Below are 51,069 nucleotides of genomic sequence, written 5' to 3' on the forward strand. Positions count from 1 at the left end.
TTTTAAAGTTATCCATAACCACAAATGAAGAGAATACGATGAATGCAATTAGATCATATTTTTACTTAGATTGGTATAATTCTTTAAAAAGAGATAGTCCGCCCCAGTTTAGCTAAAACTAGGCGCTCGTGAGCATGTGGCTATCACTGTACTTACCCTCAAGCATAAAGATAAAAGCTTCATATTTCGATGAGGCTTTTTCCGTTTAGGCGCTACGATAAGCTACAGCAGTTGTTTATTTTATTAACCTTAACACTTAGACGTTATTGCTCAGTTTATTATTGATTTTCGATGCGCTTTTTAAACGCTTTACGTGTTGCTTCATCGGCCTGTCTATACCAAAAATCAAGCATTTGACCGACATTTATCTGATTATTAGGCTGAGCGGCTGTAGCTGTAGCTGTAGCGGTTGTAGGACTAGATGCCTGCGCTGCAATTATCGCTGGGGTTACGGCTTGCACTGTTGCCTCTGGGGGGGCTTGTAGCTTAAGAGAGGCGCTTTGCTGAGTCAGATTGTACGCTGCCATCTCTGTTTTATAGTCACGACCTAGTTGTAAGCCGTCTTTAATTAACTTTCCTTGCTCGAAATTAATCACTTGTTTATTAGCATCTTCCAATGAGATTTGTGGTGATTGGTTGAACTTATCAGCAGCACTATTAGAGCGAATTCTTGGTAAGGTTAACGAAAGCTCAGCATTCGTTTCATCGAACTTAATGATGATTACGTCAGATTGAAACTGAGTTTGGGAACCTTGCTGTTGATAGCGTCCCTGATAGCGAAACGCAATCTGATTCGTGCCATTGTCTAGTTTAAGTGTTTCATGGCCACTAGTTTCTATACCATTGACGAGGACGAGTTCTGAATTAGATGGCATAGACAAGGTCACATCAGCCAATGCTGACGAACTTAACAATAAAACAGAACTACAAGCTGCGGCATAATAACGATTCATCTGGGATCCTAATATGGTGTAATGTCTTCTTTATAGCAGAATGATGTTAAAGTTGCATAGTAAGATGATTTTATTACTGACTTACGTCGTAATGCTTGGATATTAGTAACAGTTTATCTTGTTATATGCGGGTATAATTGCCCTAAACACCGCAGAGGGGAAGCAAGTGCTCACTAAAATTTTAATCACCTTACTTATCATTGCTGGCGCGATGGTTTATATCCGTAAACCGAGAGAAAAAGGTGTCCGAGCGAGTACAAAAGAGTTAGGCAAGAACATGAAACTTCGGCTTGGTGCTTATGTGCTCGTCAGCTTATCTCTCACTGCGTCAGCTGCCTATTGGTATTGGGATTGGAGTGATGGTAATAAAGTTGTCAGTGTAACGATAGTGTCACCTATGAGTGAGGAAACCGTAGTTTATCAAGTTAGAAAGAAGGATATTGCTAGCAATGAGTTAACAACTGTTAACGGAATTCGCATTAGATTGTCCAATCAGGAAAGAATTATCGTTGCTAATACGGTAAATAAGTAATATTTGTGCACTTTATTATGCTTTGCCCTTTGTAATATGACGTTATAGGTTAGAATAGCCCAAATTTTTTGTTCAGAATATTTGCTATAAGCGTTTAAAGGAGGAGCTATGATTACAGCCTATGCCTATGAGGATCGTAAACTTACGATTATTGAATTGAGCATCAAGGATAGTATCCCTCCCAGTATTATTTGGCTGGACCTATATAAACCCGATGAACATGAAAGAGAATGGTTAAGCCATTTTTCTGTTGAAGATGTGCCGGATGAAGAGGATATCAATGAGATTGAGGCTTCTGCGCGTTTTTATCAGAATAATGATGGATTACACATCAACTCTTTGTTTCCACAGCGTGCAGGGCAAGATGTTAAAGGCGTAAACGTCTCTTTTAACTTACGCAAAAACTTTTTACTGACAATCCGTGACGAAGATGTGGGACTTATCCGCTTGCTGCGTAACTACCTGAGACTGGGTAAAATCGACGCAACTACACCTGAAACTCTCTTGCTAGAGCTATTTAATCTTAAAGTCGATTATCTTTCAGACCTGATTGAGGACGTATATACCGTACTTGAAAACGTCAGTGAAGAGGTGTTTAAGAATGAAGAGCTTGATGATGTGTTTAAGCTGATCACCCGCCAAGAAGATTCAAACGGCAAAATTCGATTAAGTTTGCTCGATACCCAACGTTCGTTAAGGTTTATGCAGAAGCATTATCGTGGCCAATTGACCGATGATGAGTTAAAAGATCTGCGTGAGATGCTGTCAGATATTGAGTCTTTGATGCCTCATAGTCAGTTTATTTTCGACAAGCTGAACTTCTTACTCGATGCCGCTATGGGTTTTAGTGGTTTGCAGCAAAACAAGATCATTAAGATCTTTTCTGTTGCCGCCGTGGTATTTTTACCGCCAACAGTGATAGCAAGCTCCTACGGCATGAACTTTGTAAATATGCCTGAGCTTGACTGGAAATTGGGCTACCCAATGGCGATTGCAATGATGTTTGGTAGTGCTGCGGGAACCTATTTTTTCTTTAAACGAAAAGGTTGGCTATAGTTTACTCTGCAATAGCTAGCAACCACGCTATTGAAGAAAGAAAGAAAGAAAGAAAGAAAGAAAGAAAGAAAGAAAGCTCGCAATCGCGAGCTTTTTTGTGCCGATGTCACATACCCATGGCATGTTGTTTACGGTCGCGATTAACCTTTCTAGTCTTTTTTACCCTTTTTAGTCTTTTGCTGAAAGGGGACCACATCCGCTTTATTTTGAAAGAACAGTTCAGGTTGAGAATACACCTGATTTAATAGCGCAAGTTTTTTAAACATCAGCTCGCTAACGACTTGGCAACGTTGATAAGGACTGTTGCAGAGCGCTAAGCGTTTGTCTAAGTGATCAAGCAAACAGGTGAGATTGGCTTGGTTCGCTTTACTGCTTTGGGCGATGGTTTCTTTGCAAAGGTGTTTTTGTAGTGCATCTAGTTTTTTTGGGGCATTTTCTGCAAGCCATAATAATCGGTCAAAACTTGGAAGTTTAGTCATAATAACTTCCTCCAGCGTGATAACTCATTCTATAAAACTAGTCAGTTAGCGCTAATTGGGCAAGAAACCTGCAATATGCAGGCTATTTTAAGCGCGTGGTTATACCAGTCATTAATCCCCATTTTTGTTAGATATATATCTGTGCGGGGCGGTTTTACGTCGAGTTACAACGAAAGAGAATTATTTTTCAGTGTATTACGCAAAGATATCGCCCTAGCTTGCAGGAATGTTAATTCCCACTGAAAGGGCTGATATTTATTGGACTAATATTACTTTTCTGCACCAAAGAAGTAGCTGATCTTCTCCCTAGGGTTTAGGTACTTAATCACTTTTTCCGGAAGCGCTGCAACAGGTAAGCATCGGACGATGCTTAAGCCCTCATTGGCCAGGTCGACAATAGGTGCTTGCTCTTTGGGTACGGTGGGATCATATACCAACACCCGTGGTAACAGTAGTTGGCTTAAGTTGACCGACATCACCATGGCAAACTGACCCGAGGCTAGCTCAACAATACTGCCAGGCGGATAAATACCGAGCATCTTGACTAAGCGACTAATCACTTGCTGATTCAGCTGTGACTGATAGTTTTTATACAGATAACCGAGGGCTGAATAAGGCGTCTTGGCTTTTTTACTGCGGTCAGAGTGACATAAATTATCGTAGGTATTTATGGCACAAACCAACTGACTTAGCTTATCTAAATCTGTTTCTTTTTTACCTTTAGGTACACCCGAACCGTCTAAAAACTCGTGATGGTTTAAGATGATAGGCAATGCTTCTTTAGGAAAGTTATCTGCGGCAATTAATAACTCAGCGCCCATTGCTGGGTGTTGATTAAAATATATCTGTTCTGCATGAGTAAAAGGCGTGGCCTTTCGCAGCAGTTGAGTCGGAACCTTGAGTTTGCCTATATCATGAAATAGTGCGCCCATTCCGACGAGCTCAATGTCTTTTCGGCTCCAAGCTAACTCTTTGGCAATGAGCATGGACAGTACGGCCACATTCAGCGAGTGATAATAGATCCCTTCATCACTTTTGGCGTCAGACATCAAATGAAGTACTAGCTTATCGTCAGTGAGTAATTGATTAACAACACCATGAATGAGCTCTTTAGCTTCATTGACCGCATCAAGCGGGCGATTACGCAGTTTACCGATGAGGCTTCTCATCATGGCAACGTTGCGGGTGAAGTGTTTTTCAGTCTTCTGTAAATGGCGTCTTAACGATTGCTGGGCTTCGATGCTTTTGGCTTTTTGTTGATTTAGCTCGCCAGATAAGCGCTCAAGGTTATTGTCAAGAATGCTTGTCGCTTGTTTAGCTTCAATGCAGGAAAGCGGTTGGGTGTCGCTACGCTCCGGGCGAAGGTAAACAAACTCTATACCAAGATTTTTAATCAATTCAATCTGAGCTTGTTGTTTTATTTTGAAGCTATTGAATATGAAAGGGTGATCTTTCCACGCAATCGGTAACTGAACAAAGTTACCGATCTGCAACTGTGCTACTGCGACTTTACAACTATTCGTCATGGGTATTTTATCGAACGTATCCTAATTTGCTATTTTAACTCAAGTTATATAATTTACAATTACTTAACTGATAAATTTACACATATTGCTAAACAGAGAAACTTAAAATGGACTTCATTGAAATATACCCAAATGCGATCCCTGATGACTTTTGCGATGAGTTGATAAGCAAGTTTGATACGCACTCAGGAGTAAGGGCTGGCCGAACTGGTGGTGGAGTTGATGAATCAAAAAAACGCAGTTTCGATCTTATGCTCGACTCCCATGAAGACTTAGCGCCGCTGAAGAATAAACTGCTCGGTTATACGCTATCTTATGCAACCCAATACTTTGACAAGTATGCGATGGCGCTAATGGGCGCCGTCGCCGTGAATGTTGCCGACGAACAAGGTCAGTCTGTCACGTTAACCCCAGAGAACTATGAGCGCTATGGCAAGAGTCGTGCGGAGGCCATCATTAAGTATTTGTACCGCAGTGGCAGTATCAATATTCAAAAGTATCTACAAGCTAAAGGTGGTTACCCCCACTGGCATTCAGAGCAGTTCCCCCAAGTAAGTCATAACGAAGCCTTACACCGTGTGGTTCTGTATATGTTTTATTTGAATGATGTTGAGGAGGGCGGAGAGACAGAGTTTTATTATCAGAATAAGCTGATTAAACCCAAGAAAGGCACTATGGTCATCGCCCCTGCAGGCTTTACTCATTCTCATCGGGGAAACATTCCCAAGAGTCACGATAAGTATATCGCGACCTCTTGGATCATGTTTAATCGCGCCGAACAACTCTATAGCGCTGGCTGATATCTAGATAGGGATCGAGATCCTAAAACAGGCGCCTTCGAGCTTGGATGTTTCGATACTTAGGCGTCCGCCATAGCTAATGACAATCTCATTACACACCGCAAGGCCTATGCCTTGACCGGGCTTTTGAGTATCGGCGCGCACACCTCGCTCAATAATATTCTGACGAATACTCTCTTCAACACCCGGACCATCATCTTCAACCACTAACTCAAACTCACCAGCATCGTTATAGTACGATGACACTTTTACTGTTGAAATACATAGCTTAAAGGCATTTTCCATCAAGTTACCGCAAAGTTCCATTAAGTCGCCTTTATCACCTGGGAACACATGTTCAATAGGAATAGCGGCTTCAAATTGAACTTGTTTGTCGCGGTACACTTTAAATAGCATCTGCGCCAATTGGTTAACCAAGGGGGCAATTTGGGTCTGCTCTTGTTTAAGGCCTTTACGGCCTAACATGGCACGCTTCAATTGATATTTAACCAATTGATCCATTTGGCTGACTTGCTCCATAATCTTCTCGCTGCAAGCCTCTTTATCAAGAGTACGATCATCGGTAATCGCATGTACTGCAGCTAACCGTGTCTTAAGGCTGTGAGCTAAGTCGTTCATTGCATTTTGGTATCGCTGTTGCTGGGCGCTCGATTGCACTAACAGTTGGTTTAGCGCTTGGGTCACTCCCTCTAGCTCTACTGGGTAGCCATCTGACAACGATTTAGCTTTACCATTGTTGATCGAGTTCAACTCATTTCTAAGCCTGACTAAAGGTCGCATTCCCCAATAGGCAGCACTGATCAAAAGCACTAATGCAAGCGCGAGTACGAAGGCTAAGCGAACATAGGTTAGGCGACTAAACTTACTGTATTCCTTTTCAATTTTCTCAGCATCTTTTAATACCAATAGATTGTATTTGTTACTGGCAATATCGAGTGATAATAAGTAGACAAAGTAACCTTTATTATCGGCTAAGGATAAGTAATAGGGCGGAGAGGTGTCTCTTATTTCGTTAAAGCGCTCGCAGGTATCAAATAGGCCACGATCGACCGCTAATGATGAAGTCCATACTTGATTGAAGGTACTATCACAGCTGGCGATAATATATCGTTGAGTTGCGCTATTTTCTTCGAGCCATTCGTCGCTGTTGTCAGGAATAAGGTCATGTTCCCTCAGTTCTGCGGCGACATTGGGGATCTCTGCAATAAGCTGCGCGGTCTCTTCGTTGTAACTATTTTGCGCGTGGAGGATATTAACCATCCACGCTAAGCCAAAGCCTACTAGCGCAATAATTGATAACGATGTGAGAAACATCCGCGTGAGCAGACGTTTCTTAGGTTTGAATCCTAACTGCATGGTAGGTTGAATTTATAGCCCTGACCACGAATGGTAACAATGGGATTTTCGAGGCCATCTTTAGTGAGCTTTTTACGAAGACGGCTAACCATCACTTCGATTGTGTTTGGATCACCTTCTTTGTCACCGTAAATCACATCGAGTAAACGCTGCTTAGCGACGACTTCATGACAGTGGCGCATCAGATACTCAAGAATAAGGTATTCAAACGCGGTCACTTCCATAGGCTGACTGTTAAGGCTGACTTGCTTTGCTGCCAGGTCGATTTCTAGTGGTCCGCTAGTTATCTGTGGTTTGACAAAGCCTGCGCTGCGGCGAACCAGGGCATCGAGGCGTGCCACTAACTCTTCTTTTTGAAACGGTTTCACCAAGTAGTCATCGGCGCCAGCATTTAAGCCTTCAACCTTGTCTTGCCAATTCACACGAGCAGTAAGAATGAGAACGGGGGCTTTAAGGCCATTATCGCGCAGACTTTGAATTAGGCTGATCCCGTCTTGATCGGGTAAGCCTAGGTCGATAATAGCCACATCGATAGGATAATTTGTTGCTTGGTAAAATCCCTCTTTCGCTGTTAATGCTACTTGCACTTGATTACCTAACTCACTCAGTTGCACTTTGAGGTGGTGAGACAAGATAGGGTCATCTTCAACAACTAATATTCGCATAGTCACAATATCCTTGAATTCAATACTGATTAGTTTACGCAGAATTATGCTTACTGCCAACTAGGTGTTTCTTAGTAGAACAAGCTTACGCTTTATATACTTAACCAAGGCTGAACTTAGTGATGCACCTGGTTTGGATGTTGTTTATTTGAACTAAAGAATGATATTTGCCTATAAAATACAAAAAATACCGAATTAGACGTTATTTTGTGTCGTTTTTTCTGGGTTTATTGCTGCTTTTTCGTTAAGGTTACGTGAAAATTTACCCGCAAAAGGATTAAAATATGTCGCTTGTAAGGCGATTTACAGTGCTAGTGCTACTGTTATTAACGCCAAGTGTGATGGCGACTACGTTTACGTTTACAGCTATTCCAGATGAAGATGAACGTCAATTACGGACTCGCTTTGATAAAATAGCCACATACCTTGAAGAAAAGCTCGGTGTTGAAGTTAAATATATCCCAGTAAAGTCTTATTCTGCAGCGGTAACGGCTTTTCGTAACAATCAAGTGCAACTGGCTTGGTTTGGCGGACTGTCTGGTGTACAAGCTAGGCGTTTAGTGCCGGGTTCTGAGGCAATTGCTCAAGGCTACGAAGATCAGTTTTTTAAGAGCTACTTTATTGCCCATGCATCAACAGAAATTGTACCTAGCGACAACTTTCCAAACTTAAACGGTTACACCTTCACCTTTGGTTCAAAAAACTCGACCTCTGGCCGCTTAATGCCACAATTTTTTATCGAGCGAAACTTAGGTAAAAACAGTAAAGATGTGTTCAAGCGCATAGGTTACTCAGGTGATCACAGCCGCACAATTACTCAGGTTCAAGCGGGGGTCTATCAAGTTGGAGCTGTTAATTACAAGGTATGGGAAACCGCATTAGCCAACGGCAAAGTGGATCTTAATAAAGTGAATGTGATTTGGGAAAGTCCAGCTTACCCTGATTATCAGTGGACGATTCGCGGTGACGTTGATAAAGAGTTTGGCCCAGGCTTTGCTGCAAAAGTGGAGTCGGCGCTCATTGGCATGACCGATCCTCATCTGTTAAAAAGCTTTCCTCGCCAGTCATTTGTCCCGGCTGAGAATCAAGATTATGAGCCGATAGAAGATGTGGCTAAAGCAATAGGGCTGATAGACTAACCTCATGTTAGCGCTAAAAGATGTCGTTATTCAGTTTGGCGATAAAGTGGTTGTAGATCTTGAGAGCTTAGTCATCAGCAAAGGTGAAAAAATTGCCATTATTGGTCGTTCCGGTAGTGGCAAGTCGACCTTGATAAATCATATTTATGAACGATTACGGTCAAGCTCGGCGCTATGTTCACAGCGACAAGGTTTAGTTGAGAATTTAAGTGTGTTTCATAATATTTTTATGGGGGCACTTAATCGCCATCGCTGGTATTACAATCTATTGAACCTTGCTTATCCATTGCACCAGCCGTTAAAAGAGGTTAACCAAATTGCCACCGAACTGGAACTGGACTGCTCACTAACGAGTCCAGTTTCAACCTTGTCGGGTGGGCAAAGGCAGCGTGTGGCACTGGCGCGCGCCTTATATCAACATCAAACATTATTTATTGGTGATGAGCCTTTTTCTGCGCTCGATCCTGTTATGGGGCAACGCTTGTTAAGCCATGTTTTAGCCTGCCACAGTACGGTGGTAATGGTTTTGCACGACATGGATATGGCCTTGACCCATTTTGACCGTGTTATCGGTTTAAAAGAGGGCAGAAAAGTACTCGATGTGTCTGCAAGTTCTCTGGATGTCGATACGCTAGAAGATTTTTATCAAGATAAGTTAGCTACAGACTCTGCTGCGCACGCTTTATTTAACCGTCATTCAGCTAACAGTTCAGCTAACAGTTCAGGTAACAGTTCAGCTTGTACAAGCGCTTCGCTACAAAGCGACGCTAAACATCTTTAGTTTGCGCTCCCACAATCGCTCGAGGTTTAGTCTGTTTACCTTTGTTGGTTACTGGCAAAAAGTGACCTTGCTGCTATGGCTGATAACCTTTATCTGTTTTTATGCCGCGGATACCGAAATTATTGCCCTAGATCCGTGGGCAGAACTGTTATTGATTGCTAAAGGTATTGCCGCGCCGGATTTCTTTGCCACTGAATATCTACTCGATGCGTTATGGCAGACCGTGAGTTTTGCACTGCTAGGCATATTCTTAGCGCTGGTGTGGGGCGCGCCCGTATCCCTTATCTACCACAAGCCTTATATTGCCGCCATGTGTGCGTTTGTTCGCTCTATTCATGAGATTTTCTGGGCACTGCTGTTTTTACAGATTTTTGGTTTATCACCATTGACCGGTATTCTTGCTATAGCATTGCCATACGGGGCAACCTTTGCCCGGGTCTTTAGTGATATTTTGCAGCAAGCTCCCACCACAACCTTGCAAACTTTCCCCAATCAGACTGACCGAATTAGCCGATACTTTTATGGTCGAGTTGCACATGTTTTAGTGCCGATTCGAGCCTATGTACGTTATCGGTTTGAGTGTGCATTGAGAAGTAGCGCAGTGTTAGGTTTTGTCGGTATGCCGACCTTAGGTTTTTATCTTGAATCAGCATTTCGCCAAGGTCATTATCATCAAGGCGCTGCTTTACTAATGCTATTTATTGCCTTGATAGGCACTATTCCATATTGGGGGCGTATAAAATTACTGCCGATTTATTTTATAGTCGCAATATGGGCATTGCCAACCATACCTCATGTTGATGGTGGGCTTATTTGGCGTTTTCTAAGCCAAGATATTTTGCCGCCCATGTTTCAAGACTCTTCGCTGCAAAGTCATGCATATCAAAGTGGCGCGATTTCAGGCATGGCGTTACTGAGCCAATTTGTTGATTGGTTAAGCAGGTTACTCAGTGAGCAAGCATTACCCGGTGTGATAGCAACGCTATTACTCGCTTTAGCTGCACTGGGCATGAGCCACCTGTTTGCGCTAATAGGGAGCGCGGTGAGTGACAAACGCTTAAGTGGACGCTTTATCGCTAATATTAACCGGCTGGGATTATTGGTACTGCGTTCTGTACCAGAATATATATTTGCCTTCGTGTTTATGCTTTTGCTAGGGCCGTCAATGTTGCCAGCGATACTCGCTTTGGCAATTCATAACGGTGCGCTTATTGCGTACTTAACCATTCGGCACGCGGACGATGTCACGGTATCGGCCCATTTTAATGGCAGGCTCGATGGTTACGGCTATGAAGTGCTGCCTGCAATATACCCCAACATGATAGCGTTATTGTTTTATCGTTTTGAGGTGATATTAAGAGAAACCGCCATTTTAGGCATGTTAGGCATCGCCACATTGGGGTTTTATATCGACAGTAATTTTGAAGAGATCCGCTATAACGGCGCATTAGTGCTGATGTGTGTAACTGCTTTGGTCAATATAGTGGTTGATATCTTGAGTCGGCGTATTTTGTACAATAAAAACAAAACGCAGCTAGGGTGTGCTCATTAACAATAAAGCGTTGTAGGAGCTAGCTGCGTTTTTGATAGATCTGTTAACTAAAGATGTTACGTTGCTTGCGTTTTTCGATGATGCCATTACCACACCAAGCCGCTAAAAGCGTAAAGGCAATAACACCCGCCATAATGGCACTCAGGCGATACCAAGGCGCGTCAGCCAATATTCGGGTTTGAATGTATTCAAAGCTACTAACTCCCCACACTAAAAATGCCGATACGACTAAACCCACTTGCAGTAATCGAGTCGCCCAATGGGTTTTAATAAACAGCAATAATGGACTTAGGGCAAAAGCAATACACGCCTCATTTTGGCCAAAGCGTAAAAAGTGTGCGCCGATAAGAAGATAAGCTAAACAGATAAGAAGGATCCGCCACCACATGAGACTCTACCTTTGAAATGATACTTGTGGTGTAGAGCTTACGTGAAAGTATAAGCGGTATTCTATAGGCGGCTTCACAATAATGACATTTAACCAGATTAGAAACACTGAAGCCAAGCATCAGACAGAAGCATCAGATAATACACATCGCATCAGAGCTGTACCTTATTCATACTGAGCCATCTACCACTACAACTTATCGCGGATACTTGCGAAAAACTTTGAGTTTACCAACTCACTTTTGGACATAAGCTATTCACCACGGCGAATATGGCGAAGCCATGTGCTAATAAGCGAAAGCTAGGGATAGCGAACTGGCCGTTAAACACGGATATTATTGGAACACGGAGCGCTACGCTACACGAAGAAAAGCAACAGCTAGAACAAAAGCAACAGTAAAAGGCTCGTCATCAAACATTTTAATCTTTTGCTCTACGATCTTCTCCGTGACCTCCGTGAAAGCGAAGCGCTTCGTGGTGAGATTCGTGCTTTGAAAGAGTTATGCCTGTTCTAGATTTTCTGTTTCATTAGATTTATAGCCTGTTGCGGAATGTGCGAACACTTCAGTGACTCGGCGCGGCTTTTGATTTCGTAAGAAGTGTCCCTATAGCCTCTACGACAGCTTCCCTGCTGTCGAAGGTCACTGCCGTATTCACATCTCAGCATTCATCTCTCCGAATTAGCTACTTCAGATGTTACAAACTCATTTCTGGACAAAAATCATTTAGTGCTTAGGCTCTCAACTATACGGTTCACATTATCATTACTAATGACTATCTTAGGAAAGCAGGATTATTTTCACTAAGAGATAGATGGATCGCAGTTCATTACCCTAACCAGAGAATTTAGGTTAGGCGTTCTAGATGAACCGCCCTGTGCGGAGCCGCATGCAGGGTGGTGTGGGGGCTGGAGGTTAGAGACCTCCGACTACCCGATTAGGGCTAGTTAATTCTGTACTTTTTCCCGTCTTTTTGAATATAAACAGGTTTACTCGCAGTTTTAGCAATATCATAAAGATTAACGTAATCTTCTTCTCGAAAAGATTCAGGAATAAAGGCTAAATAAACAGACAAATTGCCATAAAAGATTATTTTACCGCAACAGGCTCCTGAATAATCTAAAGGACCTATGGCCCATTGAAACACCTCTGGATTTTCACCTTGAATATCAGTATTGGCAATTTCTTTCTGCATTTGCTCTACTGCAAACTCTCTATAACCAGCTCTGCCACGATCATTAATTGGGACATACACTACTTCGCATATCACTTTACCTTTGAAGCGTTCGCCAAGCTTATGAAAATACAAGCCTCTACCAATGAGTTCAAAACAATCATGTAACCGCTTAAGATCAGGTTTACCCCAAGCAACTTCGAGAACATCTCCATTTTCTAATTTATGAGATTTGATCTCTGAAGTTTTTAATACTTTCTTAAGTAATCGACCACCGCTTCGTCGAATAGCACGATCAACTTTAGTAAATTTATGCAATATTCCTATATCATTACAACCAATTATTCCAGCTAAACTAGCAAGTAAAAACTCATCATCATCAGACTTTTTACCGTTATGTTGATCACAGCTTGGAACTGTAATTAAATCTTTTCTTAGATTTTTCCCTAATTCTGTAGGAAAAAGGCATTTGGGAGGGACATGCTCACGACTAGTAGCAGCACTATTACATGCATAACAAGATTCTAAATTTTTACTCAACACTATACCTCTAGCCCTAACAGCTTATTCATTAGTCGCTCGATAACGTTCTCGGTAACTCGTTAATTTTTTTGAACAAATTATCACTGCTAAGGTATTGCTGTAAATAGATGTAGTCTAATTTTAGACTACATAAATTGCCTTATTGTCTGCGGAGAAAGAGAGCCTAGGGTGTTCAATGGGTCCGTGTATCACTTTTTGACATTTGTCATAAGTCTGATTTTTATAGGTTTTACAAAATGTTAAAAATTATCGATGTCCTAGCAGGACAGTTTTTGGCATCTTTATTTGCGCCATAAGCGGTGTTTTTGCTCACGTTTAGTTATACCTGTATAAATATCTAGCTTTATTTCAGACTACATGAGAATACGTAATCCACGTTTAACTTAAAGTTAACCAACTTTGGGGCATTTCCAAGTTGTAAGCCGAACAATTAAAGCCCAAATGTAAGTACCAATTATCCGGTGTAGATGCGGTTGAGGCCGTCGAAAACAGGGACGTTTTCGTTGAGCTCACAAGGACGTGCTCGCAGCGAGCCTCAGCAGTATCTGCACATTCCCCCGCTGGAGGCGATTGATAACTACGAAGCAACAAGTTCAAAAACTCTACTTGATAACACCAACCCAAAAATAAATGTAATCAATCTTCATTTGAAGGCTAACTCACTTTGGGGCATTTCCGTGTTAGACAACAAACCACTACGGCCTAATAAATACACCAATTATCCGGTGTAGATCCGTCCATGATATGGACGTCATGGCCGAGCTTCCAAGGATGGACTTGTTGCGTGTCACGGCAGTATCTGCACATAAGGTCGTTCCTTCACATCTGCCCCATAGGGATATGGGAAATGTCATTATGATGTAGGGAACATCATTGACCATGTGATCACGACATTCGGACGTCCTGTCCAGCACCCGCTGCAGGCGATTGGTAACGGTGAAGTGACAATTGAGAACTCGCTTCCCCGTAGCAACTACTCAAAAAATGTAATCAACCTTCATTCGAAGGGCAACCAACTTTGGGGCATTTTCAAGTTAGACATCAAACCACGACTTCCCAAATGAAGGCGCCAATTATCCAACGTTGATACGGCTGCAACCGATGAAAACATGGCTGCTCTATGTCATCTATGTCATCTATGTCATCCATGTCACCGCGGCATTTGTGAATCCATTCACATCAGATGTTTTCTTAAGCCTACCTGGACCTACTAGGGGCGAGCCTCAGCAGTATCTGCACATAAGGTCACTCCTTCACATCTGACCCTTAGGAATATGGGAAATGTCATTATGATGTAGGGAACATCATTGACCATGCGATCACGACATTCGGACATCCTGTCCAGCACTCGCTGTATTCGATTTGCTAGTGTGATGCCACGAGTCCCGAGATAATCATCAGTGCTACGCCAATAAATACAAGCCCGGTAACGAGATTAATTAGTGGGCTGGCCTGTTTCATTTTAAGCTGAATAGTGGGCTTGGACAGTACTACCGCAATCAAACTAAACCAGATAAAGGATAAAGAAAACAATAGTAAAGCGGCCATACTCTTAGTTGCGAAACTGACCTGTGGGGTGATCAGAGTAGAGAATAGCGTGATGAAAAACACCAGAGCCTTGGGGTTTAAAATATTGGTATAGAGCCCTTGCATAAAGCCTTTATAAGGGGTTATTCCTCGCCCTTGCGTGGCTGTTTCAATCGATACAGGATCTTTCCAGTGCAGCCATGCAGCTTTTATCGCGCCCATGCCCATCCAGGCTAAATAGCTAGCGCCAGCCAACTGAACAAGGGTGAATAAAAGGGCAGAGCTTTGAATGATAAGGCTAACCCCCGTTAAACTGAGTAGGGTGTGCCCGAGAATCGCGACCGCTATGCCAAGCGCCGAGGCAACAGCTGCAGCGCGAGACTCTTGAGTGGCAAGGCGAACCACTAAAGCAAAATCAGGCCCTGGGCTTGCTAGCGCAATGAGATGGATGAATGACAGTGATATAAGTAATTGAAGTTCCATCTGATGCCTAGGTAATTATTTGATTTACTGCTGATTAACAGCAACATAGCTATTGAGTAAATGCCAAGAAGCTTAATTTAAAACAGCCGTGAGTTTAGAAATAATAAATTAACACGATTGTGAGTAATCAGCCCGTGAATAATCGCAACAATTGGCCCATAATAGACACCGATTTTATGCCAACACTATTGGAGCGCAGAACGTGAAAGGACAGATCTTAAGAGAAATGAAAGTGCTTAAGGCTATTGATCCCGCTTTTGAAATACAAAGACGGGTTGCATTTATTAAGTCAAAGCTTAAGCAGTCCAGTACCTCTTCTTTAGTTTTGGGGATCAGTGGTGGTGTCGATTCTTCATTGGCTGGTCGCTTGTGTCAGCTTGCTATTGATGAGCTGAACGCTGACTCAGAGACTAACCAATACCAGTTCATTGCAGTTCGTTTACCTTACGATGTACAAAAGGATGAAGATGAAGCGCAATTGGCTTGTCAGTTTATTCAACCTTCAAAGCAAGTTACGCTGAATGTAAAACTTGGCGTTGATGGTGTTCATAGTGAAACGCTGGCTGCCGTTGAAGCCGCGGGTATTAGCTTACCAGAAGATGATAAAATTGATTTTGTGAAAGGCAACGTGAAGGCAAGAATGCGCATGGTTGCTCAATACGAGATCGCGGGTTTAGTCGGTGGTTTAGTGGTTGGTACCGATCACAGTGCTGAAAATATAACCGGGTTTTATACTAAGTGGGGCGATGGAGCCTGTGATTTAGCGCCTTTATTTGGCCTAAATAAGCGTCAAGTTCGCCAGCTAGCTGCATGCTTAGGTGCACCTGAACAGCTGGTGGTTAAAGCGCCAACGGCTGATCTGGAAGAGGGCAAACCGCAATTAGAAGATGAAGTCGCACTGGGTTTAACCTATGATCAAATTGATGACTTTTTAGAGGGTAAAGAAGTCAGCCACTTCGTTAATGATAAGCTAGTTGGTATATACCGCGCGACTCAACACAAGCGTGAGCCAATTCCAACAATTTATGACTAGGGTCAAAGCGGCTGAGTAGCGGCTTGGGTTGCGTTAGATGCTAAATTTTATGAGCAAATAATGTGATTTATAAATTTTGATATTAACCCAATGACTTGATTAACAACAAAGGCGCCTAGGCGCCTTTGTTGTTTGTACTTGCCTAGAAAATATGTTGTTCTGTATTACAACATCGAGTATTGGCATGACTTTAAGAAACCGCTTTAAGCAACAGTTTTATACAATAGCTTTAAAAAATGGCTTTAAGTAATAGCGTTAAGCTTTATCTTTAAGCGGCATCGTTAAACCATAGCGTTAAGCGCTAACCTTAAGCAAACGAGCTCAGAGGTTGGCTTAGAGATTAGCTTAGTGCGGGCAAGTTTAATCTGGCCCTTAACTTATCTATTTGCAGGTTCGGAAATTGACGATAATCAAGATAAGGGCACAGATAGATGGCTTGATTAAGGTGCCTGCTGATATAAGTTGTTGTGGGATCTACTGGATTAAATTGTTGTTCAGATAATGACAATGCGTGAGCGCTTTGCTGGCCACAAACAATGTGAAGTGTGGCGCCTGGCGTTAACTTGGTGGCACCGATGCAGATAGATTCGTTGTGTTTTAATAATTGTGTATCGCGATAGTGTTTCCACTGTTTATCGGTCACTGAAATTTTAGCCATTATGGTAAATATTTTACGCCAATGATTGCCATTAGCGTCGATAAGTTGCGCGATTGCATCGCTTGAGTGGTAATGCCAGTCATCAATGATTGCTGGTGGAGTGGGTAAGTAAAAGCAGGTGCTCGCGGTGAGTTCGCCGATGAGGTAATTATTTTTATTCAATGTAAGCCCTTATCTTTACCAGTTCGTATTAAAAACGTGTACGTTATCTTTTATTATATTGCCTGTTTAGGATGAATAGCGACGCTTATGAAAGCCATTATTATTGGATCAACAAAACATCTTGCCTTTGCTTTGTTTTATGCATCTTTAGGCACTAGCATTGCGTTAATTGCTATGGCCGTATGGTTTTTAAATTCCCGTCCCGATCTGTCACTTTGGCATACTACCGACTTAACCTCTGAATATCGCGTAAACAGCAACCTTAATAGCTTTGAAGAATATCTGGAGCTTGAAGATAAACTGTTCGCTGAGCTAGAAAGTAAAGTGTATCAGCAGCCTGTCGACCCACAGTCCTTCGATATCATTAATCGTTATGTGAGAGGCAGTTATTCGGATCCTGGCCACTGGGAGCAAGATTGGAATCGCAGCTATGAGTGGCCCAAAGCTGATGCCGAATACGGCGTGTTGCTACTGCACGGCATGTCTGATTCTCCGTACGCCATGTCACACTTCGGCAAGCATTATAAAAATAAGGCTCATGTTTTAGGGCTTAGGTTACCAGGCCATGGCACTTTACCCTCAGCACTCACCAATATCTACTGGCAAGACATGGCTGGAGCTGTAGCGCTGGCTACCCAGCATATGAAAACAGCGTTGGGGGACAAACCCCTCTACTTAGTTGGTTTTTCCACAGGGGCAGCGCTCGCGCTAAACTATGAATTAGAGCGCTTAGCGACGAAAAAACTAGCTGATTACTCGGCGATGATTTTTCTTTCTCCTGCAATCGGTTTACCTCCTGTTGCCGCAGGGGCTAAATGGCAAGCAAGGCTAGGTACTGTGCTGGGGCTAGATAAACTGAGCTGGAACAGTATTCAAGCTGAATACGATCCGTTTAAGTATGGTTCTTTTGCGGTTAACGCTGGGGATGTTGTTTATCAACTTTCAATGCGTAATCAACAGCTGATAAAGCAGCTCGGGCAGACGGGATTAAATGCTTTATCTCCCATTTTGACCTTTCAGTCACTGACTGATGATACCGTGGATACAAGCGCTGTGATAAGTGCACTCTATAGCCAGCTACCTGATGCAGGCCATGAATTGGTGCTATTTGATATTAACCGTACGCAAGTCAATTTAAGCCTGATTCTAAATGATCCGTTACAACCTTATCGACAGATGATGACCGATGGAGAATTCAATTATGATTTTACCTTAATTGAAAACCAGAGCCTTGATAGTCGTGCAATTCAAAGCCGTAGTATCAATGACGCTAGTGTCATACCGCTGTCATTAAGCTGGCCTAAGCAAGTTTATTCACTGTCACACGTAGCATTACCGTTTCCTATGAGCGATGGCTTGTATGGCCCTGTTTGGGATGCTGACAAGCAACATATTCAGATAGGCTCAGGTGCTTCTCGAGGAGAGAAAGGGGTGCTCAGTGTTCCGGCTAGCGAGATCATGAGACAGAAATGGAATCCATTTTATCCCTATATACTCAGTAAAATGGACGAGACGATTATCCCCTAATTGTCAGGGAGATCTTTATCTTCTAAGGTCGTGAACACTAATTGGTTTCGACCGGCTTCTTTGGCTTGATATAGGTTGAGATCAGCTTGTTTAACCCAGTCTTCCAGTGATGTACTAAAGGTACCATTACCAATAACTGCTCCGATACTGGTGGTGACTTGAAACGTTTGCTTAGCATCGATGACTAGACTTTCAAGTTTCTGTCTAAATCGTTCCAAGTGATGTTCAATTTTTAGTGCATTACACAGTGGCATGATCAACAGAAACTCTTCGCCGCCATACCGAACAATAATATCTGAATCGCGTTTAAACTCTTGTTTTAGCAACTTGGCAATGCGTTTAAGGGTGAGATCGCCTCCGTCATGACCATAGGTATCGTTAATAAACTTGAACTTATCAAGGTCTAGCAATGCGATTGCAATGACTTCATCGCTTCGTTGGCAAAGCTCTTGAATCGCTGGAAACTTATCTTCTGCATAGCGGCGGTTATATAAGCCCGTTAGTGGGTCTTTTTCTGCCAGCGCTTTTAACTTGCTATTGGCGTGCTCAAGCTCCAGGGTCCGTATTGCTACTTTCTCCTCTAGCTCTAGTTGATAACCAATAAGCTGACTCTTACTTTGCTGTAGACGTTTAAATAGCGAATAAACCTCCTGAGGAGACTCTTCGTTTACAGCATATTCGACATTATTACCTTCAAGGCTAGTGCTGAACTTATTGGCGATATTTTCTAAAGGCAGAGTCAGGCGCGCACTGATCACTCGTGAAATATAAATAGTGATCAATAATGAAATAAGCAGTATTGCAAACGTGGCTAAGTACATGCTTTCGACCAATTCTACCAATGGCCTAAAAGGATTCAGTACAAATAATTGCCAATCATTACTGAGCGTCACACTGGCATAAACATACTCAGGCGCCTTATTGTCGCCGTGGCTGATATTAAGCATTGGGAGAGAGGTAATATAGTTTTCGCTAGGTTGTGAGAAGCTAAACTCGCTCAAGGGCGCTATATCGAGTCCATCTGAGGCGTAAATCACTTTTCTATTTTTATCGATGAGCACAATGGACTGGTGCTGTGAATCAGTGTTGAATTTATCAACCTTTTTAAATTCATTTAAATTGAGTGAACCTTCGATAATACCTATCGGTTGATGAGGGTTGTTGGCTGGGTAAATGGGCGAGCTAATCGCTACAATAGGATCATTACCAAAGCCTTTACCTAAAAACGGTGGTGAAATATAAGCGCGTTGGTTTATATAAGATTCGATAAAATAGTTTCTGTCACGGATGCTAAATTTTTGAGGATTAACAGTGCCATTGGTAAGCAAGGACGCGGGGCTAGCGGCAATGACGTTGCCTTCGTCATTGGCGAGCAACATAGTAATGAATCCAGAGTAATTATTATGTAGCTCAGACAGTAATATTTGTTCTTCTGTCTTACTGTGTTTATTTAGGCTGAGCCAAGCAGCTGCATTGGTAATCGCTCTTGTATGCGAATCAAGATAGGCTTGCGTTGATAAAGCCAGGTGGTTGGCTGAGCTTTTAATATTGCTATATAGCAAGCGTTGTTGGCGTTCAATAAATTGGTTATTAAACAGTAAGGCTGACAATAGCAAAGCGATAGTGATGACGAGGGTAAAAGTATAGGTGAGTTGTGCATTGAACGTTCGACGCTGCTTGTCCTTTACTTTGTATGAAAAGTACCAGAAAGAGGGCGTTAAGATGATCAGCAAAGAGCCGATACAAGCATAAACCAGACCATTAATTCCCTGTTTTAAAATGACGAATGCAATATGACTGCTAGGCAAGTCGGAAAATAAAAAGATATAAAGGTAGAAGAGCGGCATACCGATAAATAGCCAAAAGCTAAAGCTGGCATATAAGGCGTAAATATCTTTTCTTCTAGCTAAACCTAAGCAGAGCGCTTCAACGCCGAATAAGACGTAAACGTGAGGGCTGTCCCAGGCAATCATTAAGCCGGTGACGGTAATGATTGCGGTATAAAGTGCATACCAAGGGCCCAGCAATACTGCGACAATAACGTAGGAAACGTTGCCAAGGATCAGTTGAATGTTAGCAAATAAGTGTATCGGGTATAGGTTGATGATTAAGCCGATTACGCCTAACGAAGTGGCTAACAATAATTTGTTTTTTTCTATTTTCCCCAAAAATATGCGCCTTAGTTAGGGTGGAAGTTTTTGTTTTGTCTTGGCAGTTTACAATCTATTAACTTTATAGCTAGATATCAACTTTTAACCAAATATCAGAGACTGAGTGTGCAAAAAGTAGTCAGCAAGGTCAACTTGTTTGACTGAGGCTTTCTTATTGGGAACTATCAGGTTTAAAAGAAAAATATTTAAATTTGATGATATGTCAGACCTCGCTCACATCCTTTACAAGTCATCGAGGAGTCATTCAGCTTTTGTTCAATTTGATGGCTAGATTTAAGTTTCAGTTAAGGTTAATTCATATCATGGTAGGCAAGGGCTGCTGAGACACTAAGTCTTTCATTTATTAGGCAGCACTAACAAAATAAGCCTTAACAGTCTGTGACACCACAAACATTAAGTGCGATAACTCCGATATTAAGGAATGCATATGAAATATTTAACTTTGGTTGCTGCGTTAGCGTTTTCTGCTTCAGCTATGGCTGTAAACTGTACTGACTGCCACGAGACAATTAATGTTGAAGAGCATACAGAAATGGAAGCAAGCATTGCGACTTGTAACGATTGTCACGATATGGCAAGTGCTCACGAGTTAGATACAGAGATCCACACTCCTGACCTAACAATGAAAGAGTGTTCAGACTGTCACGAGTAAATACTCGGCAGTGATAAAAGCGCTGTAGTGATAATTTAACACAGTGCTTTTATCTAATTTGCTACTGCAAATTGCAGATACAAAAAAGCCAGCGATTAGCTGGCTTTTTTGTATAATTTGGTCGGGATAACAGGATTTGAACCTGTGATCTCTTGTCCCCCAGACAAGCGCCTTACCGGACTAGGCCATATCCCGAGATATTCTACAGAACAAGTTATAAAAGCATTTATAACTAAGGGGGTATTTCTGAAGAACCCGCACTTTATCAAGTCATTATTGTTAGCGCAAGCTCTTCATGTGTGATGAGAATTCGTTTGCTTAGTTTATAGTCTTTTATGCTATAGCAGTTTTAGTGGATGTAAAGCCTACGACCTTCTCGCATCACTTCCACAAGCTCTGGGGCACTTAATTTCTTTTTTAACGGCTTAGTATAGTCATTGTCGTAGATACGGTACTTACCATGTCGATCAATAACGGTAATTTCATGCTCTTGATAAATCGCAAAAATACGATGGTCACCAACATAAACCCAAGTCTTATCACTCGGTTGCATTAGGCTCTGATCAGAACTGTAGTCTGATGCAGGGTTGGTACAACCTAAGGTTTGAGTCAAAATTGCCGGCACTAAGCCGTTGTGCGTCGTGCGATATTTTATTTTTTTGGCTGTCTCTTCATTTGACCAATGGATAATCATTGGTACGCGAATGCTATCGGGTGACAGGTTGACTCTTGCTTCGTCAGAATTACTGGTAAACATTTTGCCGCTGATACCTGTAATGACAACCATAGTACTTTTTGGAAGTGTGCTCACAACCTGCTCAATCTGTTTGTCGATAAAGTTAAGCGACTGTCGATACTGGTTAAATAGTACTTTTTGTGCAGGCTTAAACTTTGACGATGCTTGAACCGTTTTAATACCTAAGAAGCCAATAGGCGTGTCATAGCTTTCTGGTGACTTTAGGTTGAGTAAGCTAAACCAGGGTTGGGCCGCCGATTGAGTCCATTTTTGCCAGTTAGCAACGGACTGCAGATCAGATTTTGCGTAGCTGTCGATATGCTCTGAGTTAACGCGTGTAAAGTCGTTAAATATTGCTTGGGGCTGCCCTAGGGTATCTTGAGTGGTAAATAACGCTAATTGATACCCTTTATCGCTGAGTTCTTGGGTTAATACTGGACTACGGAAATGTAAATCTACCGCGTTAGAGTAGCTACCTTGAAGCCCATAAAGCAGGCTAAACATGCCGCTACTAAACTGATTGCCACCGCTGAGGTGTTCAGTAAAGTCCATGTTCTTTTTCGCATAAGATGCAAGGAAAGGCATGGTCGCGCTATCAACTTGATCGGCTCGTAAACTATCAACTGCAATGACTAAAATGTTAGGTAGGTCATCAGCGCTACATTGCAGCTTTGCTAATGGGTAGTCTAGGCTAGCCTTTGGTGGCGTTTGGTTCTGCTGATCTTGAATACCTTCAATACCGTAACTTTCCATTAAGCTTTTAGCCGTAGCGGGGTAAGACAATGGATAAGCATCATCGAAATGGGTAATTTCGGTTACATCTGCGGCATCGCCCCAAATATGGATCAGGTGACTAGCAACAAAACAGGCACCAACAATCACGACTATTCGGTTACCTATATTCCGTTTGCGGATTTTTTCAATCCGTTTCCAAAGGAAATTCGCCAAAGTAAGCTCTATCGCCAAAATGGCGAGAGGTGTGATGATGTAGGAGGTGCCCCTTAATAAGGCATTTAAGTCCGCCCAGGCCAGATCAAATACAAAGGGACTTAGATGAAGACCATAATCATCATAGATAACCGTATCATAGAGTAATAAACATAAGCTCAATGTCGCCACTACAGCGGCATATCCCCTGAGGACCCTTGAATAAGGAAGCAATAAGGTAACAGGGAAGATAAGCACCAGATAAACCATAAAAGCTAAAAAGCTAAAATGACCTACGGTGCTAATAACTAAATAGCCCCAGCCAATAAATGATTCGGGAAGTCCGATGGTGTCGAGATAGCGATAGCCGACAATAATGGCCAGTAGTCCATTAATGAAAGCAAACCAGTGCCCCCAGCTTACTAAGCGTGAGACGCGATCACGTCCAATCTGTTTTTGTCGCTCGACCATGTTGACCCATTTATTGTTTAGGGGTTGTAGAGGCTAAAATCATTATTTTAGCCTCTACTTATTCTGCTTAATATATCTGTATCTTAGTTAGTTTTCACTGACTGCGACAATGCTTTAGCAAATTGCTCTGCAACTACTTGACGCGCCTCAGCTGGAACTTTCTTTTCTAGCAGATGAGTGACGCAATTACCAAGAGCCATCAAGCTTAAGTCTGTTGGAGATTGATGCTTTGCTAGCACTGCAAGTAAATCTGCAATAATAGACTCTACTTGGGTATTAGAATATTTGGATTGAATAGCCATAATTAAAAAGGTTCACTTTAAATCTTGATTAACGGCATATAATAACGGATTTTTTGCAGAAGCTCCGCACTTTTTATTGTACTTTTTACAGTGCTGGTTGCAGTGCTGGTTGCAGTGTTGGAAATTAGGCGGTGGGATTAAGTGACTCTTGTGTTGAAAATCGCCAATCAGCTTTTGCATCAAGCTAACATTCAAGCAATGCTACCTTGTGTGTTCACCCTTCTTGCTTTTGTTTTTATCTTGTTGATTTTCAATGTTTTTACCTTTATTTTCTCGTTCTGATTATAATCAGCTTATTCATTAATACTGCAATCATATGACTTTAAACGCTAGGCCTTAGTTCACTCAAGCAAATATAGATTTATTGCGACTCTCTGGTATGATAGCGGGCATTACAATGTGGTTGGATTAGGTAGGATTGCTCTTCCCTTACCAATGACAGATATCAATTGTTTCCAATAAGAGTGTGAGAAAGCCTTACGCTCCTTGCCAAATTTTATCGAGGCTCAATGAGTATTAACGTCGAACAAGCAATTATCCACTCCATTTCTCAAGATGGTGAAGGTCAACTTAGTTGTCGATTACGTCCACAACCTTTGCTAAATAGCCAAGCGGTTGAGGCGATGCTAGAAGAGTTGCATCAAACTTATACCACCAAAGCCGGTAAAGGGTTTGGCCATTTTGGTATTAGTGGTGAAGATGGCGAAGCAAACACTAAGTTTGAAGAAGCCTTAACCACTTATCGCAGTGGTGAGCTTGGCTTTGTCGAGTTTTCTGGGATTGCGGGTAAGTTGCTACAAGAAGAACTGGCTAAGTACGACTTTAGCACTGGCGGGTTCTTGCTGCTATCTTGCTACACCTACATGACAAGCGATTACCTGTTTGTGTCTTTGCTTAACGCAAAATCATCGATGACAGTACTCGACGATATGGAACTGTCGCAAAATACACATTTGGACCTAAACAACGTACAACTCGCTGCACGTATTGATTTAACTGAGTGGCAGGCTGATCCAGAATCGAAAAAGTACATCTCTTTTGTGCGTGGTCGTGCAGGACGTAAAGTTGCTGATTTCTTCTTGGACTTTATGGGCTGTGTTGAAGGTGTTAATACCAAGGCTCAGAACAAGTCGTTGATGAACGCTGTTGAAGATTTTGTGGGTAATAGTGAGTTAACCAAAGATGAGCGTCAACAAGCTCGAGAGCGTGTATTTGATTACTGTAGCGAGCGCTGTGATGAAGGTGCCTCGATTCAGATTAAAGACTTAGCCGATGAACTTGCGGACCAAGGTATGGACTCTTTTTATGACTTTGCCCAAGGCGGCAATTATGAATTAGAAGAGGAGTTTCCTGGTGATAAACCAACCTTAAGACAGTTGAAAAAGTTCTCTGGCACAGGTGGTGGTGTAACGCTAAGTTTTGATGGCCAACATCTAGGTGAGAGAGTGATCTACGATCCTGTATCTGACACCATCATTATTAAAGGTGTACCGGCAAACCTTAAAGATCAACTCGATCGCCGTCTTAAGGGTGAGTAACCCCTTAAGCATTACAAATGCCTCTTGTTCATAGCTGATTATGAATAAAGGCAAATTTACAAGCCGAACCTTAAGTGTTCGGCTTTTTTGTGTCGGCTTATATTTCAAAACAGTTCTATAAAAGTGTATGCAGCAAGTTCTAATGGCAAATGTTATTTTGCAGTCAGTAATGAAGATGCATAGTTAACAGCTTCATGGATTGTGTAATGCTTGCTCTAAAAAAGGCAATTCACACTAAAAAAGTCGAATGTTGAGCTTGATCATTGTAAGCTGAAGTTATTATCAGAAGAGTCAGCTTACTGACTCATCAACACATTAGCATCCTGTGGCCATTGCTGCATGGACTAAGACAGGTAGACTGTTTTTCTACCTAGGAGCGAAAATGCAATTGTTTGTTAAAGATTTAACGGTTATCGATTTTTCTTACCTGTGCCCTATACGAGGCATGGTTGGTGAAAGCTGGATTGTTGATGTGTTGCTCGACGGTGGTTTAGATGAGCAAAATATGGTGCTCGACTTCGCGAAAGTGAAGCGCACCATTAAAAATACCATCGATGCGGTGGCAGATCACCGCCTGTTGGTTCCTACTGCCTGTAGTGAAGCCCGTTGGCAGCAACAAGGTGACAGAGTATGGATGGATTTTTCGAGCCAACAAGGTGATATTCATCTGGCCTGTCCGTCGCAAGCATTTGCACTTATTCCGAGTGAAATCATCGATTTTGACAGCGTGAATAAATTTTTACAACAAGCCTTAAAAGAAGTCTTACCCGCAAATGTAGAAGGTATTTCGTTGACACTTAGAAACGAAATACATGATGCTCCCTATTACCATTACAGTCACGGTCTAAAAAAGCACGATGGTAATTGCCAGCGAATCGCTCACGGACATCGTAGTCCTGTAACGGTATTTGAAAATGGCATTGCGGCGCCCAAATGGGATGAGTATTGGGCTAAACGTTGGAACGATATTTACCTCGCGACAATAGACGATCAAGTTCTCGTCGGTTCATTGTCTTTGTCTCCACAGACAGCTGTAAGCGATGCGACCCATTTTGGTTTCCATTACCAAGCGCCCCAAGGTGACTTTCAGTTAGCCATGCCTAAAGCGCTTTGCGATATTCTTCCTCATGACACGACGGTTGAGTTATTGGCTGACTATATGGCACAGACCTTATCTGACAAAGTCCCTAGCAGTGGTTTTAAAGTGATTGCTTACGAAGGCGTGGGGAAAGGCGCTATTGCGAGCAGGACGGTCGGATAACTCAGTATTAAAGGAGTGGCTTTGAAACCATTTACGCAGATTGTTTTTACTAGTTTATTGACTAGCTTAGCTTTTCAAACGAGCGCGGCAGTTCAGCTTAACGGTGAGTTATCTCAAGGGGCACTGATCCGAGCCCAGGTACAACCTGGCACTCAGGTGTTTTTAAATGATGAGCCGGTACGCGTGAACGAGCGAGGTCAGTTTGCGTTCGGCTTTGCCCGTGAAGCGGAGTCAGAGCAGATGCTTAAGCTTGTTTATCCCGATGGTTTGACTGAGCTGAAGCCGTTAAAGATTAAAAAGCAGCAATATAAGATCCAACACGTTAATGGGATCAGTAAGAAAATAATGAAGCCCGATCCTAACGCGCAAGCTCGCGCTGCAAAGGATTCTAAACAAGTCAAAGCGGCTAGGGCACAATTTACTGAGAGTAATGCTTTTGCGCAAAGCTTTATATGGCCATTAACAGGCAGGATCTCAGGAGTGTATGGCAGCCAGCGTGTATATAACGGTAAACCTGGCACACCTCATTATGGGGTTGATGTGGCAGCAAAAACAGGGACTGTGGTTATGGCACCTGCCGATGGCGTGATATCACTCTCTGTGCCAGATATGTTTTATTCTGGCGGCACCATGATCATCGACCATGGTTATGGCGTGAGTTCGAGCTTTTTACACTTAAGTAAGCTTTATGTGAAAGAGGGCGATACCGTCAAACAAGGCGATAAAGTTGCTGAAGTGGGTTCAACAGGCCGCTCGACAGGCCCCCATTTGGATTGGCGAGTGAACTGGTATCAGGTTCGGCTCGATCCAACGACCATAGTCCCATCGATGAAAAGTGTATTGGCACAAAAATAATAGCAATAAACCAGTAATTCTCTGATTTAAAGCCATTAAAAAGCAGTCTTGATGACTGCTTTTTTTGTGCTCTTTGTTCAACAAACGAACAGGCTATTTATAGCGTTTTTTCCACTTAAATAATACTGAGTATTTCCAGAGGTTTTTTATCACAAAGTAACCGACCAGTGAGAAAATACCTGCCAACACAATACAGCCAAGCAAAAACGGCGGACCTATGGTTTCAAGTGATGCTTGGACCCAGTGCCAGCTGGCTTCAAAATTAAATGCTTGTGGCTCATGCCCGAGTAAACTGGCGCCTAAAAGGTAAGCCATATAAAACATAAAAGGCATGGTGATAGGGTTTGTTATCCACACCAGCGCTACTGCAAGTGGTAAGTTTACGTTAAATAATATGGCTAAAGCCGCTGCCAGTACCATTTGAAATGGCATTGGGATCCACGCGACGAACAGGCCTACCGCAAATGCCCCAGGCGCTGAGCGTCTATTTAACGTCCACAGATTTGGCTTTAAGAGTAGATCACCAAACATGCGCAAGTGTTTGTGTTCACGCAATGTTTCGGGCTTTGGCATAAATTTTTCAATAATTTTTTTTGGCATAACTTCAATTTGCTGTCTTAACTTAATTCACTATGAATCGATTTATGTGCGGTTACTGCATCACTATTCTGTCAACGATGCTTTGGCCATCCTTGGTGAACCTATACATCCTACCTTTGTTGATCGTAGTGGTTATTACAGCCTGTAAGCGTGCTCCATTTATTGCTGGCAGCTTATTAGCAATAAGCTGGATAAGCATTTTCTATTCACTACTAATGGACTGGAACACTGGCGAAAATATTGAAACATTGAATGTTGAGGCCGAAATCATATCACTTGTTCATACAAACGGCGACCGGATTAGTATGGATATTGTGCTGATCGATTCAATTTCACCCCATCTTGTCAGTAGGAGGATGAGATTAATTTGGAACGAAGCGCCGTTTATTGTTCCTGGTCAGCGTTGGCAATTACAGATTAAAGTTAAACCGATCACGAGCATTTTAAATCAAGGGGGATTTAACCAACAAAAGCATCTGCTCGCTAAGCACATTATAGGCAAAGGTAAGGTTATTAGTGGTCAAATTTTGACAACTGATTTGTCTTACCGTATGAGGCTTATCGAAAAGTTGAAACTAGTTTTATCACCTTATGAAAGTGCCGATCTGCTTTTAGCGCTGCTAAGTGGCGATAAATCAATGATATCGTCTGAGCGTTGGCAACAACTTAGAAATACAGGGGCGGGTCACCTTTTTGCTATCTCGGGGTTACACCTGTCAGTGGTATCACTGTGGTTGTTAATTGCTGCAAAATTGGTTTTGTATCGTCGTTTTCCAGTTTCGAGTCGGCGTAATTGGCTTTGTTGTTTAGCATTCTCACTGCTTGGCGCAGTGGCTTATGCTTATCTTGCGGGCTTTTCGGTGTCTACCCAGCGTGCGCTTATCATGTTGATTGCTTATATCAGCTTTAGCGTGCTGAGCCGTCACTCCTCAAGCTGGGAAAGATTGCTCTATGCACTTTTTGTCATTTTGCTTATCGACCCACTAAGCCCATTGAGCGCAAGTTTTTGGTTATCATTTTGTGCGTTAACCATTATTCTCCTCACGGTAACACGCTACTTCTCCGTAGCTGCTGAGGCGACATCAGGCTCACTAATGTCAGTGACAAATAGGCTTGAGACTCATTCGGCCCAAATCTGCACTTCCGACCCCCACTCTCTTGAAACTAATGCTCCCGAAATCAATAGCCCGGAGGCGCCAACCCGTTGTATTACGGCTGCAGAAAATAAAAGCTCAATCCCTTATCGGCATTTATGGCCTCAATTAAAAATTGCAGCATTGGCATTTTGGGCAGTGCAGTGGCGCTTAACGCTGGGTCTAGGTGTTATTCAAGCGATTTTCTTCTCTGGGACTTCTCTGGTGAGTCTTTTGGTCAATCTGGTTTTGGTGCCTTGGTTTAGTCTAGTGCTTATTCCGATAAGCCTGATGTCTTTGCTAGCTTTTATCATTATGACAGCTCTGGGGTTTTCTGGCGGTGGTGTTTTTACTCTGGCAGCGCTGGCGATGACTCCTGTGGTTAATTTACTTGATTATGCTAGTGAGGTTAACTTTGTTTGGCTCGATCTTTCTGACGAAGTTGTAGCTGCGTTAATCATGGCCTCTATCGGCCTTTACTTACTGGTTAATATTAAGCAACTTACATGGCGTTTGCCATTGTCAGTAATGTTACTCCCGTTAGTGCTCAGCGTGTTATTTCACTTTAGCGGAGCACCAAAAGAGAACCGTTGGCAGGTTCATTTACTCGATGTCGGGCAAGGATTATCTTTGGTCATAGAGAAAAATAATCGGGCACTTATTTATGATACTGGCGCACGATATGGTGACACCTTTAGTTATGCAGATAGAGTGTTACTTCCTTTTCTAAAAAGTCAGGGGATCGGTAATATTGATTATCTTGTCGTCAGTCATGGTGATAACGACCATGCAGGCGGGGCTACTTATATTATTGATAAGTATCCCGATGTCGCAGTGATCTCTGATTTGATCCCGATACAGCAACATAGCTGCAGACCTAAGACATTGGTTTGGCAGAATCTTAATCTTGAAATTTTAGCGCCGTTAGAGCCTAAAAAGGGGAATAACGGTTCATGTGTTATTCGAGTTAGCGATACCGGCAATAGCGTGCTACTAACGGGGGACATTGAAAAGCAGACGGAATATCGGTTACTTGAACGAGCAGCAAAGTACGGCTTTAGGTTACAGAGCCGGTTACTCATAGCCCCTCATCATGGCAGTAGAACCTCCTCTACAACATCCTTTATCGATGCTGTCGCCCCCGAGCTGGTTTTATTTCCGGCAGGATTTAGAAATCGCTATGGATTTCCTAAAAAGGAGGTCGTCGAACGTTATGAACAACGGGATATTGCTATGTTTACGGCTGGGGAACAAGGGCAGGTTAGTGTTTTATTTGACCAAGAAACTATGAAAATTCGAACATATCGTTCAGATTTTGCACCATTTTGGTATAACAAAGTGTTTAGGTTTGGCCAGAATAAAAATCCAGAGTAGAATGCTTCTTTTGCCAAAATGTTAATCTCTCAATGACAACATCTCCTAAAAATGAAGTCTGGACTGTATTTAAGCGCTTATTAGGTTATTTGAAGCCTCTTAAAACAGTATTAGCTTTTGCCATAATCGGCCTCATTATGTACGCCCTTGTGGACGCAACATTTATTGCCGTGATTAAACCATTTATTGATGAAGGCTTTGGTGGTCAAGCAGGCCAAGCGGCCCAAGCTGCTGGTGGTGTAACGGGCGGCGTAAGTAGTCTCGATTTTGGTACTGGTGACGGTTTTAACTCTGGCAGTGATGTTTTGCTGTTGGCACCATTTGTCGTTATCGGCCTGTTCTCACTTCGTGGCCTTGCAAACTTCCTGTCGACCTACTGTATTTCTTACATGAGTGCACGGGTGATTATGGATATGCGCCAAGAAGTCTTCGAGCATTACTTGACTCTGCCGGTAAGCTACATGGATAAAGAAAACACCGGTAACTTAATTTCTCGTGTGACCTACGACACCGAACAGATTGCGCGCGCATCGGGTAGTGCACTGATCACTATCGTTAGAGACAGTATTACCGTGATCGGCATGATTGCTATCATGTTCTATTTCTCTTGGAAACTATCTTTAGTTATCTTAATTGTCGGCCCTATTATCGGCGTAGTGATCACCGTTGTGAGCCGCCGATTCAGAAAAGTGTCTAAGCAAATTCAGACCGCCATGGGCGGAGTCACTGCTGCGACTGAGCAGATGATTAAAGGCCATAAGAACGTATTGTCTTTTGGCGGACAAGAAACAGAAGCTCAGCGTTTTGCAAAAGTTAACGATCAAAACCGTTACCAAACAATGAAACTGGCTACAGCTCAGGCTATTAGCCAGCCGTTAGTGATGATTATCGGTTCGTTTGCATTAGCATTTGTACTTTATGCAGCCAGTATTGACAGCATGAAAGCAGAACTAACAGCGGGTACGTTTGCCACTATTTTAGGTGCCATGCTAGCGATGCTGCAGCCGATTAAAAACCTTACCCGGGTTAACGCTGAATTCCAGCGTGGTATCGCGGCCTGTACTACAGTGTTTGAACTACTCGATACTGAGCCTGAAAGTGATACTGGTACTCTAGAAGTTGAGCGAGTAAAAGGTGAGCTTGCCTTTAATCAGGTAGACTTTAGCTATCCAGGACATGAGAAGCTAGCACTAAGCGGTATTGACTTTAAAGTAGAGCAGGGGCAAACATTAGCATTGGTCGGCCGTTCTGGCTCTGGTAAATCGACCATTGCCAGCTTAGTCACTCGTTTTTATACTGGACTTAAAGCGGGTGAGATCACGCTTGATGGCCAAAATATCAATGATTACAAACTTAAGTCGTTGCGAAGCCAAGTTGCATTAGTCTCACAACAAGTGACCTTGTTTAACGACAGCATTGCTAACAACATCGCTTATGCATATCCAGGTGTGGCGACAAAAGAGCAGATCATTGAAGCGGCGACACTGGCTCATGCGATGGAGTTTATTGAGCCGATGCCAGAAGGGTTAGATACCCAAATTGGCGAAAATGGCGTGATGTTATCTGGTGGGCAGCGTCAGCGCATTGCAATTGCTCGTGCGATATTACGCAATTCGCCAGTACTAATTCTTGATGAAGCGACCTCAGCGCTTGATACTGAGTCTGAAAAGGCAATTCAGCAAGGGCTTGATAACTTACGTCAAAACCGAACCTCTATCGTGATTGCACACCGCTTATCGACGATTGAAAGCGCAGACCAAATTTTAGTGGTTGACCAAGGTAAGATCATCGAGCGTGGTACTCATGAGTCTCTGCTCGCCAAAGGCGGCGCTTATGCCAACTTGTATCAAATGCAGTTTGGTAGCTAAATGCAGTCCTGGGTAAATAAACTGTGGTATCAAGGTCATCCGCTGCGGTTTGCGCTCTGGCCGTTGTCGCTGTTATTTGCGCTGATCACAGGTTTTAGGCGCTTTCTGTTTCGCTTAAAGGTAAAAAAAGCGCTTAAGTTGCCTGTGCCTGTGATTATTGTCGGCAATATTACCGTTGGTGGTAGTGGTAAAACACCCACCGTCATTTATCTTATCGAGTTGCTGAGAAAGCACGGTTTAAAACCCGGGGTTATCAGCCGTGGCTATGGCGTCGAAATTGATGGTGTGCGTACGGTTTTTCCCGGCGATAGCGCGGATAGTGTTGGCGATGAGCCTGCGATGATAGTGGCTCGAACTCAAGTGCCTATGGTGGTTGGTGCTAAGCGGGTCGATGCCGCTAAACACTTGTTGGCAGAGTTTGATGTGGATATCATTATTAGTGACGATGGATTGCAACACTATCAACTGGCTCGTGATATCGAGCTTATCATTCTTGATGGTGAACGACGTTTAGGTAATGGCATGTTATTGCCAGCAGGCCCACTACGTGAAGGTGCGTGGCGTTTACGCAGTGTTGATCATGTTATCGTTAATGGCGGTGTTGCACTTGCTGGTGAGCAGGTGATGACCCTTGAACCTGCCAAATGGTTACCGGTTTCTGCAAATCATAATGCTAGTGCTGCTCCAACAAAAAGTGAACTTCTTGTGGCAATGGCTGGTATCGGCAATCCTCAACGTTTTTTTGATTCTCTGCAAGTGCAGGGATATCAAGTTGCGCAATCGCAAGCATTTGATGATCATAGTGCTTATAGTGAAACAGCGCTTAATCAACTAGCAAATGGCCGTTTGTTGGTGATGACTGAAAAAGATGCGGTGAAATGTCGCGATTTTGCAAAAGATAACTGGTGGTATCTCGCGGTAGATGCGAAGCTATCTCCCTCATTTGATAAACAACTACTGGCCAAAATTGATCGGTTGGTAGCAGATAAGTAAAGGCATTCGAAATGGCATTTGATAAAAAATTACTCGAAATCGTTGCGTGTCCAGTGTGTAAAGGCAAGCTTGAATACAATAAAGAAGCCCAACAGCTGATCTGCAAGGCAGACAAGCTGGCTTATCCTATCAATGACGGTATTCCGGTATTGCTAGAGAACAAAGCCGAGCCTTTGGCTGAATAAGCTAAGCTTGTTATTCTAGAACTAGAGAAAACTAAAAGCACCGAAGAGGTGCTTTTATCATTTTGGTTATTTAAGAGTGCATATGCTGGATAGCAAATAACGGCTTAATAAATAGACTAGCAGTTTTAGATTCGTTACTGCTACAGCAATAAAAAGGGCGAAGGTAAACTCTATCGCCCTAGTGTTGCTATAGCTTATCTAGCTTATCTAGCTTATCTAGCTTATCTAGCTTATCTAGCTTCAAGCACTAGCTAATTTTTTACAGCGTTGACTTCGATATTTATGCCATGAGAAACCTTGCTTCCTTCATTGTCTTCTAGAAGCACCGTTACACCGTCGTTAGCTGGTGTGACATAATTGATAGCGTTTGCGCTATCAATACCTGGTAGAAGCTCCACAGTAAAGGCACACTCATAGAAATCGTTATCGTTTAGAGAACCACTATACCCAATGGTGTGTCCATTAGCACATGCTGGGTATGGCACAAATTCATGAGACCCACCGTCATTGAGCAATGTATGACCGGGTACCGGTGACAAATGATCAATCACAGACTCACCGTGTATGGTGATATCTGTTAAGGTCACATCTTCGATACCGGTATTTTTAATTTTCAACACCATAAGCTTACTGCTGGCAAATGTCATTGCTGTTACTGGTGGGAGGTTAGTAAAGGTTACGGTTTCATTATCACTGGCCTCTCGCTCTACTAGGTCATCATCGACACCGTAGACCGTAGCAAGGTTGATATGATTACCTCCAGCATCACCTTGTAGCTTCATGGTGATAACACAACTCGCTGAATCACCCGCTGATAGCCAGATACCGTTACCCAGATTGGTACCATTAACATCACAATCTGCTGTGATATCTGTGGCTGTACCAATGGGGTTCATGTTGGCATCCAAAAGCACGTCATCTAATTTGTAGAATTTAACAGCATCAACTGTGGAGGTATTGGTAAACATAAATGTATAGTCAACATCTCTATAGACTGAGGGGTCATCACCGGTTTCACTGACACTCTTTGGAACTGCTGTTTTAACCAGTGAGATCGTTGATGCCACATCAACGACAGCGACCATTTCCGTACTGTCACCAAGTGCTGTGTCACCTTCATCATCTTTGGCTATTGCATCCACTTTATTCATGTGTTTAAAGCCTGCATTGCCGGTAATAGCCTTAGTGAATTTACAAGTGTAAGTTCCGTTCTCAGCGATACTAGTAGACAGCGCGCCACAATCACCCGCTAGAAGATCACCGTATACGCTGTCAGATAGTGTCGTTAGCGTAAGTGGCGAGTCCCAGAATTCGGCATCATTTTTAACCTCAATGGTAAACTCCACATTGCCACCTGGTTCTAATACTTCATTTGGATTAGCCGTTTTAGTCACGGTAATTGCTGGTGGCAGGTTAGTGATCTGTACAGTGATCTCATTACTACAATGATCACCCTCAATACTGCCAGGAATATCGATACAACTATCACCGTCAACAACGGCTGTACCGTTCTTATCTTCTAACGAGAGCATGACTAAGTCATCGTAGAACTGCGGACTTTGGTCATTGGGTAAGTCTCTGTCGACAATGTGTACCGTGAAGGCACAACTGTAGGTGGCACTAGGCAGAATTTCACCGCCGTTAGCAGGCATAGAGCAGTTCGTCGAGGTCAGGTACTGTCCTTCAACATTTGTATTGACTGCAACTGGAGTAGCCCAAAGGTTAATTGAAGCATCGAACGTTCCCTCACCACCAATATCTATTTCATCAGTTAGTGATGTGATAAACAGTGATGTCTGAGCATTAGGGTTAGTAAAGCTTACTGTATAGTTAAAGGCTCCACCTGGTTCACTGCGGGTTGATGATTGGCTGGTTAGGGTTTTAATCACGGTTGGTGGGTTAGGTTTGATAAATACATCGATATCGAAGGTGTCACAACGACATTTAGATGGTGAACCTGCGGGAGTGGGAGCCCCGGCAGAACAATTGCCATATTCTTGTTGGTTCCAAGAAGCACAGTAATTAAAATCGGCCTTGTCTGAGTTATCATCATCACGACACAGCATGGTGATCGTTTCTCCGACATATTCGTGTACTTGACTGTTGCCTGCTTTTTTACTTATATCGGCACAGGCATCACCATCTAAATCGATACCAGGTAATTCAGTTGCACTACCACTTAACACCGAACAGGTATTAGTTTCGCTCTCGTCTTTAGCACTCCATTTGCCTTCTGGTAACCAGATCCCATAACCATAACGGCTGGTGGCCGTGGTTACTATGGTGAAGTCGGCTTTAAAATCAAATTCTTCTCCATCGGTACACTCGACCGGCGTTGTTCCGTCAGGGTTAGTCACATTTTTGACTTCACTGACTCGAATATCATTGGCGGTACAGGTTAAATGGCTACCAGAGTATTGGGCTAAGCAGACATTATTTTTCAGTTGCGGCAAGAATCCCGCATCTGCGGTTGACAGACTCGTGACGCCATAAAGGGTCGTTGCGCTTACCAGCGCAATACCGAGCGCTTTGATAAGTCGTTTGCATTTAAATCGTTTCATAATATTTACCATCTTAATTAGTTAATATGGATAAAACGTACTTGTTACTTTTTGCTAGCCAACTTTTGATAAAGTGCTAGCGTGAAATGTTTAGATATTCGGCGTAATTTAGCGTTGCGCCGTTGTCGACATAGTGCCGATAAAGCTGAACACCGGAGTGAAATAGCTCTATGTCACCGGGCTTCAGTGAGTGAGATTTAGTGAGTGGGTATTCAAACTTGTGACTAAAGAATAAGCAAGCACTGCGCCATAGATGTAAGGTTCTGAATACAAAGTTAAAAGTGATACTTAGCGCAGCTTTAAAATGTATTGATGTTTCAAGGATGAAACAGGGGGCGATTAGAGTTAATTTTTAACTGTTTGTTTGTGCTCGATTTACACTCTAATGTTGTTCAAGCAGATAGTGTAACGCTTGTTACACTTGGTGTTGCAGCGCATGTCTTTGTAGTATTGGATGTGTCGACATTATGCTGCAATAGTGGGAGTCACAAATGGTGTTTGCACCGCTAGAGTTCGATTTTGCATTTCTTAATCAAACGATAAAAGGTGGTTCTGGATATTTTAAGTTCTCGGGCAGCTGCCGATATATTGTGGTTATTACGTTTAATGGCATCGAGCAGTAGTTCTGTGTCGATTTCAACCCTGTGCTGGGCTAAGTCAACAACATCGTTGTCAGCAGGCTGAATCTTGGTGATTTTTATCCCTAAGTCTGCTTCACTTAACGGGTCACCATTTGCCATTATAATGGCTCTATGTATGCGGTTTTTAAGCTCTCTGACATTACCAGGCCACTCATAGGCAAGCATGGTTTCTGCTGCTTGAGGCGAAAGCGTGTATTGCTGTGCTTTAGAGCTGAAGATTTTTAAATATTCATTGGCGAGCAGTGTTATGTCCGCTTTATGCTCTCTAAGACTCGGTGCGTGAATGTGTAGAATATTAATCCGATAGTATAGATCTTCACGAAATCGCCCCTCTTCAACAGCGGTTTCAAGGTTAATGTGAGAAGCGAAAATAATTCTACAATCAATAGTAATGGCTTTATTGCCGCCTAGGCGCTCTATGATGTGTTCTTCTAGAAAATGTAATAGATTAACTTGAGACTCTAATGATAGATCACCAATTTCATCTAAAAATAGCGTTCCCTTATTAGCCCTTTCTATATGACCAATATATTGCCTATCAGCGCCGGTGAAAGCGCCTTTTTCATGGCCAAATAGTTCGGATTGAATAAGGTTTTGGGGAAGGGCGCCGCAGTTGATCGTGATTAATGGGCCTAAACGCCGTTTGGATTGCTCGTGGATCAAGCGGGCGCAAAGGCCTTTACCTGTACCTGTTTCGCCGCTAATGAGAACTGATTCATCAGAGCCTGCCACTTTGGATAGGTTACATCTTAGCTGCTTGATAAGCTTAGTCTCCCCGAGTAATTGGTGATTATTACAAGGAGAGGGGCTGGGAGAAGAATAAGGACAGTTGCTCTGCTGGGAAAGCGTTTCTTTTATGACGGCCATACCATATGCGTGGCCTAATGTGTGATTTAGACGATCCCAGTCAATGGGCTGGTGGTGATAATCAGCAAAGTAGCTAGATAAACATGAGGTTAGCTTTTTATCCTGAGTATGCGTTTTTGCAGTGATCGCTATCCAGATAAGGTTATTTTGATGAGCATTGAGGTGTTTTATGGTGCGTAATATCTGTAGCTTGTGACCGTTTGAGATTATTGCTATTGCAACTTTAATCTTGGTTGAATTTACGCATTGCAGCGCACTAGCAAGGCCATCGGCCTGAGTACAGTGCCAATTAAAGGGTTTGAGTTGTCTCTCTCCTTGAAAATCGTGGTCGGTAAAGTTTAATACCAATAGCTCCCTTATCGGTGACTCGCTATGTTTAAAATTGCTCATGGTATTGTCTAGAAGAGGGCTTGTGCTTATTACCAAGTAGAGAATAAGTTATGCACAAATTTTAGGCTGTATATGGGGGATCGCAAGTCTCACAATGTGGGAGCATCTGCGTAACACAGTCTTAAGTCATCTAATTGTTTGTAAAAGCGGTTATTATTATTTTTTATGTTGTCTTAATATTGAGACAGTGGGCCTCAGCCTCCAAGCAGTGTTAAGTAAGCAGCGGTAATATGGTGTTTTTTGATGATGAAAAAATGAGCTCCTCCCTGAGCTCTTATTAGTTGTAGCATTAGCATTGGTTATAACTATTAGGTTATAGGCATTAGTATGGACTTGGGAGCGCCGGACAATCTGCGGGGGCGCTCGGTACATACTTAACTCCGTTATCATCGGCAACCTTCATGTTGTTAAAGGTATCGAGCAAGGTCTTGTAGTGATTTTGCGCTGCGGCGTCGGTACCTTGCCATGCCGCAATAGCAGCTGAAACGATATCTGCGCTAGACATAGTGCCTCCGCCAGGCATCATTAACACCGCATCACCGCCAAGGCGGTACTCAATATTGAACAAAAATGCCAGTAATTGCTGGGCAAGTTGTTCCCTTGGATCGCCGCCACCATTGCCGTCAATGAGAAAATGTGACACTTCGGCTTTCACGGTACCCGCACCAGCTGAAATTCCATCTGTGATTGAGTCATTTTTGTATGCAGCATCGACAGGTGTACCATTGGTGAACATACCGTCAAATGGCTCATCGCCTTTACCGAAGTAGCTTGTTTCGCTGTCATAAGGGTCTAAACCATTGATATAACTTGTGACAAATGCTGCTTCCATTTCGCCCAGCCCGTTTTTGTTATGCCAATAGCCTTTAGTGCCGAAACTCGCCTCCTTGAAACAGATATTAGTAAATACCACGTCACCTAAAGGCGTGCTGCTATTGTCTAGGTAGGCATTACCCATGATAGGGGGTAATCGACCATCTGGGCCGCTAGCCTCGGAGCGCACATCAAACTCAAGAGTGACACTTGATGTTGCCATCCAGCCTTGAGCAGATGCCTCTTCAACTTGGTAGAAGTCTGATGGATAGGGAGTTAGCGGTGCATCACCATATCCATTGGGTAATAGAACGCTGAAGGTCATCATACCGTTGGCATCTGTTATGCGGTTTGCATAACCGTTTTCTAGGATCGGGTCGGCGGTGAGTCCAAAGCGTGCTACCACTTCGTCATACACGTCTTTATTAACCGTGCTACTGATAGTATCGGGTATAGGGCCACCGTTAGACTCAAGTAAGCTAGGTGCATACTTTAATCGAACTGGCCAGTTAGCTATCCCAACTTCGTTGGCATCATGGATCCCATTATTATTGGTATCGAATACTTTTTTAACCGCAATATTGGCAAAACCCACCTGACTTAATGTAAGAGTGATCTGTGGATCGCTAGCTACCATAGGCTCTACACCTAAGGCTGCAGGGATAAAATCAGAGAACTCATTACTGGTATGTGGCGCTAAGCCGTCATCAAACAAATCAGGACAAGGCATTTCCATGACGAAACGCTGGATAAAGTCATTAGCGTCATCGCCATCCCAAAGATTAGGATCCTCTGGGCCGGTATTGAGTGAGCTAAACGCTTGGTAGTCATGAACATAACCTGATGTGGTTAAATATTGACTATTGAGGTTCTTGTCTTGATGCTCTGTCCATCTGAAGTGGTCTAAAGACCATGTATCATTTAACTGGCCTAGTGCCTCTTTAAGCAAGATCGTGGTTGGGTCGCCACTTGACTCGTCATTGGTGTTATCGTCATTACGCACATTTAAGCCATCTTCGATACCATATTGCCATTGCCAGATAAACTTCTCGCCTAGGTCTAAACGACAGTTTAAGTTGGCATCGTGGTAGTTACGCAGTGCGATAATACCGTACTGAGGTTTTTTCTCTTTTACCTTAAAGTTGTCGGTTTTAGCATAGCGTGGAATAAAGCCGTGAAAGCCTTCATTTTGCTCGCTATATTTATCCGTAGGGGTCATCCAAGCTTTATAAACTCCACCTTTATTGGGAGTGTCGGCATAAGGGTAGAGCTGAATGACCATGGCATTGAGAGGGGTTCCACCGTGATCGATGTCAGGGTTAAATTCATGAACCGTAATCGTTTTTTTACCATTGGTTGGGAACTCTGTACAGGAAACCAACTTTCCCTTATCCAAGTAAGCACGGCTCTCTCCTAGGTATTGGGTAATGACGCCATTTTCGATTTTTACTTCTCGGCAGTCGACAGGATCGAGGGAGAGTAGTTGCTTACCGCTAGGATCGGTGACTTGGAAATAGTAGTTACCATCAGGAAGCGCCGCAGCGGATGCTGGCGCATTCATTCTAGGCCCACCATCAAGATAGACTTCGAGTTTACTTCCATATCTCACATTCTCATTGACTATGCCACCATCGGCTGTGGTGGTGAAAATCGCACCCGATAGCGCATTAGCTGCTATTGGCAGTCCTGCAAGGACAAGTGCTGCAAACATAGGTAAGAGTGAGAATCGAGGTTTACTGCGAATATTCATAATAGACACCTCATTCATCGCATTGTTTGTACAGATTTAATACATATATGGTGCCAATAATTTATTTGATATTATTCAAGTGGTTATGTTTTTCTTGGATGAGGGAGTGTAACAGGTAGAAGTTGATTTGATTTATCTTGAATTTTTTCAGTTACTTAAACTGTTTCATAAGTGGAACAGTTTAAGTAACTAGGAGGTGTTTGGATTTTGATGTTAGCAAAGTACAGGGTAAGTGATGTGGTATTATATTCATGATTGTAGGGTGAAACACCCTTAAATATTCATAAATAGGCATGTGCTCTTACTGTATGTTGTTATGGCGAGTTAACTTCTGTGTCAATAATAAAATATATCTAATTCATAGAGTTTAGCGTTATCGTCATAGGATTCGTATTTGGCCTGGATTGTGAATTGCTCTGTTTCAATATCAACTTGCTCAAAATTATCCGCAGCACCACTGAAATAGGCTAGCATTCCTTGCTTATCGATGGGGAGGTTCAACGCATTAATTGAGCTGGCGAAGACGTTTTCATTAACATCTGAAAATAGAGGTTCAGTCAGTTTTACTTTTTCAAGCCGCTGGTTATTGAAACTGAGTAAGATATGGTTGCCTACAAGCCACCAAGTATTATTATCAATAGCAATATTGATTTTAATCGTTAGAGGGATTTGGCTTGTTAACTCATCTAAAGTGAGATGCGAAGATGAGTTAGGAGCTAGACGCTTAAATAACCACTCTTTTTGTGGAGCAGTTAAAATTGCAGGCTTACCGATCTCAACAGTTTTGTTTAATTGGCTTAGCGTGAAATGCGTTAGCAAGTGTTTAGGCTCTGATGCCATCTCTGGATGAAATGTTTCAAACTCAAGCAGTAAGTCTTGTTGATTACCTTCAACAAGCAGTTGATTCGTCTTTACTTGAACTTGTTTTGATGCAAGTGCTAATTTTACTTGGTTAATATCGCTCTTTTGAGCAGAAACCCCCTCAACTTTCCACTGGGTATCATCAAAACCTTCTCTAAAACCGATAGTATTGAGTCCAGTGTTGTTTAATAACTCACTTTTAGTGCTGACGACTTCCAGTTTATCTTGGTTAAATAAGTACCAAAGCTTTCTGCCGTAACCTAGAACAAAGCGGTCATTTTCTAGCTGGATTTCAATACTCGCAGGCCCAAGAGTTTTAACGACATGGCTAATATGACTTCCAAGCTTTAGACCGTAAACACCTTCAGCAATAGAAACATTCGCAGGTGGAAGCTGAATTTGTCGAGCCAATTTGTAAGGCGACTTAGACGAAAGTTTTTCAATATCAAAAGTATACTCATATGAAAACTTGTGCACCTTATAGCCATTAGCGTTATACGGTGCAGCTAGTGAAGAAAGAGTTTTATTCTCGGCACACATTTTAAAAACTTGGGCTTGGATATGAGTGTTGAGCATTTTACGGATGTATTCATCTGATGCCGGTTTAAATCTGCTGCTATAGTTTGTTACACGATGATTAACATGAGTAATATTCACGGCATCAGCTCCTATTTCTCGAGCCTGTTGACGAATCTGCATTAATGCGAGGGATAACGATTTTTCCTGTAGATTGTTTCCCTGCTCTAAAATTTCAAGATCTTCTGTTTTTATAGCGATCACACCTAAATCTTTTTCTATACAGCTGGGCTTATAGTCAACTATAAGCGGGTTAGGTATTGCGTAGCCATGTGAGAGGGGCAGGAGTAAGCCACCAAGAAGAATATAATTGAACCTTGTCATTAATTGCATTTCCTTATGCTGAATCGTGTTCGTTTTAAAAAGTTTTACTTTATATCAGCTATTTAGTCGTTATATGTTTTTTTGTGAACACCTTAGCTTCAATTATTATTTATACCGAGAGAGTAATAGCGTCCAGTCATATCAGTTAAGGTCTTAGTTTATGTCGATGAAGTCAAATGAGAATTTTGATAGTCTGTATTTATGGTATCGATCTAAATAAAAAAGGCTGAATGAACAGCCTTTCTAGTTTTTTTAAGTGTTAGCTATTATCTCAGCATTATACCGATCAGCTCATCCAAGGTAATACTCGTCTTGAAAACCTATCAGCTTGCCCAAGGCGAATAGCGCTGTTGTGACGCATTCTATAAAGCGCTTGGTAGCATAAAGGCACAAGGTAAAGACTGGTCACGGTTGAGAAGGTGAGGCCGCCAATAATCGCAATCGCCATTGGCGAGTACGACGGGCCGCCGCCACCGAGCTGCGTATCACCCATGGCAAGTGGCACTAAGCCTAATACTGTGGTGCCAACGGTCATTAATACCGGGCGCAGCCTTGTGTAGCATACGGCGCTAATGGTGTCGGATAGTTCGTTAAGTTCTGGTGAAAGTTGATTGATTTGATCCACCAATACAATGCCGTTATTGACCACAATACCCATCAAGATCAAAATCCCAATCATCGCCATAATTGACATAGGCGTACCCGTAAATAGTAGTGCCCAAAATACGCCGGTAATGGAGAATAGGATTGAGGTGATAATTGCAGTTGGCAATAATAACGACTCAAACAGCGCGGCCATGACTATGTAGATCATCGCAATCGCCAAGATCATATTGGTTGCCATTACCGCTTCATCTTCATCTTGTTTTTGAAAGCCACCTCTTAATGAATAGCCGTAACCTGCAGGGAAGTTAACGTTGTCCATCACTTGAGTGATTTTGTTCTGCGCTTCCTCAGTCGTCAGTTCATCTAGATTTGCACCAATCGACAGTGCGGTCTGTCTATCGTAATGCCGAATGGTATCGAATCTTGGTAAAACCTCAACCTTGGCCAAGCTGTCTAAGGTGTAGACACGGTTATCGATGCGGATCACTGGCAGTTGTTTTAACTTCTCAAGCGATAATCGCCATTGCTGCTCAAACGACATTTCGATACGCAGTTCTCCATTGGGATCATGGCGAAATGATCGTAGAGGTGTACCTCGAAGCGCCATCGAGATGCTCGAGGCAATTTCATTGAGCTTAAGATCGAGTCTCGCGGCCATTTGGCGGTCGATGCGGATCACCACTTCTTGTTGGGCACCGTTTAATTCAGAACGCACATCAGTGAGTCCATCAATATTGCTAAGCAGAGGAATGACTTGCTGGCTAAGGCGAATTAACTCAGAAGTTGAACGACCAGTGAGAGAGACGCGCACACCGTTGTTTTCCCCACCCCAGCCAAATTGTGGCTTAGCGATGGCAAACTTAGGAAAACCTTCACGAATGGTTTTCTTGAGTGCTTTCATATCGACTTCGGTATCTTCTTTTAAAATCAATGTCGATTGACCTCTGTCGGCAGAAAAGTAGCTGTATACCGAATCAATTTGGAACTTGTCTTTATTGGCATATAGGTAGCTTTCCATCTTAGTTATCATGGCTTCGGTGACATCTAAACTATGGCGGCCTTCCACTTGATAGTTAATGTATAAACGATTATTGCCTTCACCATCTGATTGATCCTGGCTGACCATACTCAGGGGCAGTGCAGTTGACGCTAAGATCACGAAAGCTAACACACCCGATAGGCGTGGGTGAGCTAAGATCCAGTTGAGGCTACGACGATAGTTTGTTTGCAACCGACTCTGCTTAGTCGTCTTTTTGGCTTTAAAAGTCATTTTACTGAGCATTAATGGCAGCAGAGTTTTAGCGACTAACAAAGATGCAGCCAGTGAAATACAGATAGCGATAGCCACATGTTCTAAAAAGATGGTGAGCTCGACTTTGACGCCGAAAATATTGGGTAAAAATACGATTGCCGTGGTCATGGTGCCCGCTAGTACAGCAAGCGAGACTTTGTCGACGCCCAGAAGAATCGCGCTCGTCGTCATCGGTGCATTGACCGCTTTTTGCTCATCAGCGCTAGCACTCGGTTTAGCATTGCCATCAGTATCGAGTGCCTGCTTTTCTTGCAGTACGCTTTCGGTCACGACCACGGCGTTATCAATCAACATACCTACCGCAAGTAATAAGCCCATCATAGACAAGATATTGAGGCTGTAGCCAAGTAAATACATGGCAGCGAGGGTCATGCAGATAGCAATCGGCACAGAAGAGACAATCACTAAGGTCATTTTTAGATCGCGAAGAAACAGGTACAGAACGACAAATGACAGTAGGGCGCCAATTAACCCCGCAGCAAGTAAATCGCGCAGCGATGAGGTAACCCCATAGGCCTGATCTTCCATGACAAACAGTTTAATGCCCTCAAACTGTGAGTCCTGTTTAGCCTCATCAATGACCTTCATGACGCGTTCTGATACCTCGACTAGATTCGCACCAGACTCTTTAAAGACATCTAAACCCACGGCGTAGTTCTGATCTAAATGACGGCCATCTAATCGCTCCGGCAGTGAAAAACTGACCGTTGCAATATCCCCTAAGGTGATCCCCGGCGCGAGCACTAAGGCGGTAATATCATCTAAGTTTCTAAACTCGCCCTTTGGCGAGACTTGATAAACACGAGAGTCAGTTTTTAGCACCCCCGCGTTAATGACAAAGTTTTCTTGCTGTAAACGGCGGTTAAGTGCTTGGACTGAAATATTGCTCGATGCCAGCTTATCGGCATTAATGCGAATTTCAATCTGCTTCTGTTCAACCCCATAAAGTGTAACCTGTGATACGCCTTCAACGCGCTCAAGCGGTCTTTTAAGCTGCTTGTCGAGCAGGTCAAACGCGCTAGATAGTTCGCGGTCGCTCGATATTCGCAAGTTGAGTACTGGCATATCGGCGGTACTAAATTGCCTGATAAACACTCGCTCAACATCTTTAGGCAGTAAATGGCGCACCGCATCGATTTTTTCGCGGGCTTCTAAGCTTTTGGTGGCAACGTTTTCTTCCCATTTCATTCTTAGCTCAATTTCAGCACCATTTTGTGAAGAACTCGAACGTAGCTCCTCAATACCGCCCATTGTGGCTAATGACTCCTCCAGTATATTAGTGATATCACGTTCCACTTCCGCAGGTGTTGAGCCTTTATAAGGCACCTCAACAATAACTTGAGGGATGTCGATGCCTGGGAACATCTCAAGTGGTAGTAATCGACTTGAAGCAAGGCCAAAGAGTAGGATTGCCACAAAAAACATTGTGGTGGTCACGGGCCTTGCAATGGCTAAGCGGGTGATATTCATGCTTTGCCTCCTTCAAGCGTTTGCTTGTTGACTACAACTGTCTCACTGTTATTTTTATCAAATTCCTTTCGGTCATACTCTTTTCTGTCAAAGACGGCATAAAGTACAGGCAGCACAACCAAAGTCAGTAAGGTCGACAAAGATAGACCGAAAATGACAGTAATCGCCATTGGCGCCCTCACTTCACTGCCATCACCTAGGCCAAACGCCATAGGAGATAGGCCCAGAGCGGTGGTCATTGTGGTCATGATAATTGGACGTAAACGGGATTTGGCTGCGTTTGAGATTGCAGTCAGCTTATCTTCGCCACTTTGACGTAGTTGGTTAATTCTATCGACCAGTACAATGGCGTTATTAACCACAATCCCCGCGAGCATAATAAGGCCGATAAACACCACCACACTGAGATGGGTTTGGGTGATATACAGACCTAAAATACTGCCACCTACCGCCATTGGTACCGCGATAAGGATGAGTAGGGGGTGCAGCAGTGATTCAAATTGACTCGCCATCACCAAGTAAACTAAAAACACCGCTAATACTAAGGCAATTTGTAGAGACTTGAATGAATGCTCCATCTCCTCGTTCTGACCACCAAAGCGGGCTTGAACTGAAGTTGGCAGCGTTTGCGCGGCTAAAATATCGCGAGCGGTTAGCACGGCATCATTTAAGTCCCCGTATGCCAAGTTTGCAGACACAATGGCAACTCGTTGCTGGCTAATGCGGTTAATCGCAGAGGGACCAAGTTTTAGGCTGACATCAGCTACTGCGCTGAGCGATATAGGATGACTACTGTTTGGATTAATAATCATCGAATCGATATCGCTTATCTGATTGCGTTCTTCGAGTTCGCTACGGACCAATATGTCAATTTTACGATCTCTCACTGTGTACTGACTGGCAATCGTACCGCCAATGCGCTGGGCAATGCGGTTAGCGACGGTAGGAGCATCCATACCCAGTGCGGCTAATCGTTCATGGTCAAAGCGAATGCTAAGTTCTGGTTGGCCATCACGTAAACTGGTATTGATATCGGCAAAACGGTCAGATCCCGCTAAGGCATCGACTAAATTGTCGGCAGTTTGCTTAAGTTGGCCTAAATCGTAACCAATCAGCTCAATCTCCAGTGGGGTTTTGAAGCTAAATAGCTCAGGGTGTTGCACCTTGGCTTCAAGCTCAGGAATGCGCATTGCTGTTGCACGTAGCTTATTCGCAACAGCATCAAAGGCATTATGATCGCTAAGCACAACTTGTAAACGCCCCCAGTTTTCACCCCCGCGTGAGGTGTCTGATGTCATTAAGCCACCACTACCTGCCTGACTATAGGCATGCTTTACATCGCTGCGATCTTTTATCGACAGCGCAAGGGTTCGCAGTACGCGATCTGTTTGAGCCACTTCAGTTCCAGGTGGCAGTAACACCTCCACATAAAACTCGCCTTGATTCATCGGTGGAATTAGCTCCATGCCAAGGCGCGGTATTAACAGCGTCGCTCCCGCAGTGACAGCAATCGCAATAGATAGCGTTAAGACGCGAAACTTAAGTGCGGCGGCTAATAGCTTATGATAGAAGCGCTCTAATTTGTGGTAGCCCCAGTTAAACGCGCCGCTAATGGGGCGCATTATCAACCCAGTTAACCAAGATAGACTACGTCCCACAATAAGCACTAAGGTTAAGAGTGCGCTTGGCAGATAGTTAAATATCAATACAAAAGGAAACGAAAAGACTGTTGCACTGTAATGTTTCAATTTGGCGATTTTAGTCTGAGGCTTTGGCTTAATGGTTTGTTCCAATAAAGGCGGCAAGGCTTTAAAGCCTTCGCGAGAGGCCAGCATCGGAATTGTCGTGAGCGCGACAAGCAATGAGGCGAGTAGGGCGAAGGTGACAGTTAACGCTTGGTCGGAAAACAGCGCTCCTGCTACACCATCGACAAACACTAATGGTACAAATACCGCAAGGGTGGTGAGGGTTGAAGCAAAAATAGCGCCGGCGACCTCTTTGGTCCCCGTAACCGCAGCTTCGAGTCGGTTCATACCGAGCGACTTACAGCGGTCGATGTTTTCTAGCACCACAATGGCGTTATCAACGAGCAGTCCTACAGCTAAGGCAATTCCCCCTAGTGACATGATGTTAAGGCTGATATTGGCAAAGTACATCATATTGAAGGTTGCGATAACCGAAAACGGAATAGAAATTGAGATAATCAGGGTCGGAATAATATCTCTTAGAAACAGGTAGATGACTAGCATCGATAGCAAGCTACCTATCAAGGCTGCAGTGGTGACCTCATTAACAGCACTTTCAATAAATTCAGATTGATCGTAAATAACCTTTAATTCAGCCTTGGCATTACGCTCATTAAGTTTATTCAGTTCAGCGGTGACTTTACGAGCCACGGCAACAGTATTGGCATCACCTTCTTTATAAATGGCCAGTTCAATCGACTCTTTATCGCCTATGCGAGTAATGTCATTGCGCTCTTTAAAAGCATCGACGATTTGGGCGACTTCAAAGAGGCGAACCAGTGTTTGCTCATCACGGTAGATCACTATCTGGCCGAGCTCATCAAGCGAGTTAAACTGATTAAGAGTACGAACTAAGTATTCTTTGTCACCTTGGATTACTTTACCTGCCGAAAGGTTAATATTCTCTTCGGCAATACGACTGCGGATAAGATCTGCGCTTAAATTAAGCTGAGTGAGTTTTTGCTGGTTTAACTGAATATGAACTTCTTGCTGTAATCCACCTGAAAGCCTGACCGCTGCAACGCCAGATAAAGACTCAAGTTGGCGCTTTAACTCCTCTTCTGCATAAGTGCGCATCTGTTTTAATTCAGTTTCGCTCATCCCATCTGTTGTGCTTTGTCCGCTTTCACTGACATCTGCAACGGATAGGGCTAAACGTACTATGGGGTCTAAATTAGGGTTGAAACGCAGTAATAATGGCTTTTTCACATCCAGAGGCAACTCAATGGTGTCGAGCTTTTCTCGTACATCTAAGCTTGCCATATCCATATCTGTGCCCCATTCAAACTCAAGCACAACATCAGACATGCCTGAGCGAGAAATTGAGCTGATTTTTCTAAGCCCCTTTACAATACCTGCAGACTCTTCAATGGGCTTAGACACAAGTTGCTCGACTTCAACGGGCGCCGCACCCACATATAGCGTACGAATAGTGATGGTCGGATAGCTCAAGTCAGGTAAAAGCTTTACCGCAAGGCGAGAGAATCCCACCATGCCGAAAAGAATGACCGCAAACATAAACATCCATACTGTTACCGGTCGATTAACCGCAGTTTTTATAATAGACATAACGTGCTCCGTTGTTACTTATCTATTTAGCTGACGCTAGATCTAATGAATGAGTTAACTCAACTGTCGCTTGAGGCTGAAATTTTTTGATAATAGACACCGCAGTCTCCCTATTTATTTGGCAGACGCTAGGTCTAATGAATTGATGACTTCGACTAATGATTGATCTTTGAGATTCTGTTGACCGCGGATCACAATCTGTTCTCCAGGCTCAATACCGGCGACGATTTCAACGGTATCGGCTTCGCGATAGCCAAGAGAGACACTGCGGCGATCGGCATTTTCACCATCGATAACATAGAGGGCAAATTCGTTGTCTTGGTTTATCACTGCGTTGTAAGGCACTGTGATGACATTACTATGAGTGTCGTACTTAAGCTCAACACGTGTGAACATACCGGCTTTAAGTGTGGCATTTTGATTTGGCACTGACAGCGTGACTTTAAAGGTGCCGCTTTGTGGATCAACGATGGGGCTGATCCGCAATACTGTCGCGTGAGTGGTTTGTTGGAGATGTTTATTAGCGTAAATCTCGGCTTGTTGGCCTAAACGAAGGTGCTGAAGTTGTTGCTCTGGCAGATGTACTATGCCGTAAAGTTCGTCTTGATTAACCACGTAAAATAGTTCATCAAACTCTTTCGCCATATTGCCAGATTTGACAAAGCGGGTGGCAACGATGCCATCGATAGGCGAGCGGATCAGACTTTCTTGGACATAAAGCGCGGCTAAATCTCGCTTTGCCATGGCGGCCTGTAGGTTGTATTCAAGTTTTGCCATAGAGTCGGCACTGAAAAACTCTTTATTGGTTATCTTTTTAAGGCGATTTAATTCTTGCTCAATGATCTCTACTTCTGCTTGAGAGCGGTCTAAATCAAACTTCTGTCTCTTAGAGTCGATAACAGCTAACAGTTGGCCCTTTTTAACTCTATCGCCTTCTTCAACCTTAATCTCTTGGATTAGACCAGCCACTCGAGTGACAACGTTAGCTTCTTGAGGTGCTTCTAATGTGGCAGTCGTGCTGTAAAAAGAAGAAACATCTCCTTGGATGACGGTTGCAGTCTCAACAGGAACAGCATACTTCTCTTCTTCCTTAGCTTGCTCTTCTGCGCCACATGCACTTAATAGTGTTGCGATTAGTAGAGTTAAAATGATTCTATTTTTATTTAACGTTTCCATGTAAGTAGGCCCTAATTCGATTTTCCGATAGCCTGATAAAGCAGGATGTGTGCCAAAGTTAAAAGTTCTTTTTATTCAACGGCTTATATTCATGCTGTGTTCGTTTTTTGTGTTTTGATTACAAAATGTAGCGAAAAGTTACATATGTTGGTTTTTTTAACAAAAATATACTCTGCTGACGATTTACTGTCTATTTACTGCCTTTAGCTAACTTTATAACAGTGCTTTATAACGATTTCTCACAGATATGAGTTGTGACTAATTGAAAGGTTTAGGCTAGATGAGCCATCAATATCGCGTATTTAGCTAACGGATATGACAGTTTTTACTATGTAGAAACGCCTTTTTTGCTGTCATTAGCATTTTTCATGATGAATTTTATTTGGCGTATTTACTCGTCGGATATAGTCGTCGCAATGAGTTATAAACATGACGAATTGATACAATTTATTGAGGAGATATCGCTATTGAGTGGCTAACGGCTTGCTGGGTTACTCACTAATGTTACTGTTTGAGCTCCGCTAGTTTGAGAGCCGCTTGCTTGAAAGTCGCTTGTTTTTTAAATATGACTGGATGCTACTTGTTTGAACATACTACTGCTTGAGTACTGCTAATTTGAGTACGGACTGCTGAAATATCGAGCAAGAGTAATGGGGAGTAGCGAATTAGGCGCAATAAAAAGGTCGTCGTATCTCAATTTAAGTGACGAGCTTAAATGTGATGATGACTGATATTTATCCGCGTTTATCTAAATCGATAAAGTCACGCTTAGCATCACCCGTATAAAGCTGGCGAGGACGACTGATCTTATGACCTGGCTGATCTAGCATCTCTTTCCAATGTGCAATCCAACCGACTGTGCGGGCTAACGCGAACCATATTGGGTGAACATGCCGGAATACTCTATAGGATAGAACCAGATAATAAAAAAGGCACTCAATGAGTGCCTTTTAGGTCGTCGTATCTCAATTTAAGTGACGAGCTTAAATGTGATGATGACTGATATTTAT

The 51,069-nt window shown here is 43.0% G+C and carries 37 protein-coding genes and 1 tRNA gene; 16 read left to right on the forward strand and 22 right to left on the reverse strand.

The window, feature by feature from the left end; translation table 11 throughout:
- Window positions 1-278: 278 nt before the first annotated feature.
- Entirely contained in the window at window positions 279-953 is a 675-nt protein-coding gene (locus ACVBIU_RS18050; RefSeq protein WP_447164475.1) for a DUF2057 domain-containing protein, read from the reverse strand.
- A 166-nt stretch (window positions 954-1,119) separates the two neighbouring features.
- Between ACVBIU_RS18050 and ACVBIU_RS18055 the strand changes: the two genes are divergently transcribed.
- The gene (locus ACVBIU_RS18055; RefSeq protein WP_447162653.1) at window positions 1,120-1,485 is read left to right on the forward strand and encodes a hypothetical protein; all 366 of its coding nucleotides are present in this window, start codon (window positions 1,120-1,122) and stop codon (window positions 1,483-1,485) included.
- Window positions 1,486-1,593: 108 nt separating this feature from the next.
- Window positions 1,594-2,541, forward strand: a complete 948-nt coding sequence (gene corA / locus ACVBIU_RS18060; RefSeq protein WP_447162654.1) for a magnesium/cobalt transporter CorA — start codon at window positions 1,594-1,596, stop codon at window positions 2,539-2,541.
- 149 nt (window positions 2,542-2,690) lie between these two features.
- On the opposite strand, the gene ACVBIU_RS18065 is transcribed toward corA, so the two are convergent.
- Window positions 2,691-3,020 carry a DUF3135 domain-containing protein gene (locus ACVBIU_RS18065; protein ID WP_447164476.1) on the reverse strand — a complete coding sequence of 110 codons (330 nt, stop codon included), beginning with the start codon at window positions 3,018-3,020 and terminating at the stop codon, window positions 2,691-2,693.
- Between the two features lie 269 nt (window positions 3,021-3,289).
- The gene (locus ACVBIU_RS18070) at window positions 3,290-4,546 is read right to left on the reverse strand and encodes an HD-GYP domain-containing protein (RefSeq protein ID WP_447164477.1); all 1,257 of its coding nucleotides are present in this window, start codon (window positions 4,544-4,546) and stop codon (window positions 3,290-3,292) included.
- A gap of 107 nt (window positions 4,547-4,653) precedes the next feature.
- Here ACVBIU_RS18070 and ACVBIU_RS18075 point away from each other — a divergent pair, with 107 nt between their 5' ends.
- Window positions 4,654-5,346 (forward strand): 2OG-Fe(II) oxygenase, encoded by a 693-nt coding sequence (locus ACVBIU_RS18075; protein ID WP_447162657.1) that lies wholly within the window; start codon window positions 4,654-4,656, stop codon window positions 5,344-5,346.
- A gap of 3 nt (window positions 5,347-5,349) precedes the next feature.
- On the opposite strand, the gene ACVBIU_RS18080 is transcribed toward ACVBIU_RS18075, so the two are convergent.
- Both ACVBIU_RS18080 and ACVBIU_RS18085 read right to left on the reverse strand, forming a co-directional pair.
- Window positions 5,350-6,702 (reverse strand): ATP-binding protein, encoded by a 1,353-nt coding sequence (locus ACVBIU_RS18080; RefSeq protein ID WP_447162658.1) that lies wholly within the window; start codon window positions 6,700-6,702, stop codon window positions 5,350-5,352.
- Complete coding sequence (locus ACVBIU_RS18085) at window positions 6,693-7,367, reverse strand: response regulator (RefSeq protein WP_447162659.1); 675 nt, start codon at window positions 7,365-7,367, stop codon at window positions 6,693-6,695. Before ACVBIU_RS18085 ends, ACVBIU_RS18080 begins: the two co-directional genes overlap by 10 nt.
- Before the next feature lie 284 nt (window positions 7,368-7,651).
- On the opposite strand from ACVBIU_RS18085, the gene ACVBIU_RS18090 reads away from it, so the two are divergent.
- Genes ACVBIU_RS18090 through ACVBIU_RS18100 form a run of 3 tightly spaced genes read left to right on the forward strand, consistent with a single transcriptional unit; the run spans window position 7,652 to window position 10,839 of the window.
- Window positions 7,652-8,506 carry a putative selenate ABC transporter substrate-binding protein gene (locus tag ACVBIU_RS18090; RefSeq protein ID WP_447162660.1) on the forward strand — a complete coding sequence of 285 codons (855 nt, stop codon included), beginning with the start codon at window positions 7,652-7,654 and terminating at the stop codon, window positions 8,504-8,506.
- A gap of 4 nt (window positions 8,507-8,510) precedes the next feature.
- Window positions 8,511-9,287, forward strand: coding sequence for an ATP-binding cassette domain-containing protein (locus ACVBIU_RS18095; RefSeq protein WP_447164478.1), 777 nt, complete (start codon window positions 8,511-8,513; stop codon window positions 9,285-9,287).
- A gap of 1 nt (window position 9,288) precedes the next feature.
- Window positions 9,289-10,839 carry a PhnE/PtxC family ABC transporter permease gene (locus ACVBIU_RS18100; protein WP_447164479.1) on the forward strand — a complete coding sequence of 517 codons (1,551 nt, stop codon included), beginning with the start codon at window positions 9,289-9,291 and terminating at the stop codon, window positions 10,837-10,839.
- Window positions 10,840-10,882: 43 nt separating this feature from the next.
- On the opposite strand, the gene ACVBIU_RS18105 is transcribed toward ACVBIU_RS18100, so the two are convergent.
- The 3 genes from ACVBIU_RS18105 to ACVBIU_RS18115 form a co-directional block, all read right to left on the reverse strand.
- Window positions 10,883-11,227 carry a hypothetical protein gene (locus ACVBIU_RS18105; protein WP_447162663.1) on the reverse strand — a complete coding sequence of 115 codons (345 nt, stop codon included), beginning with the start codon at window positions 11,225-11,227 and terminating at the stop codon, window positions 10,883-10,885.
- Between the two features lie 941 nt (window positions 11,228-12,168).
- Complete coding sequence (locus ACVBIU_RS18110) at window positions 12,169-12,939, reverse strand: hypothetical protein (protein WP_447164480.1); 771 nt, start codon at window positions 12,937-12,939, stop codon at window positions 12,169-12,171.
- 1,368 nt (window positions 12,940-14,307) lie between these two features.
- Window positions 14,308-14,952, reverse strand: a complete 645-nt coding sequence (locus tag ACVBIU_RS18115; RefSeq protein WP_447162199.1) for a LysE family translocator — start codon at window positions 14,950-14,952, stop codon at window positions 14,308-14,310.
- A 202-nt stretch (window positions 14,953-15,154) separates the two neighbouring features.
- Between ACVBIU_RS18115 and nadE the strand changes: the two genes are divergently transcribed.
- Entirely contained in the window at window positions 15,155-15,985 is an 831-nt protein-coding gene (nadE, locus tag ACVBIU_RS18120; protein WP_447162200.1) for an ammonia-dependent NAD(+) synthetase, read from the forward strand.
- Between the two features lie 340 nt (window positions 15,986-16,325).
- Here the strand turns inward: nadE and ACVBIU_RS18125 are convergent, their stop codons facing one another.
- A complete protein-coding gene (locus ACVBIU_RS18125) occupies window positions 16,326-16,805 on the reverse strand; it encodes a DUF6942 family protein (protein WP_447162201.1) in 480 nt (159 codons plus the stop codon).
- Window positions 16,806-16,892: 87 nt separating this feature from the next.
- On the opposite strand from ACVBIU_RS18125, the gene ACVBIU_RS18130 reads away from it, so the two are divergent.
- Entirely contained in the window at window positions 16,893-18,332 is a 1,440-nt protein-coding gene (locus ACVBIU_RS18130; RefSeq protein WP_447164481.1) for an alpha/beta hydrolase, read from the forward strand.
- Here ACVBIU_RS18130 and ACVBIU_RS18135 read toward each other — a convergent pair.
- Window positions 18,329-20,500 (reverse strand): sensor domain-containing diguanylate cyclase, encoded by a 2,172-nt coding sequence (locus ACVBIU_RS18135; RefSeq protein ID WP_447164482.1) that lies wholly within the window; start codon window positions 20,498-20,500, stop codon window positions 18,329-18,331. The two genes, ACVBIU_RS18130 and ACVBIU_RS18135, sit on opposite strands and share 4 nt — an antisense overlap.
- A 430-nt stretch (window positions 20,501-20,930) precedes the next feature.
- Here ACVBIU_RS18135 and ACVBIU_RS18140 point away from each other — a divergent pair, with 430 nt between their 5' ends.
- Entirely contained in the window at window positions 20,931-21,155 is a 225-nt protein-coding gene (locus tag ACVBIU_RS18140) for a cytochrome c3 family protein (protein ID WP_447162204.1), read from the forward strand.
- Between the two features lie 118 nt (window positions 21,156-21,273).
- Here ACVBIU_RS18140 and ACVBIU_RS18145 read toward each other — a convergent pair.
- The 3 genes from ACVBIU_RS18145 to ACVBIU_RS18155 form a co-directional block, all read right to left on the reverse strand.
- Window positions 21,274-21,350, reverse strand: a tRNA-Pro gene (locus tag ACVBIU_RS18145).
- Between the two features lie 154 nt (window positions 21,351-21,504).
- Entirely contained in the window at window positions 21,505-23,289 is a 1,785-nt protein-coding gene (locus ACVBIU_RS18150) for a DUF3413 domain-containing protein (protein ID WP_447164483.1), read from the reverse strand.
- 83 nt (window positions 23,290-23,372) lie between these two features.
- A complete protein-coding gene (locus tag ACVBIU_RS18155) occupies window positions 23,373-23,591 on the reverse strand; it encodes a YejL family protein (RefSeq protein ID WP_447162206.1) in 219 nt (72 codons plus the stop codon).
- Between the two features lie 509 nt (window positions 23,592-24,100).
- On the opposite strand from ACVBIU_RS18155, the gene yejK reads away from it, so the two are divergent.
- The 3 genes from yejK (at window position 24,101) to ACVBIU_RS18170 (ending at window position 27,245) form a co-directional block, all read left to right on the forward strand.
- A complete protein-coding gene (yejK, locus tag ACVBIU_RS18160) occupies window positions 24,101-25,129 on the forward strand; it encodes a nucleoid-associated protein YejK (RefSeq protein WP_447162207.1) in 1,029 nt (342 codons plus the stop codon).
- A gap of 382 nt (window positions 25,130-25,511) precedes the next feature.
- Window positions 25,512-26,390 (forward strand): 6-carboxytetrahydropterin synthase, encoded by an 879-nt coding sequence (locus ACVBIU_RS18165; RefSeq protein ID WP_447162208.1) that lies wholly within the window; start codon window positions 25,512-25,514, stop codon window positions 26,388-26,390.
- 21 nt (window positions 26,391-26,411) lie between these two features.
- The gene (locus ACVBIU_RS18170; RefSeq protein WP_447162209.1) at window positions 26,412-27,245 is read left to right on the forward strand and encodes a M23 family metallopeptidase; all 834 of its coding nucleotides are present in this window, start codon (window positions 26,412-26,414) and stop codon (window positions 27,243-27,245) included.
- A 93-nt stretch (window positions 27,246-27,338) separates the two neighbouring features.
- Here ACVBIU_RS18170 and ACVBIU_RS18175 read toward each other — a convergent pair whose 3' ends face one another.
- Window positions 27,339-27,845 (reverse strand): DUF2062 domain-containing protein, encoded by a 507-nt coding sequence (locus ACVBIU_RS18175; RefSeq protein WP_447162210.1) that lies wholly within the window; start codon window positions 27,843-27,845, stop codon window positions 27,339-27,341.
- Window positions 27,846-27,922: 77 nt separating this feature from the next.
- Here ACVBIU_RS18175 and ACVBIU_RS18180 point away from each other — a divergent pair, with 77 nt between their 5' ends.
- From ACVBIU_RS18180 to ACVBIU_RS18195, 4 genes are read left to right on the forward strand one after another with little or no spacing between them, the layout of a single operon-like run.
- On the forward strand, window positions 27,923-30,352 hold the full coding sequence (locus ACVBIU_RS18180) for a DNA internalization-related competence protein ComEC/Rec2 (protein WP_447164491.1): 2,430 nt from the start codon (window positions 27,923-27,925) through the stop codon (window positions 30,350-30,352).
- A gap of 32 nt (window positions 30,353-30,384) precedes the next feature.
- The gene (gene msbA, locus ACVBIU_RS18185) at window positions 30,385-32,220 is read left to right on the forward strand and encodes a lipid A export permease/ATP-binding protein MsbA (RefSeq protein ID WP_447162211.1); all 1,836 of its coding nucleotides are present in this window, start codon (window positions 30,385-30,387) and stop codon (window positions 32,218-32,220) included.
- Window positions 32,221-33,213: a tetraacyldisaccharide 4'-kinase gene (gene lpxK, locus ACVBIU_RS18190; protein ID WP_447164484.1), complete on the forward strand. Its 993-nt coding sequence runs from the start codon at window positions 32,221-32,223 to the stop codon at window positions 33,211-33,213.
- Between the two features lie 11 nt (window positions 33,214-33,224).
- Window positions 33,225-33,398 carry a Trm112 family protein gene (locus tag ACVBIU_RS18195; protein WP_084221416.1) on the forward strand — a complete coding sequence of 58 codons (174 nt, stop codon included), beginning with the start codon at window positions 33,225-33,227 and terminating at the stop codon, window positions 33,396-33,398.
- A gap of 251 nt (window positions 33,399-33,649) precedes the next feature.
- Here the strand turns inward: ACVBIU_RS18195 and ACVBIU_RS18200 are convergent, their stop codons facing one another.
- From ACVBIU_RS18200 to ACVBIU_RS18235, 8 genes are all read right to left on the reverse strand, one after another.
- The gene (locus tag ACVBIU_RS18200) at window positions 33,650-35,959 is read right to left on the reverse strand and encodes a hypothetical protein (protein ID WP_447164485.1); all 2,310 of its coding nucleotides are present in this window, start codon (window positions 35,957-35,959) and stop codon (window positions 33,650-33,652) included.
- Window positions 35,960-36,465: 506 nt separating this feature from the next.
- Entirely contained in the window at window positions 36,466-37,857 is a 1,392-nt protein-coding gene (locus tag ACVBIU_RS18205; RefSeq protein ID WP_447164486.1) for a sigma 54-interacting transcriptional regulator, read from the reverse strand.
- A gap of 322 nt (window positions 37,858-38,179) precedes the next feature.
- Complete coding sequence (locus ACVBIU_RS18210; protein WP_447164487.1) at window positions 38,180-40,420, reverse strand: hypothetical protein; 2,241 nt, start codon at window positions 40,418-40,420, stop codon at window positions 38,180-38,182.
- Window positions 40,421-40,756: 336 nt separating this feature from the next.
- Window positions 40,757-42,190, reverse strand: a complete 1,434-nt coding sequence (locus ACVBIU_RS18215) for a hypothetical protein (protein ID WP_447164488.1) — start codon at window positions 42,188-42,190, stop codon at window positions 40,757-40,759.
- Window positions 42,191-42,467: 277 nt separating this feature from the next.
- Entirely contained in the window at window positions 42,468-45,569 is a 3,102-nt protein-coding gene (locus ACVBIU_RS18220) for an efflux RND transporter permease subunit (protein ID WP_447164489.1), read from the reverse strand.
- Window positions 45,566-48,883 (reverse strand): efflux RND transporter permease subunit, encoded by a 3,318-nt coding sequence (locus ACVBIU_RS18225; protein WP_447164490.1) that lies wholly within the window; start codon window positions 48,881-48,883, stop codon window positions 45,566-45,568. Before ACVBIU_RS18225 ends, ACVBIU_RS18220 begins: the two co-directional genes overlap by 4 nt.
- A 114-nt stretch (window positions 48,884-48,997) precedes the next feature.
- Window positions 48,998-50,059 carry an efflux RND transporter periplasmic adaptor subunit gene (locus tag ACVBIU_RS18230; protein WP_447162220.1) on the reverse strand — a complete coding sequence of 354 codons (1,062 nt, stop codon included), beginning with the start codon at window positions 50,057-50,059 and terminating at the stop codon, window positions 48,998-49,000.
- 734 nt (window positions 50,060-50,793) lie between these two features.
- Window positions 50,794-51,000, reverse strand: a complete 207-nt coding sequence (locus ACVBIU_RS18235; RefSeq protein ID WP_447164492.1) for a citrate/2-methylcitrate synthase — start codon at window positions 50,998-51,000, stop codon at window positions 50,794-50,796.
- Window positions 51,001-51,069 lie beyond the last annotated feature (69 nt).

This window comes from Shewanella sp. 30m-14 (genome assembly GCF_052977125.1).

Excerpts from the sequence above, each read along its gene's own strand:
- ACVBIU_RS18050 (WP_447164475.1), bottom strand. The coding sequence starts at position 953 with ATGAATCGTTATTATGCCGCAGCTTGTAGTTCTGTTTTATTGTTAAGT.
- corA (WP_447162654.1), top strand. The coding sequence starts at position 1,594 with ATGATTACAGCCTATGCCTATGAGGATCGTAAACTTACGATTATTGAA.
- ACVBIU_RS18065 (WP_447164476.1), bottom strand. The coding sequence starts at position 3,020 with ATGACTAAACTTCCAAGTTTTGACCGATTATTATGGCTTGCAGAAAAT.
- ACVBIU_RS18070 (WP_447164477.1), bottom strand. The coding sequence starts at position 4,546 with ATGACGAATAGTTGTAAAGTCGCAGTAGCACAGTTGCAGATCGGTAAC.
- ACVBIU_RS18075 (WP_447162657.1), top strand. The coding sequence starts at position 4,654 with ATGGACTTCATTGAAATATACCCAAATGCGATCCCTGATGACTTTTGC.
- ACVBIU_RS18080 (WP_447162658.1), bottom strand. The coding sequence starts at position 6,702 with ATGCAGTTAGGATTCAAACCTAAGAAACGTCTGCTCACGCGGATGTTT.
- ACVBIU_RS18085 (WP_447162659.1), bottom strand. The coding sequence starts at position 7,367 with ATGCGAATATTAGTTGTTGAAGATGACCCTATCTTGTCTCACCACCTC.
- ACVBIU_RS18090 (WP_447162660.1), top strand. The coding sequence starts at position 7,652 with ATGTCGCTTGTAAGGCGATTTACAGTGCTAGTGCTACTGTTATTAACG.
- ACVBIU_RS18095 (WP_447164478.1), top strand. The coding sequence starts at position 8,511 with ATGTTAGCGCTAAAAGATGTCGTTATTCAGTTTGGCGATAAAGTGGTT.
- ACVBIU_RS18105 (WP_447162663.1), bottom strand. The coding sequence starts at position 11,227 with ATGTGGTGGCGGATCCTTCTTATCTGTTTAGCTTATCTTCTTATCGGC.
- ACVBIU_RS18115 (WP_447162199.1), bottom strand. The coding sequence starts at position 14,952 with ATGGAACTTCAATTACTTATATCACTGTCATTCATCCATCTCATTGCG.
- ACVBIU_RS18130 (WP_447164481.1), top strand. The coding sequence starts at position 16,893 with ATGAAAGCCATTATTATTGGATCAACAAAACATCTTGCCTTTGCTTTG.
- ACVBIU_RS18140 (WP_447162204.1), top strand. The coding sequence starts at position 20,931 with ATGAAATATTTAACTTTGGTTGCTGCGTTAGCGTTTTCTGCTTCAGCT.
- ACVBIU_RS18150 (WP_447164483.1), bottom strand. The coding sequence starts at position 23,289 with ATGGTCGAGCGACAAAAACAGATTGGACGTGATCGCGTCTCACGCTTA.
- ACVBIU_RS18155 (WP_447162206.1), bottom strand. The coding sequence starts at position 23,591 with ATGGCTATTCAATCCAAATATTCTAATACCCAAGTAGAGTCTATTATT.
- yejK (WP_447162207.1), top strand. The coding sequence starts at position 24,101 with ATGAGTATTAACGTCGAACAAGCAATTATCCACTCCATTTCTCAAGAT.
- ACVBIU_RS18165 (WP_447162208.1), top strand. The coding sequence starts at position 25,512 with ATGCAATTGTTTGTTAAAGATTTAACGGTTATCGATTTTTCTTACCTG.
- ACVBIU_RS18175 (WP_447162210.1), bottom strand. The coding sequence starts at position 27,845 with ATGCCAAAAAAAATTATTGAAAAATTTATGCCAAAGCCCGAAACATTG.
- ACVBIU_RS18180 (WP_447164491.1), top strand. The coding sequence starts at position 27,923 with ATGCTTTGGCCATCCTTGGTGAACCTATACATCCTACCTTTGTTGATC.
- msbA (WP_447162211.1), top strand. The coding sequence starts at position 30,385 with ATGACAACATCTCCTAAAAATGAAGTCTGGACTGTATTTAAGCGCTTA.
- lpxK (WP_447164484.1), top strand. The coding sequence starts at position 32,221 with ATGCAGTCCTGGGTAAATAAACTGTGGTATCAAGGTCATCCGCTGCGG.
- ACVBIU_RS18195 (WP_084221416.1), top strand. The coding sequence starts at position 33,225 with ATGGCATTTGATAAAAAATTACTCGAAATCGTTGCGTGTCCAGTGTGT.
- ACVBIU_RS18200 (WP_447164485.1), bottom strand. The coding sequence starts at position 35,959 with ATGAAACGATTTAAATGCAAACGACTTATCAAAGCGCTCGGTATTGCG.
- ACVBIU_RS18205 (WP_447164486.1), bottom strand. The coding sequence starts at position 37,857 with ATGAGCAATTTTAAACATAGCGAGTCACCGATAAGGGAGCTATTGGTA.
- ACVBIU_RS18210 (WP_447164487.1), bottom strand. The coding sequence starts at position 40,420 with ATGAATATTCGCAGTAAACCTCGATTCTCACTCTTACCTATGTTTGCA.
- ACVBIU_RS18215 (WP_447164488.1), bottom strand. The coding sequence starts at position 42,190 with ATGCAATTAATGACAAGGTTCAATTATATTCTTCTTGGTGGCTTACTC.
- ACVBIU_RS18220 (WP_447164489.1), bottom strand. The coding sequence starts at position 45,569 with ATGAATATCACCCGCTTAGCCATTGCAAGGCCCGTGACCACCACAATG.
- ACVBIU_RS18225 (WP_447164490.1), bottom strand. The coding sequence starts at position 48,883 with ATGTCTATTATAAAAACTGCGGTTAATCGACCGGTAACAGTATGGATG.
- ACVBIU_RS18230 (WP_447162220.1), bottom strand. The coding sequence starts at position 50,059 with ATGGAAACGTTAAATAAAAATAGAATCATTTTAACTCTACTAATCGCA.